The following is a 55,520-nucleotide window of genomic DNA, read 5'->3' as shown; positions in this document are numbered from 1 at the left end:
CGTCGATCTCTTCGGGCAGGCGGTCAACGAGTAGGCTCACACTCCTATCCTGCCGAAGTTTGCCGGGTGGTCGAACCGGGGGCGGGCAACTCCGTCAAGGTCGCTCGTGGCCGAGCGCCTTCAGCGCAGGTCGAGCTGCATCAGCACGGTGTCGATCCAGCGGTCGTGCTTGAAGCCGACGGACCTCAGCCGGCCCGCCGTCTCGAAGCCGAACCTCTCGTGCAGCCGGGCCGAGGACGGGTCGCCCGAGTCGGCGATCACCGCGACGAGCTGGCGCGCCGGCGTCCGCCGCGCCGCGTCGATCAGGGAGCCCAGCAGCAGCCGCCCCAGGCCCCGGCCGGTGAAGCCCGGCGCCAGGTAGATCGTGTCCTCCAGGGTGTGCCGGTAGGCGGGCTTGGGACGGTACTGGGCCACGTAGGCGTACCCGGCGACCTGCCCGTCCACCTCGGCCACCAGGAACGGCAGCTCCGCGCCCGTGATGCCGCCCGCCTTCGCGCGCCAGTCGTCCGTCGTGAGCGGGGTCTCGTCGAACGTGGCGACCGTGGTGGTCACGTAGTGGGCGTAGATATCGGCGATGACAGGAAGGTCGGTTTCGAGCAGGGCGCGCACTTTCGTCATGCGAACATTCTTCTCACGAGCGGATGACGGCCGTGTTTCCCGAACCTCACCGCGACGCCAGGCGCGGAGCCGTCAGCAGCAGCCCGCCGAGCAGCGCCAGCACCGCCAGGAACGGCCCGCCCCCGGGCGCGAACCCGCCCACTGTCAGCGTCAGCACCCCGGCGCCCACCAGCCCGGCACCCGCGAGCATGCCGCCCCAGCCCGCCGTCCCGTACGGCAGCGACGGCGGCGTCTCGAACCGCGCGAACCCCTTCAGCAGCGGCCACATGACCAGGCACAGCAGCCCGAACCAGACCGGCCAGCCGAGGAACCACAGGATGCTGCCCGGCCGCGGCGTGTCCACGCCCAGCAGCACCACGACCACCCCGGTCACCGCGAACAGGGCCGGCATGTGCCACAGGTACATCGTCATGATCCGCGGGCCCGCCCAGTCCAGCAGGCGGCGGGCGGGCAGCCGCACCAGCGCGGGGCGCAGCGTCACGGCCAGGCCGACCTGGCCCAGGCCGACCGCGAGCATGGCCAGCGTGGGCGGCGCCATGTTGGACACCTCGGCGCCCGGCAGGCCGATCATGCTGCCCGGGTAGGGGCCGTACGCGACCAGCAGCGCCGCCGCGCCGAACCCGCCGAGCGCCAGCGCCCACGCCCCGCGCAGCCTGCCCTCGGCGTAGAAGAAGCCGAGCTGGTGCACGGCCATCCAGACGAAGACCACGTTCAGGTAGCCCACGGCGTCCACGCCGGTCGAGAACCTGGCCACGTCCGTCAGCACCGCCCCGGCCGCCAGCGCCACCGGGACCCGCCAGCCGTGGCGCTGGTGCAGGCGCAGCGCGTACGGGGTGGCCGTGACGGCGATCAGGTACACGGCCAGGAACCACAGCAGCTGGCCTGTCAGCTTCGCGCCCACCTCCAGCGGCTGCGCCGGCACGCCCAGCGTGAGCAGGATGTGCGGCAGCGGGATCCAGACCGCGGCCAGCGGCAGCAGCGGCCAGGCCAGCCGCCGCAGCCGCACGGCCAGCCACGCCGGCGCGGGCCGGGAGGAGCGGGCGAACCCGATCGCGTTGGCCGCGCCGCCCGCGAAGAACACCAGCGGCATCACCTGGCTGAGCCACGTCACCACCCACACGCCCGGCGTCGACAGCGCGTTGCCGGTCGTCAGCCGGCCGCCGTCGTAGTCGAGCACCGGGATCGTCCAATGCTGGAACACGATGAGCGCCATGCCCACCACCCGCAGCAGATCGATGAACGGGTCACGCGCGGCGGCCGGCGCTTTCGGCGCGGCCGGTGCGAGCGCGGGGCGGTCCAGCAGGACGGTCATGGGGGAGCCTCGCTTCCAGGGGGACGAACGCCTCAAGGCTTTCGCCACCGGCCACCCCGGCACATTGCCGCGGGCCACCGTCCCGGGGTGACGGCCCCGTCACCCGTCGCGGTAGTGCTGGCCCTACCCCCGGACACCGGCGCACCCGCTCGTGCCCGCCGTTCCCGCGCTCTACCGTTGGGGCCATGCGCTCCCTGACGAGGCGGGTCCTCCTTGACACCCGATACACGCTGGTCGGCTTCCCCACGACGCTGATCGGCTTCGTGCTCATGATCGCGGGCTTCGCCGCCGGGCTCGGCACCGCGGTGGTCTGGATCGGCGTGCCCCTGCTGGCCGGCACGCTCATGATCGCGCGGGGTTTCGCCGACGCGGAGCGCGGCTGGCTGTCCGACGTGCTGGGGCGCCCGCCCGTACGGCCGCGTTACAAGCCCGTCCCGGAGGGCGCCGGCCGCTTCCGCCGGCTGGTGAACCCGCTGATGAGCGGGCAGTCGTGGCTCGACCTGCTGCACGGCATACTCAACCTGCCGTTCGCGATCCTCGGGTTCGTGCTCACCATCGTGTTCTGGGCGATCCCGATCGGCGGGCTGACCTACCCGCTGTACGGGATCATCACCTCCAACATCCCCGGCAACACGGAGCTGCCCCAGTTGCTCGGCCTGGGCGACGGCTACCTCGTCAACTCCGCCTTCTACGTCATGCTCGGCCTGGTCTTCGCGCTGATCATGCCGTTCGCCGTGCGCGGCGCCGCACTCGTGCGGGCCGGGCTCGGCCGGGCGCTGCTGACCGGCGTGGCCGAGCTGCAGGAGCGCATCGACGACCTGGCCGAGGGCCGCGCCGCCGCCGTCTCCGCCGAGGCCAACGCGCTGCGCAAGCTGGAGCGCGACATCCACGACGGGCCGCAGCAGCGGCTGGTCTCGCTGGCCATGGAGCTGTCGAGGGCGCAGCGGCAGCTGGCGAAGGACCCGGAGGCGGCGCAGGCCACGATCAAGTCGGCGATCACCGCCACCCGCGAGACGCTCGACGAGCTGCGCGCGCTCTCGCGCGGCATCGCCCCGCCCATCCTGTCCGACCGCGGCCTCGCGCCCGCCCTGGCCGCCCTGGCGGGCCGCTGCACCGTGCCCGTGGACCTCGACGTGCAGACCGTCGAGCGCTACCAGGCCGCCGTCGAGAACGCGATCTACTTCGTCTGCGCCGAGACCCTCACCAACGTGGCCAAACACAGCCGCGCCACCGTCTGCACCGTCCAGCTCGCCCGGGTCGGCAACTACCTGATGCTCACGATCGGGGATGATGGGGTCGGCGGCGCGCACGTCGCCAAGGGACACGGGCTCGCCGGGCTGGCCGACCGGCTCCGCGCAGTCGACGGGGAGCTGACCGTGCAGTCGCCCGACGGCGGGCCCACATTGATCGTGGCGGAGGTGCCGTGCGGGTAGTCGTGGCCGATGACGCGGTTCTGATCAGGGAGGGCCTGGTCAGATTGCTCGAGGAGTTCGGCTGCGAGGTGGTGGCGACCGTCGGCGACGGCGACGCCCTCGTGGGGGCGATCGCCGAGCACAAGCCCGATGTGTCGGTGGTGGACGTGCGTATGCCGCCGTCCTTCACCGACGAGGGGCTCAGGGCGGCCGTGGAGGCCAGGCGCAGGGTGCCGGGGGCGCCCGTGCTCATCCTGTCCCAGTACGTCGAGGTGTCCTACGCCGACGACCTGCTCGCCGACGCCAGGGGCGCGGTGGGATACCTGCTGAAGGACCGGGTCGTCGACGTCGACGAGTTCATGGAGGGCCTGCGGCGGGTGGCCGCGGGCGGCACCGTGTTCGACCCGCAGGTGGTGTCCCAGTTGATGGTGCGCAGGCGCAAGGACGACCCGCTCGCCCAGCTCACGCCGCGCGAGCGCGAGGTGCTCGGGCTGATGGCCGAAGGGAAGTCCAATCCGGCCATCGGGCGCCAGCTCGTGATCAGTGACGGGGCCGTGGAGAAGCACATCAGGAGCATCTTCAACAAGCTCGGCCTCTACGCGGAGGACAGCGACCAGCATCGCCGGGTGCTCGCCGTGCTGACCTACCTGCGTTCCTGACCGCTCATGGGGGTTTTCGACCCCTCTGGCTGGCCCGCCGTCGAGCGGGGCGGCATCCGCCCGGCGGCCCTCCTGGCCAGTGAGGGGTCGCTGGCCGGTCCGCGCGGCGTTCCGCGCGGACCTGGCCGCCCGGCCTTTTAGCCGAGCGCGTCGACCAGCTTCTTGCGCTGCTGGGCGCCCAGGCCGCCGAGGCGGCGCTTCTCGTCGACGCCCGCCTCCTCCATGAGCGCGGTGGCCTTGGCCGGGCCGACGCCCTTGACGGCGCGCAGCGCCTGCGACACCTTGATCTTCTTCGCGATGTCGTCGTCGCGCTCCAGCAGCTGAGCGAACGTCAGCTCGCCCGCCTTGACCTTGGCCAGCAGGGCCGTGCGGGCGGCACGGGCCTCGGCGGCCTTGGCCAGAGCGGCTTGACGCTGCTCGGGGGTGAGAGTGGGAAGTGCCATCTCAGTTCTCTCCTCGGGGAGTTGACATTCGGGTTCTGTTACCCGTGGTGCAGTGGCTAATCATGGCGGATACCAGCGGTTCGTGTTGCGGAAAGCGCCCGCTCAGCGTGCATCCCGCACCGAAGCGGCAGCTTCGGCGCACGCCCGGCCCCGCCTGATCGGGCCTCCGCCGGCCCCTACGGTGCCGGCCACGGGCTCTGGCTGACCGTAGCCGGGCCACAGCGGAGCGCTATCGCGGACGCCCCGAAACCCGCCTCCGCCAGGCCCGGCAGCTCCCGTCTCTCAGCGGCCGGCACGGGAGGCTCCGCGGTGGGTCCGCGCGGAGTCGCCGACGAGTGCGCCTCGCCCCGCGCGAGCACCGGCCGGGAGCCGACCGCACCCAGCCTGAGCTGCGAGGACGCCGGATTCGCGCCCTCATTCGCGACCGCGAAGGAGACCGCCGCCCCCTCCCTGAACGCCTGTTCGACGGCCGCCTCCGTCATGTCGAGCGGGAGTTCGATTCTCACGCGCTCGTCCCCTCGATCGTGAGGGTGCGGCGCCTTGGACCCTTCCATCCGTGCCACCGTCCTGCGGAGGTCCGCAAGATCACCTATGTGACCTCGGAAGGGACGTGTTATTGCGCGCTTTCCCCGTCCAGGGTGGAATGCGTCACACTTTGCCGGTCGGGCGTGTCGCGGGCCTGGTCAGGGTGGTTTTTACGCCAGAGTTCTAGGCCCTCCGTCGTGAGGAAGGCGTCGAAGACCGACTCCATGGCGCCGAGGAGCGAGCCCCGCCAGCCCAGCGCCGACCCCTCGATCCGGGGCGGGTGGTCGCGGCGGATCGCCATCAGGCCCGGCTCGCAGGCCGCCAGAAGGGCCTCACCGGCCCGCTCGCGCAGCTCCGCGCCGTGCCCGGACAGGGTGACCACCTCGGGGTCGTGCGCGTTCACCAGGGCCGCTATGCCGCGTCCCAGGGCCCGCGCGGTCGCGGTGACCGCCTCCTCGCTCGTGGCCAGCACCCGCTCGGCCTGCTCCCTGCCCCTGCCGCCGCCGTAGGCCAGGCCGACGTGGCGCAGCAGCGCGTTCGCGCCGACGTCCATGCCCCAGCAGCCGACCGCGCCGCACGGGCAGCGGCGCTGGCCGCCGCCGATCGCCATGTGGCCGAACTCGGCGCCCGTGCCGCTCGCCCCGGCGACCGCGTGCCCGTCGAGGACCAGCACACCGCCCAGGTCGAAGTCCACGTGCAGGTGGACGCCCACGCGCACGCCCCGCAGCCGGCCCCTGCGGGCCTCGGCCAGCGCCGCCAGCGCGGTGTCGTTGCCGACGAACAGCGGCGGGCCCGGCTCGCCCAGCAGGGCCGGGACGTCGACCGCGCGCCAGCCCAGATGGGCGATGTCCACCCGGCCGCCGTGGCTGATCGGGCCGGCCAGGGCCACGCCGACGCCGACCGCCCGGTGACCGAGCCTGCGGACCTGCTCCGCGACGGCCTCGCCCAGCGGGCCGAGCGTGCCCTCCGGCGTCCCGTCATGGGGCCGCACGCCGAGCACCGTGACCCGGCCGCCCAGCTCGCACGCGGCCAGCTCCCAGGCGTCCTCGCGGACGTCCACGGCGAGGGCCACGGGACCGCGCGGGTGCGGGCCCGGGATCTGCGTCGGACGGCCGCGCGTGTGCTCGGGGGCCGGCTCCTCGTGCAGCAGGTCGTCCTCGGCCAGGCCCGCGACCAGCACGGACGCGGTGCCCCTGGCCAGGCCGAGGTCCCGGGTGAGCTGGGACCTGGTGCGGGTGGCCCCGCAGTCGTGTACGGCGCGCAGCAGCCTGACCCGGTTGTGCGCGCGAAGCTGCCCGCTGGTTGTGGCTCCATTCACGGTTCACAGTTTATGCTCTAGTCGTGAACAAAAGCCTCATTCAGGCCAGACGTGCTCGTGTCGGTGTTTTCGGATTCTTCTTCCTTGCCGGTTTTGTCATGGGACTGTGGGCGGCCGGCCTGCCCTCGCTGAACGACCGCCTCGCACTCGGGCCCGCCCGGCTCGGCAGCGTCCTGCTGCTCATCTCCGGCGGCGCCCTCGTGTCGATGCTGGCCGCCGGGCCCCTGGTGGACCGGTGGTCCAGCCGGCGCGTGTGCTGGTTCGCCGGCCCGTTCTCCGGCCTGGTGCTGCTCGGGCCCGCGCTCGCACCCTCGTACTGGTCGCTGGCCGCGCTCGCCGTGCTGTTCGGAATAGGGCTGGGCGTGACCGAGGTCGCCATGAACGCCCACTCCGTCGAGGTCGAGCGGCGCTACGGGCGGCCCATCATCTCCGCCTTCCACGGCGTCTGGAGCCTCGGCGGGGCCGCCGGCGGCGGGCTCACCTCACTCGCCCTCCAGGGCGGGCTGGACGCGCAATGGCTGCTCATCGCGGCGGCCATCGTGGTGCCGTTCCTGTACCTGCCGGCCGCGTACCTGCTGCTGCCCGACCCGCCCGCCCACGAGAGCGCCACCTCCACCACCGGCGCGCCCGCCACCGGCGGCTCCTCGCTGCGCTGGGGGCTCATCGCCCTGCTCGGGCTCGCGGCCTTCGCCGGGCACCTCAGCGAGGGGGCGGCCATCGACTGGGCCGCGCTGCACGCCCGCTGGGTCCTGGAGACCGACCCCGCCGTGGCGCCCCTCGCCTACACGATCTTCTCCGTCGCCATGACCACCTTCCGCCTGCTCGGGGACCCGATTCGGGGACGGCTCGGCTCCGTCCGCACGATCCAGCTCGCCGGCGTCCTCGCCACCCTCGGGTACGTCCTGGTGCTCCTGTCACCGCTGGTGGGGGAGACGCTGCGGGTCGCGTGCGCCTGGACCGGCTGGGCCCTGGCCGGAGTGGGTCTGGCCACCGTCGTGCCCGTCCTGTTCAGCGCCGTCGGAGCCGCCGGAGGCCGGGTCGGACGCGCCCTGGCCATGGTGACCGCCTTCGGCTACAGCGGGCTGCTGCTCGGGCCCGCCGTGCTCGGATTCGTCGCGGAACACGCGTCGCTGCCGGTCGCGCTCTTCATCCCGGCCGCGCTGGCCGCCGTCGTCACCCTCGCCGGCTCCCCCGCCATCCGCGCCCTCCTCCGCCACTCCACCACCCCACCCGCCGACCCGGGCTTGCCCGGCGGCCCGGCCGCGACCCCCGTCCCCGACGGCGAGCCCCAGCCCGCCCGGGACTGACCCGACCCGGCGCGCCCGCCCGCTCGGTGGGGAGTGGGCGCGCTTCCCCCCGTGGAGGAGCGGCCCACGCGGTCGCGCTCCTCGCCCCACGCCTCACGCATCCTGCCCCGCCGTGCGCGCCCTGTCCCGCGCCATGCGCGTCCTGTCCCGCCTCGCGCCGCACTGTGTCCCCCGCGCCGCACTGTGTCCCCCGCGCCGCATGCCTCCGCGCGTCCGCGTGCGTCCGGACGTTCGCGCCCCGGTCCTTACGGCGAGGGGTTGGGGTGTGACCGAAATTTGCGTGTGTAGCCGCTGACCTGGTGTTATGTGATCGTGACTTGACCTGCAAGTTACGGCCATGTTTCATGTCCCCAATCCGTAAACGTTTACAGACGATCACGCCGTAAACGTTTACACACCATGGGAAGGACAGCCTTGGCCGACGGACCCACGATCAACACGATCGCCGAGCGTGCGGGCGTCTCGATTGCCTCCGTCTCGCGGGTGCTGAACGGCCTGCCGACCAGGCAGGAGACCGTGCGCAAGGTGATGGCCGCCGCCGACGAGCTCGGCTACGTGCGCAACGCCGTGGCCAGGTCGCTCAAGTCGCGCCGCACCCACCAGGTCGCCTTCGCCATGGCCGACGTCGGCAACCCCGCCTACCTGGCCATGCTGCGCGAGATCCAGCCCGTGCTGAAGGCCGCCGGCTACCGGCTGGTGCTGCACTCGACGGACGCCGTCGCGGCGGACGAGATCGACGTGCTGCACAGCCTCGGCGAGCGTTACGTGGACGGCCTGATCATGAGCCCCCTGCGCGTCACCGAGGCGCACCTGCGGATGCTGGCCACGGCCAGGGCGCCCGTCGTGATCATCGGTTCGGTGCCGGAGGGCACCCGCGTGGACAACGTGCGCGCCGACTCGCGCACCGGCGTGCGGCTGGCGATCGACCACCTCTACGCGCTCGGCCGCCGCCGCATCGCCATGATCAACGGCCCGCTCGACACCGTGCCCGGCGCCGCCCGCGGCGCCGCCTACCGGGAGGCGCTGCACGACCTGGGCCTGCCGTACGACGAGAGCCTGGTGCAGATCGGCGACTTCTACCGCCCCGAGGGGGCGCGGGCCGTGGCCGCGCTGCTCGACCGGGTCCCCGACGTGGACGCGCTCATGTGCGCCAACGACCTGATCGCGCTCGGCGCCCTCGACGTGCTGCGCGCGGCGGGCAAGCGGGTGCCCGAGGACGTGGCGGTGGTCGGCATGGACGACACCGACCTGGCCGCGGCCTCGTGGCCGTCGCTGACCAGCGTCTCGCTCGGGTCGGCCGAGCGTGGCAAGGCCGCCGCCGAGCTGCTGCTGGAGCGGCTGCGCGGCGACGCAGGCGAGCCGAGGGTGGTCACCGTGCCGCCGCGGCTCGCCGTACGGGCCTCCACCGCGGGCCCCGACTACGACCGGAGGCAGTCCGGCTACGACGGAGAGGGGAGCGGGAAGTGACGGCGACCGTGACGCGACCGGCGCCGCCGCGCGGGCCACGGCGGGCGCGGCGGCGCGGGATCTCGCGCCAGACCCGCGAGATGTGGGTGCTGATGCTGCCGGCCCTGGTGCCGGTGCTGCTGTTCAGCGTGGGCCCGCTCCTGTACGGCATCGGCCTGGCGTTCACCGACGCCCGCAACACCCGCGTCCACCAGACGGAGTTCGTGGGCCTGGAGAACTTCACCCGGCTGCTGACCGACGCGGAGTTCTGGTCGTCGTTCCAGATCGGCGCCATCTGGGCGGTCTCCGTGACGGTGCTGCAGTTCCTGGCCGCGCTGGGCCTGGCGCTGCTGCTGAACGAGAAGCTGCGCTTCAGCGGCCTGGCGCGGGTGCTGTCGGTGGTGCCGTGGGCGATGCCGCCGGTGGTCATCGGCCTGATGTGGAAGCTCGTCTACCACCCCGACGCGGGCATGCTGAACGACCTGCTCGGCACGCACATCAACTGGCTGGCCGACTTCTCGCTCGCGCTGCCGGCGATCATCGTGGTCGGCATCTGGGCCGGCATGCCGCAGACGACGGTCGTGCTGCTGGCCGGCCTGCAGAACGTCCCGAAGGAGCTGTACGAGGCCGGCGAGATGGACGGCGCGGGCACCTGGCGGCGCTTCTGGAGCATCACGCTGCCGCAGCTGCGCCCGGTGATCGTGGCGATCACCTCGCTCGACTTCGTGTGGAACATCAACCAGTTCGGCCTGGTCTACGTGCTCACGCAAGGCGGGCCGGGCGGCCGTACGCGGCTGCCGATGCTGTTCGCCTACGAGGAGGCGTTCAGGTACCGCATGGCCGGTTACGCCTCGATGCTCGGCCTCGCCATGGCGATCGTCGTGCTCGCGGTGCTCGGCCTGTACCTGTGGCGCCAGATGAGGGAGGCCAAGTGAGACGCGTTCTCCAGTACGTCGCGCTGGTCGCGTACGTCGTCTTCCTGGCGTTCCCGCTGCTGTGGCTGCTGTCCACGGCGCTGAAGACGCCGCAGGAGATGGCGCTGACGGAGCCGACGTGGATCCCGCGCGAGCCGACGCTGGCCAACTTCGGCGACGCGTTCGGCGAGCAGGACCTCGTCGGGGCGGCGCTGCGCAGCCTGGTGGTGGCGCTGTTCGCGAGCGTGATCACGGTGCTGATCTCGCTGCCCGCCGCCTACGCCATGGCGCGTTACCGCGGCCTGCTCAACAAGGTCGCGATCGGGTGGGTGCTGGTCAGCCAGGTGTTCCCGTTCATCCTGATCATCATCCCGCTCTTCATGATCCTGCGCGACCTCGACCTGGTCAACACGCTGCCGGGGCTGGTGGTCGTGCACGTGACGTTCACGCTGCCGTTCGCGCTGTGGATGTTGCAGGGGTACGTGCGCGCGGTGCCGCGCGAGCTGGAGGAGGCCGCGGCCGTGGACGGCGCGGGCCGGCTGCGCTCGATCGCCAGCGTGGTCGCCCCGCTGCTCGCGCCGGGCGTCGTCGCCACCCTGCTGTTCTCGTTCATCTCGTCATGGAACGAGTTCATGTTCGCGCTCGTCGTCCTGCAGAACCCCGACGTCATGACGCTCCCGCTCACGCTGGTGAGGTTCACCGGCCCCGAGGGGGTGGCCAGGCTCGGCCCGCTGGCCGCGGCGTCGCTCATGGCGACGATCCCGAGCCTGATCTTCTTCGCAATCATTCAGCGGCGACTGAAGTCCGGCCTGATGGCCGGCGCCGTCAAGGGCTAGGAGGCTCATATGCGAATCACGTCCGCTCTGGCGGCTGCGGCGATCCTCACGCTCGCCGCCGCGTGCGGCGGGGGAGGAGGCGGCGGCTCGTCGTCCGCCCCCAACGAGCCCGTCAAGATCAATTTCCTCAGCCTGGCGTGGCAGAAGGAGTCCGTCGCCGCGAACAAGCAGCTCGTGGACGAGTGGAACAAGGCCAACCCGAACATCCAGGTCACCTACGTCCAGGGCAGCTGGGACAACGTCAACGACCAGCTCGTCACCCAGTTCGCCGGCGGCACCGCGCCCGACGTCATCCACAACGACTCGCCCGCCCTGTCCGGCTTCGCCTCCGACGGCTACCTGCTCGACCTGAAGGACAAGCTGCCCTCCGAGCTCAAGAGCGACATCTCGCAGTCCGCCTGGGACACCGTCACCTTCGACGACGGCAAGGGCGGCCAGGGCGTGTACGGCGTGCCGTTCCTCCAGGAGTCGCAGGTCATCATCGCCAACAAGAAGCTGCTCGACGCCGCCAAGGTGCGCATCCCCACCGCGGACGACCCGTGGACCTGGGACGAGTTCTCCGAGGCCGCCAAGAAGATGACCAAGGACGGCTCGTACGGCGTCGCCTGGGCCATGAAGTCGCCCGTCAACAAGACCCTCAACCTGGCGCTCAACTTCGGCGGCACCTTCTTCCAGACCTCCGGCGGCAAGACCACCGTCAAGGTCGGCCCCGAGGAGCGCGAGGTGCTCCAGCGCATCCACGACCAGCTCTACAAGGACAAGTCCGCCGACCCCGACGCGCTCGGCCAGGGCACCGCCGACCCGCTGCCCGCCTTCTACAAGGGCAAGTTCGCGATGCTGCCCGCCGGCGTCTACCTGCGCCAGCAGGTCGTCGAGCAGGCGCCCGACGGGTTCGAGTGGGTCACGCTGCCCGCGCCCAAGGGCACCAGCGCGCAGCAGGGCGCCGTCTCCCAGACGCTGTCGATCGCGCAGGAGAGCGAGCACCCGGACGAGGCCATGAAGTTCATCTCGTTCTTCCTCAACGGCACCAACCAGGCCAAGCTCGCCAAGGGCGACTGGCTGCTGCCCACCTCGCAGAAGGCCGCCGCCGACCCGGCCATGACCACCGAGGAGAACGGCTGGGACGTCGCCACCGCCTCCGCCAAGAACCTCGTCGTCGCGCCGTTCCTGAAGGTGAACGGGTTCGACGAGTGGAAGAGCAAGGTCGCCACGCCGGCGCTGCAGGAGTACTTCGCCAATAAGATCACCATCGACCAGGCGGCGGCGAAGCTGGTCGAGGACGGGAACAAGGTGTTGGAGCGGTACCAGCGGTGATCACAGCGCGGGAACGGGCCCGAGGGTGCCTGCTCGGCCTCGCGGCCGGCGACGCCCTCGGCGCCCCGGCCGAGAACCTCACGCCGCAGGAGATCCGGCGGCGCTGGGGCCGGCTCACCGAGATCGAGGGCGGCGGCACCGACGACACCGAGTACGCCATCTTCGCCGCCTCCCTCCTCGTCCGCCACGGACACGCCCTCACCCCGGCCGACGTCGCCGCCGCCTACCGCACGGAGATCATCCCGCTGGTGACGGGGCCGATGCGCGGGGCCGGCTTCTCCGAGCTCGGCACCATCGAGGCGCTCCGCCGCGGCCTCCAGCCCCCGATGACGGGGCTGGTCCACTCGCACGGCTGGTCCGACGGCCTCGCCATGCGCGCCGCCCCCTACGGCATCTTCTGCCCGGGGGACCCGGCGGAGGCGGCCCGGCTGGTGGAGCAGGACGGCCTGGTCAGCGGCTCCGGCGAGGGCATCCTGGGCGGCCGCGCCGTCGCCGCCGCCGTCGCCTCGGCCATGGGCGGCGCCGCACCCCGCGAGGTGGTGCGCGCGGCCCTGTCGGTCGTCCCGGCCGACTCGTGGACGGCCAGGAACGTGGTGCGCGCCCGCGAAGCCCTCGACCGGTCCCCGGTCACCGGCGATGGGGCCGAGACGGTCGAGGCGTTGCACCGGGCCGTCGTGGTCGAGCACTACCCCTGGACGGACATCGCCCCCGAGGCGGTCGCGCTGGCCCTGGCCGCGTTCCTCGCCGGGGACGGTGACGTCGAGCGGGCGGTGACGTTCGGGGTGAGCCTGGGACGGGACGCCGACACCATCGGCGCGATCGCGGGCGCGATCGCCGGGGCGAGCCAGGGCGAGCGGGGCGTTCCCGCGCGCTGGGCCGCCAGGATCGGGCCCGTGACGGGCAAGTGCCTGCCCGTCGTGGCAGGAAGACACGTGCTGGACGTCGCCGACGAGCTGGCGGGAGGACTGTAGAACACCATGTCGGGGGACAGAATCAGGGGGGCCGTCATCGGCCTCGCCGTCGGTGACGCCGTGGGCTGGCCGGCGGGCAGGCACCGCGCCGCCCTGCACGCGCCCTGGAGCCGCCGCCTGCACCGCGAGCTGGACGCGTTCGCCGAGGAGCACCGTGTCACGACGCTCCCGGTGCCGTTCGCGCTGAACCAGCCGACCGCGCCGCTGCGGGTGGGCCCGTCCGACGACGCGGAGTGGCTGGCGTGGACGCTGCTGACCGCCGAGCGCCCGCGCGCCGAGGCGTTCAAAGAGCTCGCCGATACGGACGGCGGCGCGAGGCCCATGGGCAGCGGTGCGGCCGGCGGCGCGCAAGCCGATGCGCGGCCCCTCAAGGGACGGATCTCCGTGATGACCGCGCTGGACAACCTGGCCAAGGGGGCCGAGCCGCCCGCCTCGGGCCACGACAACCCGCACCATTTCGACGACGCCGCCGCCGTCAGGGCCGTCGCATTCGGGATCCTGGGGAGGGACCCGACGCCGGACGCCCAGGTGACGAACGCGGGCGACGGCGTGCTGGCCGCCCAGGCGATGGCCGCCGCCATCCAGGAGGCCGTGGCATCGGGGAGCGCGGGGGCGGCGGTCGAGGCGGCGCTGGCCGTCCTGCCGCCGGAGACCGCCATCGGCCACAACGCCCGCCTGGCGCTGGACGTCGCCAGGAAGGCGGGCGACCCGTTCGGCGCGATCCCCGCGCTGGACGCCGCGCTGCTCGACCACGTCTACAGCTACGGCGTGGGCGCCGCGCAGACCGTCCCGGTGGCGCTGGCGCTGGTGGAGACGGCGGGCGGGGAGCTCGCCAGGGCGGTGCCGGCGGCGGCCTGCCTGGCTCCGCTGGCCGACTCGGCGCCCGCGCTCGCCGGAGCGCTGGCGGGGGCGTGCGGCGGGTACGAGGCGATCCCGGAGGGGTGGACCGCCTCGGCCCGTACGCTGGCCGGCTGCTGCCTGCCTGACCTGGCGGGCCGTGATCTGATCGAACTACTGGAGGGAATCGCATGACGCCGCTTGAGGACAGGGCCACTGGCTGCGCGGCGGGGGCGGCGGTCGGTGACGCGCTGGGCGGCGCCACCGAGGGCTGGACTCCCGAGCAGATCGTGCAGCGGTACGGGGGCCGCGTCGAGGGCATCGTGCCGCCGTTCAACGAGGACTGGCGCAACGCGCGCCCCATCGCCCCGTACCACAAGGGCGACGGCCACATCACGGACGACACGTTGATGACGCACGCCCTGATCCGCGTGTACGAGAAGGTGGGCGGCCACCTGGACGCGTACGCGATGGCCGAGCACCTGGTGCCGGAGCTGATGGGGGAGCGGCGCTGGATCCCGGAGCTGGAGGCGGAGGCGCTGCCGTTGCAGCGCATCTTCCTGGCGGAGAAGTGGATCGTGGCGCGCCTGCACTACGGGCACGCGGACCCGCGCGAGGCGGGCGTGGGCAACATCGTGAACTGCGGCGCCGCCATGTACGTGGCGCCGGTCGGCATCGTGAACGCCGCCGACCCGGACGCCGCGTACGCCGAGGCGATCGAGCTGACGGGCGCGCACCAGTCGAGCTACGGCCGGGAGGCGGCGGGCGTGATGGCCGCCGCGGTGGCGGAGGCGATGCGGCCGGGCGCGACGGCCGACTCGGTGGTGGGGGCGTGCCTGCGCCTGGCCAAGGACGGCACGCGGGCCGCCATCGAGGCGGTCTGCGAGGCGGCGGCCGGGCTGGGGCATTGGGACGGCTCGTTCGAGGCGCTGCGGGCGGCCGTGCGGCCGTTCGACACGGTCGCCGACACCTACCGTGACCAGGGGCTGGGGGCGCGCCGGCCGAGCCGGGTGCACAGCATCGAGGAGCTGCCGCTGGCGCTCGGGTTCCTGGTGATCGCGAAGGGCGACTTCCGCGACACCGTGCTGGGCGGGGTGAACTACGGGCGCGACGCCGACTCGATCGCGTCCATGGGTGGGGCCATCGCGGGGGCGCTGGGCGGGCTGGAGTCGGTGCCGCAGGAGTGGGTGACGCAGGTGGCGGCGGCCAGCCGCACGGATTTGGTGGCGCCGGGGCTGGCCATCGCGGCGGTGGCGCGCCGCGTGCACGCCGACGATCTGGTACGCCGCCGCGCCCACGAGTCCGCCTTCGCCGCGCTCGAGCGCGCATGATCAGGCTCACCTGGGTCCAGCCGGAGGACCTCGTCGGCCACGAGCTGCGCCAGGCCACGGAGGACGGCAGGGACGGCCGGGATGTTCGAAGCATCGCGGCCCGCTGGCACGCGGCGGGCGGTCACGACGCCCCGCCCCGTGCGGGCGCCTCGGAGCCGGGCGCGGCCCGGCTGCGCGGCCTGGCGGAGGAGCTGCTGGACGAGCTGGCCGCCGTCCCGTCCCCGCTGCCGGAGCCGTCGGACCTGCCGGGCATCATCGCGGCCTGCCCCGCATGGCCGGAGAAGAGCACGGGAGTGGGAGCGGTGGATCCGGCGCGGGTGCTGGGGGCGTGGCTGGGGCGGGCGGCCGGGTGCGTGCTGGGCAAGCCCGTCGAGAAGATCCCGCGCCAGGGCATCAGGGAGATCGCCGAGGCCACCGGCAACTGGCCGATCCGCGGCTGGTTCACCGCGAAGGGCCTGCCGGACGACGTGGCCCGCCGCTGGCCGTGGAACCGCCGCAGCGCCGTCAACTCCCTGGCCGAGAACATCGACGGCATCCCCGAGGACGACGACCTCAACTACCCGCTGCTCGCCCTGTCCCTCCTGGAGCGGCACGGCCGCGGCTTCACCACCGAGGACGTGGCCCGGCTGTGGCTGGACGAGCTCCCGGCGGGCCGCACGTTCACGGCCGAGCGCGTCGCGTACCGCAACCTGCTGGACGGTGTGGAGCCGCCGGCGACGGCCACCTACCGCAACCCGTTCAGGGAGTGGATCGGCGCGCTGATCAGGGCGGACGTGTACGGCTGGGTGAACCCGGGCGACCCGGCGACCGCGGCCGGGTACGCCTGGCGCGACGCCCGGCTCACGCACACCGCGAACGGGATCTACGGGGCGATGTTCGCCGCGGCGATGTGTGCCGCCTCCATGGTGGCCACCTCGGCGGAGGAGGTCGTGCGGGCGGGCCTGTCGGTGGTGCCGGAGGGGTCGCGGCTGCACGAGGCCGTACGCCTGGCCGCCGAGGACGCGGCCGGCGAGGACGACTTCGAGCGGGTCGTGGACCGCCTGCACGAGCGGCACGGCCACCTGCACTGGGTGCACACGATCAACAACGCCGCCCTGGTGGCGGCCACGCTGATCCACGGCAAGGGTGACTTCACCGCCACCCTCGCCGGCGCGGTGGCCGGCGGCTGGGACACCGACTCGGCCGGCGCCACGGCGGGGGCCGTCGCGGGCGCGCTGGCCGGCGGCGTGCCGGAGCGGTGGCGCATGCGTGACAGCCTGGCCAGCAGCCTGACGGGTTTCGACGGGGTGGGTCTTGCCGAGCTGGCCGCCCGTACGCAGGAGATGATGAAGCCATGATCTCGGTTTTCGGCAGCGCCAACATGGACCTCGTCGCGTACGTCGCGAAAGCCCCCAAGCTGGGCGAGACGGTCACTGGTCACCGGTTCCGCACCGTGCCCGGCGGGAAGGGCGCCAACCAGGCGATCGCCGCCGCGCGCGCCGGCGGCGAGGTGGCGTTCCTGGGGGCGGTGGGCGACGACGGGTTCGGGGCGGAGATGCGCGCCACGCTCGCCGAGGCCGGGGTGGACGTGCGCGGCCTGCGCCAGGTGCCCGGCTCCAGCGGCATCGCGCACATCGTGGTCGACGACGACGGCTCCAACTCCATCATCGTCGTCCCCGGCGCGAACGGCACCGTCACCGGCCCCTCCGGCGAGGACCTGGCCGTGATCGCCGCGTCCAGCGCGCTGCTGCTCCAGCTCGAACTGCCCATGGAGGCGGTCGTGGAGGCCGCGCAGGCCGGCAAGGTGGCCGGCGTGCAGGTCTTCCTCACGCCCGCGCCCGCCCAGCCGCTGCCCGCCGAGCTGCTCGACGCCGTCTCGGTTCTCGTGCCGAACGAGCACGAGGCCGCTGCCATCACCGGCGCCGAAGGGCCCGATGCCGCCCTGGACGCGCTGCTGGAGCTGGTCGAGGAGGCCGTGATCACGCTCGGCTCCGACGGCGCCCTGTACGGGGCGCGGTCGGGGGAGCGGCTGCGGGTGCCGTCGGTGAAGGTGGACGCGGTCGACACGACGGCGGCCGGCGACACGTTCGTGGGGGCGCTGGCGGTGGCGCGCACCGAGCGGCGCGGCATGGCCGACGCGCTCGCCTTCGCCTCCATGGCGGCGGCGCTGTCGGTGCAGCGCGAGGGCGCCAGCACCTCCATGCCGACGCGCCGCCAGATCGAGGACGCCCTCGCCTGACCTGCCCCTTCACCGGATTCGGGCGGGTTCGGGCGGGTCCGTCGGGGCAGGTGAGGGCCATGAGTGAGACATCCGGCGAGCTGCCGGAAGCCGTGGGCGGGGTGAGCGGGGAGAGCGACGTGGTCGCCGAGCGCTCGGGCTGCAACACCCCGAAGTCGCGCCGCCCGATCTCGGCCGACCCGCCCGACGAGCTGGACGAGCCCGAGCCGGAGGAGGCGCCGGGCGAGGACGACGACGAGATCCGCCCGGACGTGGGCCCCACCGGCTGACCCCGGCGTGCACGCGCCACGGTCAGGGGTGCCGACGGTGGAGGAGGGCGAGGGTCTGCTCCAGCTCCGCCCGCAGGACCCCCTCGGCCGCGTCACCGTCGCCCAGCCGGATCGCCGCGACCAGCGCCGCGTGCGTGTCGTGCCCGGTGTTGGGATCGTGCGCCCGCAGCTCCAGCAGCTGCACGAGGTCGATCAGCCGCTCCCGCAGCGCGGGCGCGAACTCGGCGAACAGGTCGGTCAGCACCGGGTTGCCCGCCGCCGCCACGACGGCCGCGTGCAGCGCGATGTCGGCGTCCACGAAGGCCGCGTCGTCGCCGGCCGCCGCCCGCTCGCGCCCGCGCAGCGCCGACTCCAGCGCCGCCACGTCCTCGTCGGTACGCCGCCCGGCCGCCAGCCGCGCCGCCTGGGTCTCGACGATGACGCGCACCTCGTACACGTCGGTGATGGCGGCGCGCCGGAGCCGGGCGGGCCAGTCCTCGGCCGGCTCGGTGGCGATCACGAACACCCCGGACCCCTGCCGGGCCTGCACGAGCCCCGCTCCGGCCAGCGCCCGCAGCGCCTCCCGCACGGTCGAGCGGCCCACGCCGAGCGTCTTGGCCAGCGCGTTCTCCCCGGGCAGCCGGGTGCCGACCGGCCACTCGCCCTGCGTGATCTGCGCGCGCAGGTGCTCGGTGGCCTGCTCGACGAGAGGGCTGGGGCGGAGCGAGCCGAGCGGCATGACGGTGAACCTCTCAGGTTGTCTGAGGACCTGTGTGGTGATTAGTCTACCCCCATGACGTCGTACGGTCGCCTGCTTCTTGGCCGCCGCGGCGGGGCCTGACCGGACCGGCACCCCGCCGCGGTGGTCAGGGTGCCCGCCGGTCCCCCGTCACGACCCAGAGGGAAGTTCACCGTGTACGACTGGAACCGGCAGCGCCCCAGCGGCATGCCGTATCACCGCTACCGCCCCGTCCACGAGCGCGTCGAGGTGCCGCTGACCGGCCGCGCCTGGCCGGCGCGGCGCATCACCGAGGCCCCGCTGTGGGTGCCCGTCGACCTGCGCGACGGCAACCAGGCGCTGGCCGAGCCGATGGACCCGGAACGCAAGCGCCGCATGTTCGAGCTGCTCGTCGGCATGGGCTTCAAGGAGATCGAGGTCGGCTACCCGTCCTCCAGCCGGCTCGACTTCGACTTCATCCGCCACCTGGCCACCCCGGGCACCGTGCCCGAGGACGTGACCGTCGTGGTGTTCACGCCCGCCAGGAGCGAGCTGATCGAGCGTACCTTCGAGTCGATCGAGGGCATGTCGCGCGTGGTCGTGCACCTCTACACGGCCACCGCCCCCACCTGGCGCGAGGTGGTGCTCGGCCAGGACCGGGCCGCGCTGCACCGGATGATCAGAAGCTCCGCCGAGCAGATCGCCCGCCTGGCCGGCGACCGGGACGTGCGCTTCCAGTTCTCGCCCGAGGTCTTCAACCTCACCGAGCCGGACTACGTCCTGGAGATCTGCAACGACCTGACCGCCCTGTGGGACGCCTCGCCCGACCGGCCCGTGACCCACAACCTGCCCGCGACGGTCGAGGTGGCCACGCCCAACGTGTACGCCGACCAGATCGAGTACATGCACCGCCACCTCGACCGCAGGGACGCCGTGATCCTGTCGGTGCACCCGCACAACGACCGCGGCACCGGAGTGGCCTGCGCCGAGCTGGCCGTGCTGGCGGGGGCGCAGCGAGTGGAGGGCTGCCTGTTCGGCAACGGCGAGCGCACCGGCAACGTGGACCTGGTGACGCTCGCGCTGAACCTGCACGCCCAGGGCGTCGACCCGATGATCGACCTGTCCGACATCGACGAGGTGCGCAGGGTCGTCGAGCACTGCAACCGCCTGCCGGTGCCCGAGCGCCACCCGTACGCGGGCGACCTCGTCTACACCGCCTTCTCCGGCACCCACCAGGACGCCATCAACAAGGGCCTGGCCCACCACGCCAAGCGGGCCGCCGACCTGGGCGTGCCGCCGGAGCAGGCGCCGTGGGAGGTGCCGTACCTGCCGATCGACCCGGCCGACGTGGGCCGCGGCTACCAGGCGGTCATCCGCGTCAACAGCCAGTCGGGCAAGGGCGGCATCGCGTACCTGCTCAACACCCGCTACGGTCTGGAGCTGCCGCGGCGGCTGCAGATCGACTTCTCCGCGGTCGTGCAGCGGGCCACCGACGGCAGCGGCGAGGAGATCACCGCCGAGCAGCTCTGGGAGCTGTTCCACGCCACCTACCTGGCGCCGGGCGAGATCGGCGCGCCGGCCGGCTGGAGCACGGTGCAGACCGGGCCGGGCGTGCACGAGTTCACCGGCACGCTGCCGGGCGGCCGGCGGCTGAGCGGCACCGGCAACGGCCCGCTGTCGGCGCTCACCGCGGCCCTGGCCGGCGACGGGATCGACGTGGACATCCTGCACTACTCCGAGCACGCCCTCGGCCCCGGCAAGGGCGGCCGGGCCATCGCCTACGTCGAGGCCAAGGTGAACGGCACGACCTGCTGGGGCGCGGCCCAGGACACCTCGGTCCTGACCGCCTCCGTGCACGCGGTGCTGGCCGCCGTCCATCGGGTGATCTGATCTAGGATCGTCGTCATGTTCGAAGCGGGTGCGGTGCTCGGCGTGCTGGAGGCGTTGCGGAAGGCGGGCTGCGCCGTGTGGGTCGCCGGCGGCTGGGGCATCGACGCCCTCGTCGGCCGGGTCACCAGGGAGCACGGCGACCTCGACCTGCTGCACCGCGCCGAGCAGGAGCCGGCCGTGATCGCCGCCCTGGAGTCCCTGGGGTACGCCGAGCGCACCGAGGGCGTCGTCCCCGGGCGGCCCGCCCGCTTCGTCATGACCGGCCCCGGCGGGCGGGAGCTGGACCTGCACCCGCTGCACTTCCGGCCCGACGGCTCCGCGCTGCAGCGGCTCGACGACGAGGGCGGCGCGTTCACCTACCCGGCCGAGGTGTTCGTCACCGGCGAGATCGAGGGCGTGCGGGTGCCGTGCCTGTCAGTGGCCCAGCAGGTGCGCTTCCACCAGGGTTACCCGCCCAGGGAGCGCGACCTGCTGGACATGGCGCGCCTGCGCGAGGCGTACGGGATCGACACGCACTTCTGAGCGCCGGGCGTTACCGGGCGTCGGCGGCGAGGTGGGCGGCGCACTCGTCGCGGTAGCGCAGCGTGCGCGAGCGCACCAGCTTCGGGTCCGACAGCACGGCCCTCGACACCGACGGCAGGACCGCGTGCCGTACGGACCCGAACAGCCGCGCCACGTCGGCCGGGGTGGCTCCCTGCGCGCCCAGCCCGGGCGCCAGGATGGGCCCGTTCAGATCGTCGAGCGAGTGCTCCAGCTCGGGCAGCGTGGCGCCCATGACGACCCCGACGGGCCCGAACGGCGCGTGCCCCGCGTTCGCCGCGGCGGCGCCCGCCAGCACCTGGCCGGCCACGAGCCGCTGCAGCCCGGCCGCCTCCGGGTTCGACGTGCGGGCCAGCACGAACACGCCCGCGTCGTTGGCCATCGCCGAGGTGATCGCGCCCTCCAGCGAGCCGAAGCCCAGGTAGGGGCTGAGCGTGACGGCGTCGGCGGCCAGCGGGCTGCCCTTGTCGAGGTACGCCTCGGCGTAGGCGGCCATCGTGCTGTCGATGTCGCCGCGCTTGACGTCGAGCAGCACCAGCGTGCCCGCCTCGCGCAGGTCGGCGATCGTCCGCTCGAGGACGGCGATGCCCCGGCTGCCCCAGCGCTCGAAGAAGGCCGACTGGGGCTTGACCACGGCCGCGACGTCGGCCACCGCCTCGACCACCGTGCGGCAGAACCGCTCCAGCGCCGCGGGGGAGTCGTCGAGGCCCCAGGTGTGCAGGAGGGCGGGGCTCGGGTCGATGCCCACGCAGAGCGGCCCGCACTCGTCGAGCCTGGCTCGCAGGCGGCTCCCGAACGACTCGTTCATCTCAGCGCTCCCCAGGGCGAATGGTCCTCCGGCGACGATATGGTACGCGAGCCGCCGTTGCCTAACCGGTGCCCCTCCGAGTCTTCCGCGCGTGGCCCTGGGGGTAGATGAGCAGACATGTACGAGATCGCCCACCGGGTGCTGACGCTGCGCACCGATCCGCCACGCGAGGTCGTGGTCACGGTCGGCGTGCCGTACGAGGAACCGACGGGGGAGTGGTCGTGCCCCTACCGGATCGACGGGCTGGACGGCTGGGAGCACGAGCGGAAGGTCTCCGGGCTCGACTCGCTGGAGGCGGTCGAGCTGGCGATGGTGACGGTCAGGGCCGCGGTGGCGGGCTCGCACGAGGCCAGGGAGGGGTTGCTGGCCTGGGAGGAGGAGCCGGCCGGGCGGCGGGCGCGCACGGTGTACGTGAGCGTGGACCGGGCCAGGAACCTCGCCTACATCGCCATGAAGCACGAGATCGTGCCGGGTGAGGCGATGCGGCAGTTCGTGGCGGAGGACATCGTCCTCGACTACGGCGACGCCGGGCAGCTCCTCGGCCTGGAGCTCACGGACGCGGCCCGGCTGCTCCCCTCGGAGCTGCGCCTGTGACGGCTAGCGGTGCGACAGCAGCCACCGCCAGCGCGGGATCTCCAGCACCACCGTGACCACGGCCAGCACCGAGACCAGCGCGGCGGCGAACGCGTGCCAGGCCACCCACGCCGCCGCCACGGCCGCCACCACCTGGAGGAGGACGAGCAGGATCGTCACGAAGCCGGGCACGGCGACGATCACGTTCCGCTTGTCGCCCGGGGTGGAGAAGAGCGTGGGCAGCCCGATCAGGACGATCACCGACAGCACGGCCAGCGGCACCGAGTGCGGGGCCAGCGCCCACGGGGTCGCGACCCAGGCGACCAGCTCGGTGGCGAAGCGGAACACGGACGCCGTGCGGTCGTCCGGGCGGGGGGTCATGGGGGGAACTGTGTTGGACACGCGCGTACCCTACAGCGGATCTCTGAGGTGTTTCATCCGGATATGTCGCGATAATCGCTTCTGTGAGCAGCTTCCCCCGAATCGTGGCCACCGACCTTGACGGCACCCTCCTGTCCGACGCGGGCACCGTCACCCCCCGCACCAGGCAGGCGCTCCAGGCGGCCCGCGCGGCCGGCGCCGAGATCGTCTTCGTCACCGCCAGAGCCCCGCGCGGCGTGCGCGACATCGCCCGCCAGGCCGGCGTGTCCGGCACCGCGATCTGCAGCAACGGCGCCGTCGTGTACGACCTCGCCACCGACGAGATCACCCGCCAGTACCCCCTCGACCCGCGCACCGCCCGCCAGGTGGCCGAGGCCCTGGCCCTGGCGCTGCCCGGCGTCGGCCTGGCCGTCGAGACGGGCAGGAACATCCTGGTGGAGGCCGCCTACACCCGCCGGATCGAGCACGACCTGGCCTTCTACCGCGAGGTGGAGTCGGTCTTCGACGAGGACCGGCCCATCGTCAAGCTGCTCGCCCTGTCCCCGGCGCACACGGCGGACGAGATGTACGCGGCCGTGGCCGCCTCGATCGGCGACCTGGCCGAGGTCACGTACTCGGGCATGGAAGGGCTCCTGGAGATCAGCGCCGCCGGCGTCACCAAGGCGGTCACGCTCGGCCGGCTCTGCGCGGAGCGGGGCGTCGAGGCGGGGGACGTGGTGGCGTTCGGGGACATGCCGAACGACCTGGCGGTGCTGCTGTACGCGGGGGCCGGGTACGCGATGGCCAACGCGCACCCGATGGTGCTGTCGGCGGCCGGCCACCGCACCCTGTCGAACGACGAGGACGGCGTGGCCGTGGTGCTGGAGAACCTCCTGGCCGCCCGCTGAGACCTTGCTTGGCGAGACCTCGGTGCCCGCCCACCCCCGCGGGCGGGCACGTACGGCCTCATGCGTCGTCGTCCGACACGCGCGAGGCGCCCTCGCAGGTGGTGGGCGACTTGCTGAGCAGCGGAACCAGGCCGCCACAGGTGCTCACCGGCAGCGACACGGGCTCGATGATCTCGTCATTGAAGATGATCACGTCACCGATCAGCGACGACGAGCCCTGCTTCGCGCCGCCGCTGCCCTCCGCCTCGGCGGCCGCCCCGGTGCCGCAGAGCAGCGCCAGGACGACCGCCGGGAGCCCCGCGAACGCGGCGCCGCGTACCCTCATCCCGCGCTCCGCCCGGAACCGCGGCACGCCGGCGCACGCCCGCTCACGCGGCCATCCGCTCCGGCTGCAACTGCCCCGGCCGCTCGGCACCGCCGGTGCCGTGCTGCGGCCGGCCACCGGCCATGATGCGGTCGATGGTGGCCAGCGCCAGCGCCGAGACGACGAAGGTCAGATGGATCAGGGTTTTCCATATCAGCTCTCTGTCGGTGATGGTGGGCCGGGCCGCGTTGATGAAGATCTGCAGCAGGTGGATGGATGAGATGCCGACGATCGCCATGGCCAGCTTGACCTTGAGCACGTTGGCGTTGACGTGGGAGAGCCACTGCGGCTGGTCGGGGTGCCCCTCGATGCGCAGCCGCGAGACGAACGTCTCGTAACCCCCTATGATGACCATGATCAGCAGGTTGGAGATCATGACGACGTCCACGAGGCCGAGGACGATCAGCATGACCGCGGTCTCCGGCGGGTGACCGGTGAAGCCGAGGTGGACCAGGTGGAGCAGCTCCATCATGAACCGCCACACGTACACCACCTGGGCGACGATCAGCCCAAGGTACAGAGGCGCCTGGAACCAGCGGCTGAGGAACATGACGTAGCCGACGCGCCCGGATCTCGTCCGTGGCTCGGTCGGCGAGTCCGCCACGGACAGTCGCGCGAGTCGCACTACGACGTCAGCAGGTTGATGTGCTGGACGTAGGTGCTGATGTCGACGCGGGGCGGATCGGAGCCGAGACTGTCGAGGGTGATCGGTGGTGCGCCGCCCGCCAGTGCGAGGGCGGTCAGGGCGGTGAGGGCGGCCAGGACGCGGACCTTCAACGGAACTCCTTGCTGCTCTTCGGTTTTCTGGGACCGGGCGGCGCGGATCTGGCGCGCCGCCCGCACCGGTTGTCCCGGTCGTCGAGAGGTGACCTTCGCCGGCGGTCTGCGCCCGGCGATCAGGGGGCCAGGCAGGACACCCCGGGCATCTCGGCGGGCAGGCCGGGCGCGGCCGGGTCGACGGCCCCGGGCAGGCCCGTGGCGCCGTGCGTGAGGCACTCGGCGATCATCATCGGATCGACGACGGCGTACGAGGCGGGCGCGGCGAGCACGGTCAGGCCGCCCGCGATGACAGCGGCGCCGGCGATCCTGCGGACAGTGAAGAGCATGGAACCTCCTGGGTAACGGTAATGAACAACCCTCGACTAGCTACCCAGAGTAGTGATTCGGTAACACTGGGCTCAAGTAAAGTGTTGCGCCCACTCCATGCTCAGGCGGGCTCGTAGCGGTCCTGGGCGGCCATGACCTCGTCGCCGTGGTCGGCCGCCCACGCGCCGAACGCCTCGATCGGGCCGAGCAGCGAGCGGCCCAGGCCGGTCAGCTCGTACTCGACCCTGGGCGGGGCCTCGGCGTAGACGCGCCGCGCCACCAGGCCGTTGTACTCCAGGCGGCGCAGCGTCTCGGTCAGGACCTTCGTGCTGATGCCGCCGATCTCCGCGCGCAGCCGCCCGGGCCGGCGTGGGCCGTGGCGCAGCGCCCAGACGACGACCGCGTTCCAGGTGTTGGCCATCAGGTCGAAGGCGAGTCTGGCCTGGCAGTCGGCGAGGAACAACGCGACCCTCCATTGGGCACCGAATGGTGCGTGTCGGAACTTCTACCGTCCCAGTAAAGCCCTAACAGACGGAGGACGGACAATGCGGATCGGGATCCTGGGCGCGGGCGGCATGGCGGACGCCCTGGGCACGCAGTGGGCACGCGCCGGGCACGAGGTGACGGTGAGCGGGCGGGACCTGGGCCGGAGCGCGGCCCAGGCGGCCCGGATGACCGCTGCGGCGGGCGCTGAGGTGCGGGCCGGGAGCTACGCGGAGGCGGGCGCGTTCGGCGAGGTCGTGGTGGTGGCCGTCAGGGAGGAGGGGCTGCTGGACACGCTCCAGGCCGCCGGCGCGGCGCTGCGCGGCAAGGCGCTGATCGACGTCACCAACGCCGCCCCTCTCACGTACGACCTCACGCGCTCCCACGCCCGCCTGATCGGTGACATCACCGGCGGGCACGTGGTGAAGGCGTTCAACCTGTGTCACGTGGACGTGTGGCGGATGACGCCGCCCGTCTTCGACGGCAGGCCGCTGGCGGTGCCCCTGTGCGGTGACGACCCCGAGGCGCTGGCCGCCACCCGCACGCTCGTCGCCGACCTGGGCTGCATCCCCGTGGACGGGGGCGGGCTGGAACGGGCGGCGCTGCTGGAGGCGACGGCGGCGTTCGTGATCGGCCTGTGGTTCGGCGGCGCCGACGCCCAGGCCATCCTCCCGCCCTTGGCCTCGTCGGGCGCCCACGGATCCTCCTGAGGGGGGCTTGCGGGGCGGCGCCGCTGGGGGCGACGGGCGGCGGGCGAGGGGCGGCCGGCGGCTAGGGCGAGCGCCGGGCGAGACGGCCGGCGGTCAGGACGGGTGGCGGGCCAGGTGGTCGGCGCGGCGGACCGGCTCCGGGAGGCGGAAGCGCGGGGTCAGGCGCAGGACCTGGTCCGTGGCGACGTCCAGCGAGATGCGGTGGCCCTGTGAGACGTACACGGGTTTGACCTCCCGCTGCGTCCGCAGGGCGCGGCCCACCGTGGCGCCGTCGTGCACGATCGGCGTCCACGCCCCCCGCTCCGGCCCCGGCGGCTCGTGCGTGCCGACGAACGGCGTCTTGCCCACACCCAGCGCGGGCAGCCCCGTCAGCACGCCCAGATGGCAGGCCAGGCCGAAGCCGCGCGGGTGCGCCAGCCCGTACCCGTCGCACACCAGCAGGTCGGGCGTCACCGTGAGCCGTTCGAGCGCCGCCACCAGCGCCGGCAGCTCGCGGAAGGCGAACAGGCCCGGCACGTACGGGAAGGCCGCCTCACCGTGCGCCACCACCTCCTCCACCGGCTCCAGCGTGCCGCCGTCGAGGACGACCACCGCGGCCGTCAGCGCGTCGTCGCCGCGGTAGTGCACATCCAGCCCGGCCACCAGCGCGAACGAGCCGGGCCCCGACAGCTCGACCTCGCCACGCAGCCGGTCCTGGATGGCCTCCGCCTCGGCGACACTGCCGGGCCACGGGTGAAGCTGCTTCACATGCACCCGGCCTAAGGTATCCCCATGCGCGAGGTCCTGGTGATCGTCGGTCCAGAGGTGGTGGCGGACGCCGAACTGCTCGGCGAGATCGCCCGCCGCGAGTTCGCCGCGCTGGGGGTGGCGGGCCGGCTCGTCCACGCCCGCGACGCCGCCCACGTGCGCTCCCTCATGCGTACGGAGGACGTGGTCGTCGTCGTCCCCGCACCCGGCCCCGACGCCCGGACCCTGCTCCGGCAGCCGCCCGGCACCGGGGTGGTGGTGCCGGTCGACATCGACCGCGTCCCGGGCGCCCGGCACATCCACGGCCGCGGCCTCGCGGGCCTGGCCTGGGCCATCCGCCACGCCGTCCACCGCGCTCGCCACCCGCAGGTACGCCGGATCCCCTACGGCCCATCACCCGAGCAGTGGGGCGACCTGTACCTCCCACCGGCGCCCGAAGCGGGGGCGGCGGTCGCAGGTGCAGGCCCTGCGGAGGTGCCCGGTGCGGCGGGCGTGCCCGGTGGGGTGCCGGTCGTGGCGCTGGTGCACGGCGGGTACTGGCGGTCGGTCTGGGCGGCCGACCTCATGGAGGCGCTGTGCGCGGACCTGGCGGCGCGCGGGTTCGCGGCGTGGAACCTGGAGTACCGCCCCCCGGACCTGCACGGCTGGGCCGCGACCCGGCATGACATCACCGCCGGCCTGGCCGCCCTCCACGCCATCGCCCCCACCACCCCGGCGGGCCCGACCCTCGCCGCCCGACGTGCGGAGCCGGGGCATGGGCCAGATGCACCCGACCCCGCCGAGCCGCGCAATGGGCCAGACGCACCTGACCGCGCCGAGCCACAGCCCTCGTCAGCCGCGCCCGGTCAGGCCGTCCCGCAGCCCCCAGCACTCGACCTGGACCGGATCGTCGTGGCCGGCCACTCGGCGGGTGCGCAGCTCGCCCTGCGTGCCGTGGCCGACGGCGCCCGGGTGGCGCTGGCCGTGTCGCTGGCGGGCGTGCTCGACCTGCAACAGACGGACCGCCGCTGGCTCAGCCACGGCGCGATGGCCGCAGCCCTGAGCCAGGGTGCCCTGGACGAGGGTGAGTTGCTCGCCTCCTCACCCCTCCTCCGCCTCCCCCTGGGCGTCCCGCAGATCGTCGTCCAGGGCAGGGGCGACGACGTCGACCTGGTCGACTTCTCCCGCCGCTACGTCGCCGCGGCCCGTCAGGCGGGGGACGAGGTGACGTACCTGGAGCTGCCCGGCGACCACCAGGACGTGATCACCCCCGGCACCCCGATCTGGCAGGCGACGGCCGCCGCCATCACCAGAGCCGTCACCGCCGCCGTCACCTAGACAACCCCCGCCCCCCGCCGTACGAAGGAGAGATGGAGGTCTCGATCGTCGGCGCCGGGCTGGTCGGCTGCCTGCTCGCCTGCTACCTGGCCCGCCGCGGCCACCACGTCACCCTGTACGAGCGCCGCCCCGACCCCCGGGAGCGCGGCCCGGACCGGGGCAGGTCGATCAACCTGGCGATCTCGCGCCGGGGCATCGACGCCTTGAGCCGGATCGGGCTCGACGGCAAGGTGCTGCACGCGGCGCTGCCGATGGCGGGCCGGATGATGCACGGCATGGACGGAGCGCTCACGTTCCAGCCGTACAGCGCGGACCGGTCGCAGGCGATCAACTCGATCGGCCGCGCCGACCTGAACAGGGAGCTGCTGGAGGCGGCGAGCGCGCAGCCGGGTGTGGAGGTGCGGTTCGGGTGCCGGTTGACGGGCCTGGACGAGCGGACGGGGCGATTACGGTTCGCCTCGGGCGAGGAGGCCGAGGCCGGGGTGGTGATCGGCGCGGACGGGGCGTACAGCGCGGTGCGGGCCAGGTTGCAGCAGCTCCCGGGCGTGAGCTTCAGCCAGGAGTGCCTGGACTACGGCTACAAGGAGCTGTCGATCCCGCCGCAGGACGGGCGGTTCGCCCTGGATCCGGGTGCGTTGCACATCTGGCCGCGGGGTCGTTCCATGATGATCGCCCTGCCGAACCCGGACCGCTCGTTCACCTGCACGCTGTTCTGGCCGCACGACACGCTCGCCGCGCTCGACACCCCGCAGCGGATCAGGGCGTACTTCGCCGAGCACTACCGGGACGCGTTCGGGCTGATGCCGGACCTGGTGCCGGACTTCCGGGGCAACCCGGTGGGGCATCTGGTCACGATGCGCTGCTCGCCGTGGCACGCCGGCGGCGGGGACGCGGTGGTGGGGCTGGTCGGTGACGCCGCGCACGCGATCGTGCCGTTCTACGGGCAGGGCGCCAACTGCGGGTTCGAGGACTGCGTGGAGCTGGACCGCTGCCTGGACGAGGCGGGCGACGACTTCCCGAGGGCGCTGGAGCTGTTCGAGCGGCGCAAGGCGGACACGGACGTGATCGCCCGGCTGGCGCTGGACAACTTCGTCGAGATGCGCGACAAGGTCGGCTCGCGGGTGTTCCTGGCGGGCAAGCGGCTGGAGCACGCTCTGGAGCGGGTGCTGCCCGGTTACGTCTCGCGCTACGAGCTGATCTCGTTCTCGACGACCCCGTACTCGCAGGTGGAGCGGCGGGTGGCGCGCCAGCGGCGGTTAGCTGTGGCGGCGGGGGCGGCGCTGGTGGCGCTCGGGTTCGCGGCGCGTCGCCGCCGGGGTCTGGTGCGTACGCCCGAGGCCGACTGACACTGTGGGCATGCTGTCGTACTCCAGCGCCACCGCCGACACTCCGCTCCTGGGCGAGACCATCGGCGAGAACCTCGAACGCACCGTGGCCCGCTTCGGCGACCGGGAAGCCCTCGTGGACGTCCCGTCGGGCCGGAGATGGACCTACACGCAGCTCGACGCGGACGTCGACGACCTGGCCAGGGCCCTGCTGGCGAGGGGCATCGCGAAGGGCGACAGGGTGGGCATCTGGGCGCCCAACAGGGCCGAGTGGGTGATCGTCCAGTACGCCACCGCCAAGATCGGCGCGATCCTGGTCAACGTCAACCCGGCCTACCGCACGCACGAGCTGCGTTACGTCGTCGAGCAGTCGGGCATGCGGCTGCTCATCAGCGCCCTGTCGCACAAGGGCAGCGACTACCGGGCCATGGTGACGGAGGTCGGCTTCTCCGACGTCGTCTACCTGGACGACCCGAGCTGGGAGCGGCTGACGGAGGCCAAGGCGGACCCGGCGGCCCTGCGCGCCCGGATGGCGGAGCTGGCCTTCGACGACCCGATCAACATCCAGTACACCTCGGGCACGACCGGCTTCCCGAAGGGCGCGACGCTGTCGCACCACAACATCCTCAACAACGGCTTCTTCGTCGGCGAGTTGATCCACTACACCGAGGCGGACCGGGTGTGCCTGCCGGTGCCGTTCTACCACTGCTTCGGCATGGTGATGGGCAACCTGGGCGCCACCTCGCACGGCTCGTGCATCGTCATCCCGTCACCGGGCTTCGACGCCGAGGCCACGCTGCGCGCGGTGGAGGAGGAGCGGTGCACGTCGCTGTACGGGGTGCCGACGATGTTCATCGCCGAGCTGGCACTGGCCGCCAAGTTCGACCTGTCGTCGCTGCGCACGGGCATCATGGCGGGCTCGCCGTGCCCGGTGGAGGTGATGAAACGGGTCGTCGGCGAGATGAACATGCGCGAGGTCGCCATCTGCTACGGCATGACCGAGACGTCACCGGTGTCCACGATGACCAGGTCCGACGACGACCTGGCCCGCAGGACGGAGACGGTGGGCCGGGTGATGCCGCACGTCGAGGTCAAGATCGTGGACCCGGAGACGCGGCTGACGGTGCCCAGGGGCGAGCCGGGCGAGCTGTGCACGCGCGGCTACTCGGTCATGCTCGGCTACTGGAACGAGCCGGACAAGACGGCCGAGGCCATCGACGCGGCCCGCTGGATGCACACGGGCGACCTGGCCACCATGGACGAGCACGGCTACGTCAACGTGGTCGGCCGGATCAAGGACCTCATCATCAGGGGCGGGGAGAACATCTACCCGCGCGAGATCGAGGAGTTCCTGTACGGCCATCCGGACATCGCCGACGTGCAGGTCATCGGGGTGCCCGACGAGAAGTACGGCGAGGAGGTCATGGCCTGGGTGATCATGCGGCCCGGCGCGGAGCCGCTGACGCCGGAGCGGCTCAGGGAGTACTGCGCGGGCAGGCTGGCGCACTTCAAGATCCCCCGGTACGTGCGCGTCGTGGACGCGTTCCCGCTCACGGTGACCGGGAAGATCAGGAAGGTGGAGATGCGGGAGCGTTCCGTGGAACTGCTCGGCCTGCGGGACGCGGCGGGCATGCGGAACGCCTGAACGGGTGTGACCGGCCGTACGGAACGCCTGGGCGGATGCGACCGGCCGGTCAGGCGGCGCCACTCACGCCGGCGCTCGCTCCGGCGGCCGTCCCGGCGGCGGTTCCGGCGGCGGTTCCGGCGGCGGTTCCGGTGATGGCGAGTGCGGCGAACCGGCCGATCACCGTGCGCCAGACCGGCGTGGAGACCGGCTCGTCGGCCACCGCCCGCGCGTACACCTCGTCGGGGTCGAACCCCTCCACCCGCCACTCGCGGATGCGCGCCGGCAGCACCTCCGGATGGAACTGCACGCCCCACGCCCGCTCACCCACCCGGAACGCCTGGTACGGGCAGGCGCCGGTCTCGGCCAGGTGGGCGGCTCCGCCGGGCAGGCGGGTGACGGCGTCCTTGTGGTGCTCGATCGCGGGCACCACCGGCGGCAGGCCGTGGAAGAGCGGGTCGGTGGCGGCCTCGGGCCTGATCGTGACGGGCAGGCTGCCGTTCTCGGGCGTGCCCGCGTCGGCGCGGACCTCGCCGCCGGCGACCTGGGCGAGCATCTGCCCGCCCAGGCAGATGCCGAACACGGGCACCCCCGTGGCCAGCGCCTGCTCCATCAGGCGCCGCGCGTCGCGCAGCCAGGGGGCCCGCTCGTCGTCGCCGGGCAGGTAGCCGCCGCCGAGCATGATCATGGCGTCGTGGCGCAGGCCGCCGGGCAGGGGCGCGCCCGCGTGGGCGGGCACCACGTCGAGCGTCAGGCCGCCCTCCTCCAGCCATCCCGCCATCCGGCTGGGGCCGCCGCTCGTGCTGTTCTGGATGACGAGGACGTCAGCCATCGTGGGCCTCCTCCTGGGCGTCGTGCGGCCGGTTCGCGGCCCTGGCGGTGTGGCTGAGCAGCAGGGCCGTGGTGACGGGGCCGACGCCGCCGGGCACGGGGGTGAGCGCGCCCGCCACGTTCGAGACCGCGGCGAAGTCGACGTCGCCGGTCAGCCCGCCGTCGTCGGCCGGGTTGGTGCCGACGTCGATCACCACTGCGCCCCTCGCGACGTGCGCGGCCCCGATCAGCCCGGCCCGCCCGGCCGCCGCGACCAGCACCTCGGCCTGCGAGGTGACGGCGGCCAGGTCGCGGGTGCGCGAGTGGCAGACGGTGACCGTGGCGTGCCGGTCGAGCAGCAGGTGCGCCAGCGGCTTGCCCACCACGGTCGAGCGGCCGACGACCACGGCCCGCCGCCCGGCGAGCTCCACCTCGTAGTGGTCGAGCAGCGCCAGCACGGCCGCCGCTGTCGCGGGCGGGAAGGCGGGCAGCCCGGCCGCCAGCCGGCCGAGCGAGAGCGGGTTGGCGCCGTCGACGTCCTTGCGCGGGTCGATGGCCGCGGCCAGCTCCTGGGCTGAGGCGCCGGGCGGCAGCGGGGTCTGCAGCATGAGGCCGTGCACCCGCGGGTCGGCCGACAGCCCGGCCAGCGTCTCGCGGATCCGGCCGGGCGCCGCGTCGGGGCCCAGGTCGACCACGTCGCAGGCGATGCCGACGCCGGCCGCCGCCTTGGCGATGGAGCGGACATACCACAGGCTCGCCTCGTCGGCGGTGGCCACGACCACGGCCAGCCGCGGCTGCGCGCCCGCGGCGGCCTCGGCCTGCGTGCGCGCCCTGATCGCGGCGGCCAGATCCTTGCCCGTCAGCGTCTTCACGAGAGCTCCCGGCGGGCTTCGGCGGTCGGCGGCTTCACGAGAGCTCCCCGGCAGGCGTCGGCGGTCGGTGGGTTCAAGAGATCTCCTCGCGTACCTCGGCGGTCACCCAGTCTGCCCTGGCGACGGCCGCGTCCACGCCGGAGATCCGGATGTTCAGCTCTTCGCGTATCCGCTCGTCCTTGATGCCGCGCAGGTTGATCTCGACGTTCACCCGGGCCGTGGTGAGCGCGGCGCGGGCGGCGTCGGCGGCGGCGGCCACGTCGGTGACGACGTTGCGGTTGCCGATCGGCAGCAGCAGCTCGCACAGCTCGACCAGGCGCGCGGCGGTCTCGGCCACCCGGGCGGGCGGCTCGGCCGCGCCCGCGAGCGCGCGGGCGATGGCGGCGCTGCGCTCCTCGCCCTTGGGCAGCCGGTAGGCGTCGGTGACCGCGGTGAACGCCGCCGCGTCCTCCTCGGCCAGCCGCAGCGACCGGGCCCGCAGCGAGTCGGTCTCCGCGATCACGGCGACGACGGTCTCGGCGTGCTCGGTGTACTTCTCGCCGGTGGTGTAGCGGGCCACCATGCCGAGCAGCGCGGCGGCCTGCGCCGCGTGCAGGGCCGCCGTGGCGCCGCCCCCGGGCGCGGGCACCCGGTCGGCGAGCTGGTCGAGGAAGTCGACGATCTTCAAGTCGCGCATGGCCGCATTCTGCCAGGCCACGCGCGGCTCATTCGCGGTACATCGGCCGCGTGGTGTCCTCGGGGCTGTTGTACGGCGGCAGGTACGGCGACTGCGACGGCGACGCCGTGCCCCAGGCGGACTCGTAGGCGACGGGCTGCTCGGCCAGGTCGCGCGCCGAGCCCCGCCAGCGCGACGGGAACAGCGAGACCACCAGCAGCGTCACCCCGGCCACGGCCAGCAGCCCGGAGTAGGCCGTGGTGGTGAAGCCGCTGCGCAGCACGCCCGGCAGCAGGTCCACGGGCAGCAGCCGGACCCGGGTGAACATCTCCGCGAACGGCAGGACCCCGGCGGCGGTGAAGGCCAGGCCGCCGAGCAGCGAGGCCACGGGCGACAGGCGCGAGCCGGCCAGGAAGGCCAGGACGATCGCCGTCGCGGCGAGCACGCCGACCGCGACCCAGGAGATGCGGAACGACTGCTGCGCCTGAAGGGTGAGGTCACCGACGCCGTACCAGAGGCCGGCGGCGACGAGGGGCGGGAGGAGCAGTCCCGCGACCACTCCCAGAGCGTGACGGGCACCGTTTGACATGATTAACCCCGTTTGTTTGGCTCTGTCCCAACCTACTCGCCAGGGTCGGTCAGCGTGGCGTGGTCTTCGAGTCCAGCCACGTGTCGATGTGCTTGGTGAAGTTCCTGCCGGTGTGCTCGTTGATCCACTTCACGAACGCGGCCCTGTCCTGCGTGGTGTTGCGGTGCTCCTGCGGCCACGCCCTCGTCATCGCCCAGAACCTCCTGTCACCGAGCCGCTTCCTGATCTCGTGCAACATGATCGCCGGGCTGTAGTAGACGTTGCTCTGCCCGAACGCGTCACGCCGGTACTTCCCGGGCGGGCCGTTCTCGCGGCGCAGCTCGGCGTCGTAGGCGCGGATGTTGGAGATGAACTCGTCGATCGTGCCGTCCTCGTGGTCGGCGTACCACTGCATCTCGAAGTACATCGCGAAGCCCTCGTTCATCCACATGTCGCGCCAGGTGCGCGGCGTGACCGTGTCGCCGAACCAGTGGTGCGCCAGCTCGTGCGCCACCACCGACGGCTCCATGTAGCGCGGGCCGAGCGCCACCATCTGCTGCGTCTCCATGCCGGAGTCGCTGGTGGCCACCAGCCCCGCGCTCGGGAACGGGTACGGGCCGAGCTTCTTCTCCAGCCAGCGCAGGATCGACGGCATCCGCCGCGCGACCGGCAGCTGTTTGCGCACGTCCTGGGGCCGGATCCAGTACGTGATCGGGATCCCGCGCGGCCCCTTGTCCGTGAACATCCGGAACTTGTCGGCCGCGAACAACGTCAGGTAACTGGCCACGGGGTCGGTCGACTGCCAGCGGAACGTGCTCGACCTCCCCTCGGTGGTCTTGCCCTTGTACGTCCCGTGCGCGACCCCCGACCACCCCTTCGGCACCGTGATCGCCACGTCGTACAGCGCCTCGTCCGACGGATGGTCGTTGACCGGGAACCACGTGAACGCCCCGAACGGCTCCTGCAGCGCCCACGCCCTGCCCCCGCCGCCGATCCGGAAGCCGAGCATGGAGATGTCCTCGCGCCGCTGCTTGGCGTCCACGGGCTTCGGCCGGCCGTGGTAGCGCACGGTCACGACCGTGCCCGCGTCGGCCTCGATCGGTTCCGGCAGCGGGACGGTCAGGTCGTCGTACTTGCGGGTCGCCCGCACGCGCGTGCCGTCGACCGTGACCTCGTCCACCTCGAGCGCGCGCCCGAAGTCCAGCTTGACCCGGCTGATGGGCCGGGCGGCCCGCACCGTGAGCCTGGCCGTGCCGGTCAGCGTGCGGGCGCCCGGCTTCCAGTCCAGCGCCAGGTCGTAGTGGAGCACGTCGATCGACGGGTCGCCGTAGGCGGGGTAGACGGGGTCGGCGACCGGGCGCGAGCGGCCCAGCTCGTACGCGGCCAGGTCGACGGCGGGGCGCTGCCGCTCGACCGGGCTCGGGGTGAGGGACGTGACCGCCGGCTTCGGTGGGGGCGCCGGCGCGCTGCAGGCCGAAACGGCCAGGACGACGGACATCAGGGGTAAAAGGGGCCTCCGCATTCGCGTCAACGTAGTGACGGCCGTGCGGGGATGACAACGCTTTTTCCCGTTCCGTAATCGGGAATGCGGCACTTCCCGAAATGTCAGGACCATTTCTGAAAGGTCGCTGTGAAGGCGCGGGAAGGTCTTTGCCCCGGCCGGTCCCTTGGGCATCGTGGGCCGCATGAGATCCGCGATCCTGAAGACCGCGCTCGGCAGCGCCATGCTCGTCGTCCTGCTCGGCGGGGTGCCGGCGCAGGCCGCGACGAAGCCCGACACGTTCCCGCTGCCCAACGGGTTCCAGCCGGAGGGCATCGCGATCGGGGGCCACTACGCCTACTTCGGCTCACGCGCCACCGGCGACATCTACCGGGCCGACCTGCGCACCGGGCAGGGCGGCGTGATCAGCAAGGGGCCGGGCACGCCGTCGCTCGGGCTCAAGACCGACGGGCGCGGCCGGCTGTTCGTGGCGGGCGGCAACGCCGGAAACGCGCGCGTGATCGACCTGCGCACCGGCGCGGTGCTCAAGTCGTACCAGCTCGCCACCGGCACGTCGTTCGTCAACGACGTCATCCTCGCCGGCCGGGCCGCCTACTACACCGACTCCGCCAACCCCGTCCTCTACAAGCTGGAGCTCGGACGCGGCGGCGCGCTGCCCGCCGAGGCCGTGAAGATCCCGCTCAGCGGCGCCATCCAGTACACGACGGGCAACAACGCCAACGGCATCGCCCCGAGCCCCGACGGCCGCTCGCTGCTGATCGTCCAGTCCAACACGGGCAAGCTGTTCGAGGTGGACCCGTCCTCGGGCGTCACCACCGAGGTGGACCTCGGCGGCGAGTCGCTGGTCAACGGCGACGGCCTGCTCCTGGCCGGCCGCACCCTGTATGTCGTGCAGAACCGCCTCAACACCGTCGCCGCGATCGGCCTGACCCGCGACGGCGCCTCGGGCAGGCTCATCAGGCGGCTGACCGACGACCGCTTCGACGTGCCCACCACCGTGGCCGCCCACGGCCGCCGCCTCTACCTGCCCAACGCCCGCTTCACCACCACCCCGACGCCCGACACGACGTACGACGTGGTGAGCGTCAAGCCCTGACGCGGGCGCCCCTACTTCTTGATCGTGTACGAGTCCCCGTACACCTTCCAGGTCAGCGGCGGGTTCAGGTCGAGGTTGCCGTTCTTGAGGAACACCCGCTGCATCGTGTCGACGCGGGTGGTGTCCTCGTGCGCGTCCTCGGCCTTCATCGCCGTCTTGCGGGCGTCGAGGAACGCGTTCAGGTACGTCACCTCGTTCCCGCCCTGGGCCGGCGGCCTGGCCTTGCCCAGGGCGGCCTTCCTGATGCCGCCGAAGCTCAGCTTGTCGCTGCCGGGGCCGTGCATGACCATGGCGTCGTAGTAGACGAACTGGCCCAGCGCCCGCAGCCCGTCCTTCTGCGCCTGCTTGACAGCCGGGTTGAAGTAGACGCGGTCGCGCTCGTCGTTCTGGGCCTGCTGGAAGACCGGGTCCTTGGCGGCCGTCTTCCAGTCCTTCGGGAAGTTCGGCTCCAGGCCCTTGTGGGAGTCGGTACCGTTCACCTTGCGCAGGGCCGGCAGGTACTTCGCGAGGACGTTGTCCGGCTTGCGCTTGGTGTAGAGCTCGACCAGCTCCAGCATGTCGCCGGTGCCCGAGCAGAAGCCGATGATGCCCGCCGTGTAGCCGCGCTCGTCCTTGATGTCCTCGATGTAGCCGTACTGGGCCTTCCAGTCGAGCGAGGAGTTCTCCGCGCTGGACACCAGCCGCATGGCGATGTCCTTCTTGTGCGGGTCGGTGAGAGCCGGCGAGGAGACGGTGAGGGAGAGGGCCAGGAGGGTGGCGGTCAGCACAATACGTCTCCGATTCGTTAGGAAAGGTTCCTAACGGACCATACTCCTGAAGTCCGGCCTCCGGCACGAAAACTACTCGGTCCGGCGAAGCGCCGCGAGCTGCTGCTCGAACGGCACGACCTCCTCGACGGGCTCCTTCATCGGCTCCTGCGCGCTCGGCGCCCGTTGCGACAGCAGGTCCGCCAGCTCCTGCGCGGCGCGGCCGATGCGCTCCCCGAGCCCGTCGGTGAACGCGTCCCGGCCGCCGCCCCAGTCCTCCGCCGCCGCGTACACGGCCGTCGGGACGACCACCGCGCGCAGGTACGCGAACAGCGGCCGCAACGCGTGCTCCAGGGCCAGCGAGTGCCGGGCGGTGCCGCCGGTGGCCGCGATCAGCACCGGCTTGCCCGCAAGCGCGGTGTTGTCGAGCACGTCGAAGAACGACTTGAACAGGCCGCTGTACGAGCCGCTGAAGATGGGCGTGACCGCGATCAGCCCATCGGCCGCCGTCACGGCCTCGGCCACCTCGCGCAGGCGGGTGTTCGGGAAGCCGGTGACGAAGGCGTTCGCGATGTCCACGGCCAGGTCGCGCAGCTCCACCACGCGGACCTCCACCTCCGCCCGCTGCGCCACCGCCTCGGCCAGGCGGTCGGCGAGCAGGCGGGTGGAGGAGGGCTGCGTCAGCCCCGCCGTAACGACGACGAGCTTCATGGTTCTCCTTCGAGGACGTGCTTTTCGGGTGGGTCAGGCGCCGACGGGCGCTTCGGGAGCGTCCTCGACGGCGTTCTTGGCGGCGAGCAGGGACGCGTGGGTCGGCGCGTCGGGCACGCCCGCCGGGCGGTCCTTGGCGAACTCCTTGCGCAGCACCGGCACGACCTCCTCCCCGAGCAGGTCGAGCTGCTCCAGCACGGTCTTCAGCGGCAGGCCCGCGTGATCCATGAGGAAGAGCTGGCGCTGGTAGTCGCCGAAGAACTCCCTGAACTCCAGCGTCCGGTCGATCACCTGCTGCGGGCTGCCCACGGTCAGCGGCGTCTCCGCCATGAACTCCTCCAGCGACGGCCCGTGACCGTACACGGGGGCGACGTCGAAGTACGGGCGGAACTCGCGCACCGCGTCCTGCGAGTTCTTGCGCATGAACACCTGCCCGCCCAGCCCCACGACGGCCTGCTCCGGGGTGCCGTGGCCGTAGTGCGCGTACCGCTGCCGGTAGAGGCTGATCAGCCGCATGAAGTGCTCCTTCGGCCAGAAGATGTTGTTGGCGAAGAAGCCGTCGCCGTAGTAGGCGGCCTGCTCGGCGATCTCGGGGCTGCGGATCGAGCCGTGCCAGACGAACGGCGGCACCCCGTCCAGCGGGCGCGGCGTGCTGGTGAAGCCCTGCAGCGGCGTACGGAAGCGGCCCTCCCAGTCGACGACGTCCTCGCGCCACAGCTTGTGCAGCAGCGCGTAGTTCTCGATCGCCAGCGGGATGCCCTGGCGGATGTCCTGCCCGAACCACGGGTACACCGGGCCGGTGTTGCCGCGGCCCAGCATGAGGTCCACCCGGCCGTCCGCCAGGTGCTGCAGCATGGCGAAGTCCTCGGCGATCTTCACCGGGTCGTTCGTCGTGATCAACGTCGTGGCGGTCGACAGCTGCAGCCGCTCGGTCCTGGCCGCGATGTAGCCGAGCATCGTCGTGGGGGAGGACGGCACGAACGGCGGGTTGTGGTGCTCGCCCGTCGCGAAGACGTCGAGCCCGACCTCCTCCGCCTTGAGCGCGATCGCCACCATCGCCTTGATCCGCTCGTGCTCGGTCGGGGTCCGGCCGGTGGTGGGGTCCGTGGTGACGTCGCCCACACTGAAGATTCCGAACTGCACTTTAGTCACCAACCCTGACTGTTGAATCTTTGACGGCTACGGTAGCGTCCGCACCCCCTCAGATATTCCACCACGCGGCAGACGTGCCGCGGGCGCGGGAAGGTGGCGGGGAGGGCTGCGGCGATCGGGCGTGCCGTCGCGCGGGAAAGGCTGTGGCGGTCGGGGCGGGCGGGGAAGGCTCCGGCCGTCAGTCGGGCGGTCAGGTGGTCAGGCGTGCCGGCGGGCGCGGAAGGCCGCGGCCTTGGCGCGGTTGCCGCAGCCGCGCATGTCGCACCAGCGGCGCGTGCGCCGGTGGGAGGCGTCGATGTAGAGCCGCGTGCAGGGATCCGCCTCGCACTCCCTGATCAGCCCGGCCTCGGGTCCGCCGAGCAGCTCGACCGCCGCCCTGGCCGTGCTGGACAGCGCCGCACGCAGGTCACCGCTTCGCACCACCCCCTGCTCGCCGAGCAGCACACTCGCCGGCGCGGGCCGGGCGGCGTCATTGAGCGTGTCCCGATCGGCCCCCTCGGCGACTCCTCCGGTACGGGCGGCGCTCGCCAGCCGGTAGATCGCCTCCCGCAACGCCCGCGCCCCGGCCAGATCGCCCTCACTCGCCTCGGGTGGCACGTCGAGCAGCCCGGCCGCCACCGTCCAGCGGGCCAGGTCGGCGGGCGTGGCCAGCATGTCGATCCGCGCACCACGCCGGTGCCCGACGGTGCCGGCCAGGTCGAGCCCGAGATTGCCGCTGATGAAGGTGAAGTCCATGACCCCGATAGTAACCGCGTTGACAAGTTACTTTCGAGCCTGCCAGGGTGAGTAACCGCCATCTCCGGTTACTTCCTCCGAAAGGTGGACCCCATGACCATCACGCAGCAGCACGGGCGAAACCTGTCGCCTGACCAGCGGCGCTCGTACGGGCCCCGGCACCGCTGGGTCGTGCTGTCCGTCGGGGTCGGCGCGCAGGCCGCCTTCTCCGCCATGTTCTCCGGCATCCCCGTCACCGGCGTGGCGATGCGGTCCGGATACCACCTGTCCACGGAGGCGCTCGGCCTCGTGCTGGCCTGTATCGGCCTCGGGGTGGCGGCCTCCGACATCGTGTGGGGCCTGCTCACCGACGCCTTCGGCGACCGGCGCGTCCTGCTCACGGGCCTGACCTCGACGGGCGCGCTGCTCGCCGTCATGGCCGCCGCCGTGACCCCGCAGGACGGCGCGGGCGTGGCCCTGCTGGGCCTCTGCCTCGCCATCGCCGGCGCCCTCGGCGGCAGCGTCAACGGCGCCTCCGGCCGCGCGGTCATGACGTGGTTCGGCGAGGGGGAGCGCGGCTTCGCGATGAGCATCCGCCAGACCGCCATCCCGGTGGGCGGAGCGGTCGGGGTGGCGGTGCTGCCCTGGCTCGCCGGCTCGTACGGCTTCCGCGCCGCCTACGCCGTACCGGCCGCCTTCTGCCTCATCGCCGCCGCGGCCACCTGGCGCTGGCTCCACGAGCCCACCCCACCGGCCACGCCCGCCGCCTCCGGCACCGCGCCCGCCACCCCCGGCACCCGCTCCCCGCTACGCCGCTGGGACGTGTGGCGGCTGGCGCTGGCGGGCGCCCTGCTGACCGTCCCCCAGTTCGCCGTCCTCTCCTTCACCGCGATCTTCCTGCACGACGTCAAGGGCGAGGGAGCCGTCCTGGCCAGCCTCACGGTCGTCATCGCCCAGCTCGGCGGCGGCGCGGCCCGCATCTGGACCGGCCGCCGCACCGACCGCACAGGCAACCGCCGCACCCACATCAGGGCCATCGGCGCCCTGGCCGGCCTCGCCATGGCGGGCGCGGCGGTGCTCACCGGCGCGCCCACCCCGCTCACCGTCGCCGCCCTGGCCGTCGGCGGCGTGCTGGCCAACGCGTGGCACGGCGTCGCCTACACGGAGATCGCCGCCATGGCGGGCGCCGACCGCGCCGGGACCGCCCTCGGTCTCCTGGGCACCACGTTGTTCGCGACGGGTTTCGTGACCCCGCTGCTCATCCCGGCACTGGTCGCCCACGCCTCCTGGGCGACCGTCTGGGCTCTGGCGGCCGCGGCCTCGTTCCTCGCCGTCCCCCTCGCCCCGGGCGCAGCGAGGGCCCGCCGCCCGACGTTCAGAGCGCGTTGATGTCGGCGGGCCCGAGTATCCGCTTCGCCGCACCCCGCTCGGCCACCGCGATCATCGCCCGCCCGATCTGCTCGGTCGTCGTCATCCCACCCCCGACCACCCGCCGCAACACGGGGAACAACGGCCGCGTGATGACGTAGGCCGCCCGGTAGAGCCGCGTACGCGACCGCACGCCGTGCATCGGCTGCACGAACCCGGGCCGGAACATGTAAGCCTCCAGCGGCAGCGCGAGCAGCGCGTTCTCGGTCTCCCCCTTCACCCGCGCCCACATGGCCCGCCCGTGGGGATCGGTGCCGGCGCCGGACACGTACACGAACGTCGACCCGGGGCTGAGCCGCGCCAGCGTCTCACCCACGGACAGCGTGAAGTCGTAGGTGATCCGCCGGTACTCCTTCTCCTTCATCCCGGCCGACGAGACACCGAGACAGAAGAAGCACGCGTCGTACCCGCCGAGCTCCCCTTCGACAGGCGCCAGGTCGAGCAGATCACCGTGCAGCACCTCCCGCAGTTTCCCGTGCGAGACCCCGGTGGCCGCCCGCCCCACGGCCAGCACGGCACTGACCCGCTCGTCCAGCAGGCACTCCCTGAGCACCCCCCGCCCGATCATGCCGGTCGCCCCGAACAGGATCACCCTCATACCGCGCCCCCTTTCCAGGTGCAGCAGAACCCAGGACCCGGTATGTCCCAGTATTCACGGTGCGCGGCGGGCAGGGTGTCATCCCAGGTCTCGGACGGCCTGGGCGAGGCGGATGCGGGCGATGGCCGGGATGGACAGCCCGCGGGTGGAGATGCCGATGGCCCAGTCCGTGCCGGGGACGACGGCGCCGGCGCACGCCACCTGCTCCCTGAACTGCCCGTGCTCCTCCACCACCTGCCCCGGCCGTAATCGGGCCAGTTCCTCCTCGACGTCCTCGACGCTGGCGGGGGTGGAGGAGGTGAAGCGGCGCAGGCCGTACCCGGTCAGGACGCCGCGCCGGGTGCGGGGCGGGAGGGAGAGGAGCAGCGCCTTGCCGAGCGCGGTGGCGTGCGGCGCCGTCTCCAGGCCCGCCTGGAGGTCCTCCAGGTACGGCGAGCGCGGCCCCTCGGCCACGTCCACCACGACCAGGCGCCCTTCGGAGAGCTGGGCCAGGTAGGCGGTGTGGCCGCTGGCGGCGGCGAGGTGGCGCAGGACGGCGGCGGCGTGGGGCGGCCGCTGGAACGCCTCCAGCATCTCGTGGAAGCGCTCGGCCACCTGCGAGCCGAGCGTGTAGTCGCCGTCGGGCCGCCGGTGCAGGTAGCCCTCGTAGGACAGGGTGCGGACCAGGTGGTAGGAGGTGGACAGGTTCAGGCCGCAGCGGCGGGCGATGACCTTGACCGACAGGGGCCGGTCGGAGCGGGAGACCTCCTCCAGTACGCGGAGGGCGCGGGAGACGCTGCGGATCAGATCGCTGGGTGGTTCGCCGGTCATCCACCAAGCATCTGCGCCATCTGAAAACAGGACGCCTACCCCAGAAGGCACACCCGTCCGACGATGAGGTCATGCCGGAGATACCGCAGTGGGCCAGTGAGGCGCTGTCCGGGGTCTACGACCCGTGCTGCAGGGAGAAGGGCATCTCCGTCGTGGAGATGGGTCTGGTCAGGTCGGTCGAGGTGAGCGGCGGCCGGGCCCGCGTCGAGTTGTTGCTGACCTCGGGCTGGTGCCCGTTCGCCGCCAGGGTGCTGACCGAGGTGAGGGAGCGCATCGAGGAGCAGCCCGGCGTCGAGCGGGCGGAGGTCGAGGTGGTGTGGGACGAGGTGTGGACGACGGAGCGGCTCTCGCCGAGGGCGGCCCGGATGCTGCGCTTCCTGCCCCCGCCCGCGCAGGTGCCCGACAAGGCGGCCTACATCGGGAGGGAACTACGGTGATCGACGACTTCTTCGTGTTCGACAGCGTGGCCCACGTGCTCAACTTCGAGCCCAAGAACGCGTTCGGCCCGGCGGGCCAGATGTTCTCCAACCACCTGTACGCCTTCCACACGACGCTGACCCCGGAGGGGGAGACGACGCTGCCGCAGGAGGAGTTCCTGCGGCAGTGGACGATCGAGGACATCCGCCGCATGGTGTTCGAGGAGTCGGACACGGACATGCTGGTGGCGATGCCGCTGCCGCTGACCGACCTCTACCATGACGGCCTGTCGCCGTGGCAGGAGTGCGCGGAGCTGGCGGCCCGCGACCCGGACCGGACGGTGTTCTGGGGGTCGGTGAACCCGCTGGAGGGCCGCAGGGCGCTGGACCTGATGGAGCGGCAGGTGGGGGAGTACAACGCGCGGGCGTTCAAGCTGTACAACGTGCGCTACGACTACGGCTCGCCGTACCCGTGGCGCATGGACGACCCGAGGGTGGCCTTCCCGGTCTTCGAGAAGGCGCAGGACCTGGGCGTGAACCTGATCGGCGTGCACAAGGGCGTGCCGCTGGGCCCGCAGCCGATCGAGCACACGCAGACGTGGGACATGGACGGCGCCGCCGCGAACTTCCCCGACATCAACTTCGTCATCTTCCACGTCGGCCTGCCGTTCCTGGACGAGACGTGCTGGCAGCTCGTGCGTTACCCGAACCTGTACGCGGACCTGGCGGCGACGATCAACTTCATCGTGCGGGCGCCGAGGATGTTCGCCGAGATCATCGGCAAGCTGCTCTTCTGGTGCGGCGAAGACAAGATCATCTATGGTTCGGAGGCGCCGATCTTCCATCCGCAGTGGGCGCTGAGGGCGTTCAGGGACTTCACGATCCCGCAGGACCTGTGCGCCGGCTACGGCTACCCGCAGCTCACCGACCAGGCCAAGCGCAAGATCCTGGGGGAGAACCTGCTACGGCTGCACGGGCTTGCTCCGGTGCACGGCCTGAAGTAGCCCGACCGCCACCAGCCCCGCGACCGTGGCGGAGCCGCCGTACGAGACGAACGGCAGCGGCACCCCCACGACCGGCATGAGCCCCATGGTCATGCCCGCGTTCATGAACGTCTGGAACCCCAGCCACGACACGAGCCCGCCCGCCAGCACGACCCCGTACGGCGAGGCGGCGTGGCGCGCGATCGACAGCCCGCGCCACAACAGCCCGAACACGGCCAGCAGGATGAGCGCGGCCCCGGCGAACCCGAGCTCCTCGCCCGCGACCGTGAAGATGAAGTCGGTGTGCTGCTCCGGCACGAAGTGCCCGGCGGTCTGCTCGCCGTTGAACAGGCCCTTGCCCGACAGCCCGCCGGAGCCGATCGCGATGCGGGCCTGGGCGGCGTTGTACCCCACGCCGCCCGGGTCGGCGCCCGGCCGTACCAGCACGAGTAGCCGTTCGAGCTGGTACGGCCGGACCAGCCCGAGCCGCCACGCCGCCGCGCCGGCCGCCGCCGCGCCCGCGACCAGCACGAGCAGCCACCGCTTGGGCGCCCCCGACACCAGCAGCGCCCCCGACACCATGGCCGCGAACACCATCATCGTGCCCAGGTCCGGCTGCAACGCGATGAGCCCGATGGGCGCCGCGGCCAGCGCCAGCGCCAGCAGCACCGCGCCGAGCCCGGGCCGCCGCCGCCCGTCGCGCAGCTCCGCGAGCGGCACCGCGAACGCCGGCGCCAGCGCCAGCTTGGCCAGCTCGGACGGCTGGAACTGCACCCCAGGTGCCGGCACGATCCACGAGTGCGCCCCGTTGACCCGCACGCCGAGCGGGCTGAGCACCGCGGCCAGCGCCGCCAGCGCCAGCACGTACGCCAGGGGCACGTACGCCCGCAGCACCCGCAGGTCGACCCGGGAGACCAGCCACATGAGCACGAGCCCGCCCCCGACGGCCACGGCCTGCCGCACGAGCAGCGCGTGCCCGCCCGCCATCCGCGTGGCCGACCACACCAGCAGCAGCCCGGTGCCGGACAGGGCCAGCGCGAGCAGCGTCAGCAGCCGGTCGGGCGGCCCCAGCGCCGGCGCCCACACCAGCCGCCTCTTCCCCGCGACCGCGATCACCGCCGCCCTCCGGCCCCGAGCTGGTGCAGAAGACTGACCCGCCGCCCTGTGGTCATCGCCGCTCCCTGAGCCCGAGGATGCCCTCCCAGATGGCGCGCGCCGCGGGTGCCGCGCCCTCGGCGCCCCTGCCGCCCTCCGACAGCACGACGACCACGGTGTAGCCGGGGTCGGGCGCGAACGAGGCGAACCAGGAGGTGTCCCGCCGCCCGAACGACTCCGCCGTCCCCGTCTTCCCGGCCACCGCGATCCTGCCGAACGGGAACCCCTTGAAGGCGCCCGCGGCCGTCCCCGTCCTGGGCACCTGGCCGAGGGCCTGCCGCAGGAAGCGGAGCGTCGTGTCCGAGGCCGGCAGCCGCCCGGTCACCGGCGGGGTGATCGTGCGCACGGTCGTCCCGCCCGGCCGCACCACCTTGAGGCCGACGCGCGGGCTGTGGAGGGTGCCGCCGTTGGCGACGGCCGCGTACGCCCGCGCCAACTGCAGCGGCGTGACGAGCACGCCGCCCTGCCCGATGGCGAAGTTCGCCGCGTCGCCGCCCCGCCACACGCCGCCGCCCCGGCAGTTCTCGCGCGCCAGTTCCGTCAGGTACGCCGCCCGCGCCCGGTCGCCCATCTCCGGATAACCCTGGCGGGACCGGCGGCAGGTCTCGGCCCGGGTGGCCCGCCACTGGGCCCGCTTCGAGGCCGCGTCCGGCACCGCGCCCGCGGCCTCGCCCGGCAGGTCCACGCCGGTGGGCCGGCCGAAGCCGAAGCCGCGGGCGGTGCGCTGCAGGGCGTCGGAGCCGCGCTGCCAGAGCCGGTCGGCCAGCCGGTAGAAGATCGTGTCGCATGATTGCACCAGCGCCCCGTGCATGGTCATCGGTCCGAGGTCGGCCCCGGCGAAGTTGCGGAACACCCGGTCGCCGACGGTGTAGCCGGGCGGGCAGTCGTAGGTGGCGCCCAGCCCGTACCCGGCCGCCGCCGCTGCCGCCGCCGAGGTGACCTTCCACGTCGAGCCGGGCGCCCACTCGCCCTGCACGGCCTGCGACAGCAGCGGCAGCGCCCGGTACTCGCGGGCCGTCACGCCGTCCGTCCACACCGACGGGTCGTACGCGGGCCGCCCGGCCAGCGCCACCACCCGGCCGGTCGCGGACTCCAGCACCACGGCCGCGCCAGAGGAGCCGCCGCCGCTCGCCAGCGCCCGGCCGAGCGCCTGCTCGGCGATCGCCTGGACACGGGCGTCGATGCTGGTCACGAGCGTGTCGCCGGGGACGGGCGGCTCCTCGCGGATCGTCCTGGTGACCCGGCCGGTGTTGTCCACGGCCACGTCCGTGCGCCCGGCCCGGCCGGCCAGGTCCCCGTCGTAGGCGGCTTCGAGGCCGTCACGGCCCTTCCCACCCTGCACGTAGCCGAGGGTGTGCGCCGCCGCCCGGCCGTAGGGGTAGACGCGGATCGGGCGCGGCTCCGTACGGACGCCGGGAAAGTCCTGCTGCCGCTCGCTGATCTGCAGCGCGACCGGCACGCTCACGTCCCGCGCCACGGGGATCGGCTCGTACGGCGAGCCCTGCCAGCACGGCTGCGGCACCGACGGCCCGCACAGCCGCACCTTCTCCGCGAGCTGCCGGTACGGCCGGCCCAGCGCCTCGCCCAGCCGCGTCAGCACGGCCCGGCCGCCGTCCGGCTGGTGAGCCAGGGCCATGGCGTCCACCGTCACCACGGGCCGGGTGGTGTTGGTGACGAGGGGGCGGCCGGTCACGTCGAGGATCTGCCCCCGGGTGGGCGGCAGCGTCACGCTCCTGACCCGTACGTCGGCCGCCGCCCGCACGTACGCCGCGCCGTTGACGACCTGGAGGAACCACAGCCGTCCGAGCAGCGTGGCCAGCATCGCCGTGGCGACCAGTCGCAGCACGAGCAGCCTGCCCCTAGACACGGCGCGGCACCACCCCGGCGGCGGGGCGCCGCCGCGCGTGCAGGGCGCCCAGGACGGCGCCCAGCGGCACCGTCCACGCCAGGGTGAGCGGCAGCCCGGCCGTCGCCGACGCCCAGACCTCGTCACCGAGCCCGGCGGCGGCGACGCATGGCAGCACCGTCCCCAGCCCCGCCCCCAGGACGCCCGCCACCAGCGGCCGGCGCGTGGCCCTTGAAGGCCGCCCCAGCCATCCCGCCAGCAGTCCCGTCAGCGACAGCGCCAGGGCGGTGCGCCCCACGGTGCCGTCGGCGGGCGGGGTCACGTCGGCGGCCAGCCCCGCGACCAGCCCCGCCACGCACCCCCAGACGGGCCCGCGCGCCAGCGCCGGCCACAGCACGGCCAGCGCCACCAGGTCGGGCCCGCCCCAGACCGAGCGGTCGACCAGCAGCACCTGCGCGAGCGGCGCCACGAGCGCCACCAGCACGAACCCCACCGCGCTCACCGCTCGGGCCGCGGCACGACCACCGTGACGAGGCCGAGCGCGGACAACCGGGCGGCGGGCCGCACCAGCGCCGTCCTGGTGGCCGCGCCCGGCGCGCTCTCCAGCGCGGTGACCGTCCCGATCGGCACTCCGGCCACGTACGGCCGACCGCCCGCCGACCCCAGCGTCACCACCTGGGCGCCCACCTCGACCGGCGCGTTCGGGTCGAACAGGCTCAGCCGCAGCCCCGCCCCCGGCACCCCCGTCACCACGCCCAGCTCGCCCGAGCCCGCCACGCGCGCCCCGATGGACGAGCCCGCGTCGGTGATCAGCGACACCGAGGCGGTCTCCGGCCCGGCCCAGGTGACCTTGCCGACCAGGCCGTCGGCGTCCAGCACGGTCATGTCGCGGCCGAGCCCGGCGGAGGTGCCGGCGTCGATGGCGACGCTGCGGCCCCGCCCGAACCCGACCACGTGCGCCGCCACCCCTTGGTACCCGCCCGGCACGGGGAGCCGCCCCGCCGACCGGGTGCCGGACGACAGCAGCCGGGCCCGCAGCGCCGCGTTCTCCCGCTCCAGCTCCCGCAGCCGCCCGTCGCCGCCGAACACCCGGGCCGCCGCCCCGAACGCGCTCTCGGCCGCGCCGTACACGCGGGAGCCCGCCGCCCGTACCGGCGTCAAGGGGGTGACCGCGCGGTCGACCACGACGAGGAGGGCGGCGGCGGCCAGCACGAGCAGGACGAGCGCCCGCCTCACCGGCGCGACCATTCGGGCAGCAGCACGTCGCGCATCGCCTGGAAACGCTCCACGCAGCGGCCCGCGCCCAGCGCCACCGAGTACAGCGGCTTGTCCACGAGCCGGATGGGCATGCCGGTGGCCTCGCCCATCCGCTCCGGCAGCCCCCGTAACAGGGCGCCGCCCCCGGTCAGCACGATGCCGTTGTCGAGCAGGTCGCCGGCCAGCTCGGCCGGGCACTGGTCGAGCGTCGTCTGCACGGCGTCGACGATGGCCTGCACCTGGTCCTCGATGGCCTCGCTGATCTGCTCGGCGGTGATCGTGGCGGTCTTCGGCAGGCCGCTGACGAGGTCGCGCCCGCGCACCGGGGCGGACGCCCGCGGGTCGAGGGGGCGCGGCGCGGCGGCCTGGGGCGCGCTCTCCGGCTTCGGCCTGGACCGGAACGGGTTCCAGCCGCGCGGCGCGGGCGGCGGCTCCGGCGGCTCCTCGTCCACCGGGCCGGCGGCCCCGTCCTCGGCGGGCATCGTGAGGCCGGCGCGGTGCCGCCCCACAGGGTCGGCGCCCGTCTCGGGGGCCGACCGGACGATGCCGAGGTCGATCTTCAGACGCTCGGCGGTACGCTCGCCGAGCAGCAGCGCGTGCTCCTTCTTGATGTGGGTGACGATGGCCTCGTCGAGCTCGTCGCCGCCCACCCGCACCGACTTGGCGACCACGACGCCGCTCATCGAGACGATGGCGACCTCCGTCGTGCCGCCGCCGATGTCCACGACCATGTTCCCGGTGGCCTCGCCGACCTTCAGCCCCGCGCCGATCGCCGCCGCCATCGGCTCCTCGATGATGTGCACCCGCCGCGCGCCCGCCTCGTACGCCGCCTCCTTGACCGCCCGCTGCTCGATCGAGGTGGTGCCGCTCGGGACGGCCACCACGATGCGCGGCCTGGCCAGGAACCGGCTCGGGTGCGCCTTCTGGATGAACAGGCGCAGCATGCGCTCGGCCGCGTCGAGGTCGGCGATCACGCCGTCCTTGAGCGGCCGGATCGTGGCGATGTGCGGGGGAGTGCGGCCCACCATCCGCTTGGCCGCCTTGCCGACGGCCACGACGGTGTTCTTGTGCAGGTTGATCGCGATGACGGAGGGCTCGTTCAGCACGATGCCCTTCCTGCGGACGTAGACGAGGGTGTTGGCCGTACCGAGATCGACGGCTATGTCATGACCGAGAAGAGCCCATGCGAATGCCATGTGCCGCACAGCCTTTCCGACCGGGACGGGCAGGGGGACTCTGCCCCCACAAGCGCTGCCCTGAAGGCGGCTGGCCCCAAACGCGATATGTCTGTAGCCGTGACCGTTCGTCCAGGTCAGCCGGGGTCGTACGAGCAGCGCAGCCCCGTCCGTACGGTCGCCCGCAGCTCCTCCCCGATGACGGGATCGGCTATCGCGACGCGATCCACGGCCCGCCTGATCGCCTTGCCGACCGCCGTGCGGGCCCGCTCCTCGCTGCCGGCGAACGTCCGAGGCCGCCCGCCCAGCCCCGCCGCCGACGCCAGCTCGGCCACCAGCCAGTCGCGCTCGGCCCGCCGCTCCCGCGCCTCCTCGCGCCGCTGCCCCGCCTCCAGCTCCGCGATCTCGGCGTCGAGCTGCGCCAGCCGGTTCCGGTACGCCCGGCCGGCCGGCCCGTCCAGCATCCGCTGCGCCGACACGCGGGCCGGAGCGGCAGGATCGGGCGAGCCGGCGGCCAGGTCGGCGGCCGGGATCTCCTTGCCCGGGTTGGCCAGCAGCGCCGCCAGGTGCAGCATGCCCACGCAATGGTCCACGAGCGCCGTGCGCGCCCCCAGCTCCACCCGCCACTGCGGGCCCTCGGGGCGGCACGTCACCCGCCCGGCCACCCCGCTGGGCACGTGCATGCCCAGCGCCTCGGCCTCCTGGGCGGCCAGCGCGAGCTGCCCGCGCGCCCCCTCGTCCCTCGGCCCGTCGCGCAGGGCCAGCGCCTGGCCCAGCCGCGAGCGGGACAGCGCGACCGCCGGCCAGTGGCCCAGCGCCAGGTTCTCGTGCACCGCCCGGCGCAGGTGCGCGACCGCCGCGTCCGGCTCACCCATCACGATCGCGGCCACGCCCAGGCTGTGCCGGACGGAGCCGAGGCACACGATGCCGGGGCTGGTCATGACCGGCAGGCCCGCGTACGGGGCCAGCAGCGCCGCCGCCCTCGCCGCGAGCTCCGCGTCGCCCAGCAGGTCGGCCGCCTCCACGATCGCGTACATCGACAGCAGCCACGTGCTCGTGCGCGGCCGGTCGGCCAGGACGCCGCCGCGCAGCCTGGCCAGCATGCCCTCGGCCAGCCGCCGGTCCCCGGCCGTCGCCGCGGCCACCGCCAGGCCCGCGTACGGGGAGTCGTCCACGGCCGCCAGCATCGGCGAGTTCACCAGGTCGCTCAGCAGCGGGACCAGCTCGCCGATCCGGCCCTGGTACCAGCGGATGGCGGCCAGCTGGCGGACGTACCAGCCGGGCGCGTCGTGATCGCCGGCCGCCACGCCGCGCTCGTAACAGGCGGCGGCCCGCTCCTCGGCCTGCTCGAACCGGCCGGCGCGGGTGCTCAGCATCACCTCGATCGCGCCGACCACGAACTCGATGGCCTGCTGCCCCTCGCCCTCCAGCGCGGTCCGCAGCTCGCCCAGGGCCCGCTCGGCGTGCGGGTCCGCCTCCAGGAGCAGGTCCACCGTCCGCCACAGCAGGCCGATCAGCAGGTCAGAGCGGCGTCCGGTACGGGAGGCCACCCCGATCAGCTCCCTGGCCAGCTTCATCCGCCGCGCCCCGTCGCCGGGGCCGAGCATGCAGTGGTGCGCCAGGCTGAGCGCCTCCGCCAGCGCCACCGGATCGTCGGCGGCCCTGGCCTCCGCCGCCAGCGCCATGATCGCCTCGTGGCCGCCGGTGCGGTAGTCGTCCTCCGCCGCCAGCCTGATCCGCAGCCGCAACGCCAGCGGCGAGCCCGCGTCCAGCCGTGACAGCGCCTCCCGCTGCCGCACCCGCACCGTCGCCGCCGCGGCGGCCGTGCGGTGCTCGTGCACCCACATCCCGCCCAGGCCGAGCGCCGCCCTGGCCAGGGCGGCCGTCTCACCCCGCTGCGCCGCCTCCGCGTAGGCGTAGTCGAACCTCTCGCGTGCCCGACGCATGTCCCCCTTGACGAGCAACGCGTGCTCTCCGTCGAGGAGAGTCCACTCCAGTGTCTCGATCACTGGCCATAACCCCCGTGGCAAGCCGGAATGCCGTGGCGCACCCATGGGGTGGCGGGCCTCCCACCGCTCCGCTCCCCTGGCCGATGGATTCTCGGGTGAACAACCTTGGAGACGGCTCCCCACCGTCGTCCGGTTCAATTCCACCTCAAACCGGAAAGATTCGGAACCGAATTACGGGAGGGGAATGTCCGGGATCCACCACAGAGCCTTGGGCGCGGCGGACAGCCGCGGACACGGCGGACAGCTCTGAGCGCGACACTCGGCCCTTTATGCGGCTTGACCGCCTCGGGCTCAGGACACTGTGCGCCAGGTCTGCTCCTCCACCAGCTCCACGCTGCGCCACCCGTCCGGCGTGCGGCGCAGCCGGTGGTGGTAGTAACCGCCGCCGTGCAGGAACCCCTCGGTCCCCGCCGCCACCATCTCCCGCGTCGGGGCCAGCGTGTCCGTGAAGGGCGCGCTCACCCGGGCCTCGCCGTCCTGGAAGTCGATCCGGGCCGCCCCGATCAGGTGCAGCCGGGCCGGCCAGTGCACCAGCACCTCGGCCAGCCACGCCTTGACCTCGTCCCGGGTACCCGTGATGCCTCCGGAGGAGCTGTAGTCGATCACCGCGTCCTCGCTGAACACCTCGTCGAGCAGGTCCCACTGCCCCGAGTCGATCGCGTGGGTGTAACGCGCCAGCAGGCCCGTGATCTCTGAACGGTCGGCGAGCTCCTGATGGTCCATGAGCTGATCGTCGCGCTAAGAAGGCCGGATGACCAGGCCGGGCAGCCGCCCGTCCGGCACCCGTACCGTGAAGGGGGCACACGGGACGCAGAAGTAGTCGCGGCCGAACGTCAGCTCCACGCCGCCGGCCACCAGCACCTTCTTCGGCACGGCGACCGCCACCCCGGCCACCGCGAACGGCCCGGCCACCAGCCCGACCACGAGCCCCACCGGCGTCCCCAGCCCTCTCACCGCCCCGAGCCCCGCCTCTGACCCGAGTCCTGTCGCCGTCCCCAGCCCCGTCGCCGTCCCCAGCCCGGCCACCATGCCAACCGCGGTGTCGGCCACCGTGCCGGCCAGCACCGACATGCCCCACACCGTCAGCCACACCGACCAGCGGCGCTCCCGCACGTTCACCTTCGCCAGCCCGACATACACCAGCGCGGCGAGCAACCCGAGATAGGCCACCCCGGTCAGCCCATCCACGACCGGCACCTCGACCCCTCGGACCGCCCCGATCACCTGCCCCGCACCGGCGACGACGAGGAGGACCAGCGCACCCCCGGCCGCCCTCGCCGCGACGATCGCCCGTTCCCTCCTCCCCGGCACGTGCCCCCGCACCTGCTCCTTCCACTCCCGATACCGCTCAGCCAGCCTCTCCCATGCCTGCTCACCCTCCAGCTCCACCACCTGGGCGAACCTCGACACCCCCGCCTGCGAGTACACGATGAACAGCACCGCCCCGAACGCCGGCGCCCCGAACACCACGAACGCCGCCGCTCATCGGCCCGCCACGACCCGCTCCCGCACCGCGGTGACCGGGAAGTGGCCCCCGAGTGAGCGCCGCACCGGGCGCCGCCGACAGCCTGGGATGTGATCGGCGCGTGCGTAGAAAAACACAAGGCCCCGGCTGAGCAGCCAGGGCCTTGAAGGTGTGGTGGACGATACTGGGATTGAACCAGTGACCTCTTCCGTGTCAGGGAAGCGCTCTCCCGCTGAGCTAATCGTCCTCGCGAGGTGGCGACGGGATTTGAACCCGTGTGGACGGCTTTGCAGGCCGCTGCCTCGCCTCTCGGCCACGCCACCGAGCCGGAAGCTCCGAGCGGAAGACGGGATTCGAACCCGCGACCCTCACCTTGGCAAGGTGATGCTCTACCACTGAGCCACTTCCGCATCCGCCTCGTGGGCTGTGACCCCGAGGCGACGAAGAGAACTCTAGCGAATCTCGGCCGAGTCCCCAAACTGGAATCCGGCCGCCCAGGTCACGTGTGGCCGCCGTTGACGGTGAGGCGGCGGCCGGTGACGAAGGCGGCGCCGTCGGAGGCGAGGTACGACACGGCCGCCGCCACGTCCTCCGGGGTGCCCATCCGGCCCAGCGGCACCTCCTCCAGGTATGCGCTCTCGTCCACCCCTTCGTGCCGTTCCACGGGGATCCAGCCGGGTGCGACCACGTTGACGGTGATGCTGTAGCGGCCCAGCTCCTTGGCCCAAACTTCGGTGAGGGCGTGCTGGGCGGCCTTGGCGGCGGTGTAGGCGGAGGTGTCGGGCAGTTTGCGGTCCACGATGTCGGAGCCGATCTGGATGACGCGGCCGCCGCCGCGTTCCTTCATGCCGGGCAGGACGGCCTGGACGAGCAGGGTGGGGCTCTTGACGAAGAACGTGAGCTGGTCGAGGTGGGCCTGCCAGGTGAGGTTCTCGACGGGGAGGTTCGGCTGGGGGCCGGTCGCGTTCGCCACCAGAACGCCTATCGGGCCGAGGCGTTCGGTGACGGCGGCGACCAGGTGCTCGACGGCGGTCTCGTCCGTGATGTCGGCGGGGAACGCCTCCGCGACCCCGCCCGCCGCGCGGACGGAAGCCGTCACCTGCTCGGCTCCGGCCCGGTCGGAGCGGTAGTTGACGGCCACGGCCAGGCCGTCGGCGGCCAGCCTGCGGGCGATGGCGGCCCCGAGGCCGCGCGATGCGCCGGTGACGAGCGCGACTGTGGTGGTGGCTGCGGTGGTGGTCATGGGGCCCGACTCTAGCCGGGCGCCGATCAGCGCCCCAGCGCAGGTCCGCAGCCGTCTGCGTTCGCACGCCTCAGGCCCGCAGCCGCCAGCGGGGGGATGCCGTAAGGCCGCGGCCGTCAGCGGCTGAGCTGCAGGCCCGCCGGATGCGGTCCCTCCGTCTCCAGGCGGTACTCGCGGCCCGAGATCGCCCGGTTGTCGTCGATGACGCGTTCCGAGGCCGGCTTCTCGCCGCCCATCACGGCCTCCTGCATGCGGGTGAAGCGCTCGTGCGCCTCCTTGACGTACCCGGTGCCGAGGGTGGTGCAGTCGATCTGGGTGGCGAGCAGGTCGCGGATGTAGCCCTTGTTCGGCTCGAACGTGACGGGCGGCGGCAGCGCGGGGGCGAGCACCTGGTCGGGGTCGCGCCCGTCGAACCTGGTGAACAGCTCGGCCGCCAGGCGCAGGTGCTCCAGCTCCATGTTGAGGTGCAGCTCCCAGATGTTCTTCACCTTGGGGTCGGACTCGGTTTCCATGAACGAGTAGTAGAGGTAGCACTCGTTGTACTCGTGGTTGAGCAGCTGCTCCCACAGGCTCTCGCCGGGGTCGACGAGCGATTCGTAGTGGGTGACGTGCTCCTCCTCGACCATGCCGATCTCCTGGTAGAGCTGGCGGGCGATCGGCTCCATGTAGGTGGGGCCGACGTTCATGTAGAAGTTCATGGTCTGCTGCTCGGCCGACATGATCGTCAGGGCGTGCAGGCGGGACAGCGGCTCGGTGACGCTGCGGTCGTACGGCTGGCGGACGTTGTCGAGCGGGTCGCGGTGATGCAGGTACGTGGGGCGGCCGGGCATGATCTCGGTGAGGTTGTCGACGATCTTCTCGGCCTTGCGGTGCTCGATCATCTCGTACAGGTTGGCGTAGCGGTAGAGGTGGTCGAAGTCCTCCAGGACGCCGAACTGGTAGGCCTGCTTGAGGTACGGGTCCGGCTCCATGCGCGCGACCCAGGCGGTGAGGTCCACGGCCACCTGCTCGTACGCGATCGTCGTCTCCAGCACCGACGACGAGCCGGGCAGCAGCCAGTTGACCACCTTCTGCTGCTGGGCCTCGACGGCGCGCACGCGGGCGAGCCGCTGCTTGATGTCGAGGTCGGGGCAGTGGCGGGCGAGCTG

At 73.0% G+C, this 55,520-nt stretch carries 60 protein-coding genes and 3 tRNA genes (1 of these 63 running past the window's edge); 25 read left to right on the top strand and 38 right to left on the bottom strand.

Annotation, left to right across the window (positions count from 1 at the left end; translation table 11 throughout):
* The 3 genes from HCN51_RS38945 to HCN51_RS38935 all read right to left on the bottom strand — a co-directional run.
* Positions 1-40, bottom strand: partial view of a DUF3516 domain-containing protein gene (locus HCN51_RS38945; protein WP_168017021.1) — the 5' end (the start) only. The gene continues 2,459 nt to the left of window position 1, outside the view; only the first 40 of its 2,499 coding nucleotides appear in the window; its start codon is at positions 38-40; the stop codon falls past the left edge of the window.
* A gap of 80 nt (positions 41-120) precedes the next feature.
* Positions 121-618, bottom strand: a complete 498-nt coding sequence (locus HCN51_RS38940; RefSeq protein WP_168017019.1) for a GNAT family N-acetyltransferase — start codon at positions 616-618, stop codon at positions 121-123.
* Positions 619-664: 46 nt separating this feature from the next.
* Positions 665-1,930, bottom strand: coding sequence for an acyltransferase family protein (locus tag HCN51_RS38935; protein ID WP_168017017.1), 1,266 nt, complete (start codon positions 1,928-1,930; stop codon positions 665-667).
* A 185-nt stretch (positions 1,931-2,115) separates the two neighbouring features.
* On the opposite strand from HCN51_RS38935, the gene HCN51_RS38930 reads away from it, so the two are divergent.
* Positions 2,116-3,363: a sensor histidine kinase gene (locus HCN51_RS38930; protein WP_080036835.1), complete on the top strand. Its 1,248-nt coding sequence runs from the start codon at positions 2,116-2,118 to the stop codon at positions 3,361-3,363.
* Positions 3,354-4,001 (top strand): response regulator, encoded by a 648-nt coding sequence (locus tag HCN51_RS38925; RefSeq protein ID WP_168017015.1) that lies wholly within the window; start codon positions 3,354-3,356, stop codon positions 3,999-4,001. The genes HCN51_RS38930 and HCN51_RS38925 overlap by 10 nt, the downstream gene beginning before the upstream one ends.
* Before the next feature lie 137 nt (positions 4,002-4,138).
* Here HCN51_RS38925 and mihF read toward each other — a convergent pair whose 3' ends face one another.
* Positions 4,139-4,444 (bottom strand): integration host factor, actinobacterial type, encoded by a 306-nt coding sequence (gene mihF, locus HCN51_RS38920; RefSeq protein WP_043641121.1) that lies wholly within the window; start codon positions 4,442-4,444, stop codon positions 4,139-4,141.
* A gap of 613 nt (positions 4,445-5,057) precedes the next feature.
* Positions 5,058-6,287 (bottom strand): ROK family protein, encoded by a 1,230-nt coding sequence (locus HCN51_RS38915; RefSeq protein ID WP_168017013.1) that lies wholly within the window; start codon positions 6,285-6,287, stop codon positions 5,058-5,060.
* Positions 6,288-6,310: 23 nt separating this feature from the next.
* Here HCN51_RS38915 and HCN51_RS38910 point away from each other — a divergent pair, with 23 nt between their 5' ends.
* The 11 genes from HCN51_RS38910 to HCN51_RS38860 all read left to right on the top strand — a co-directional run bounded on the left by HCN51_RS38910 (position 6,311) and on the right by HCN51_RS38860 (position 17,730).
* Positions 6,311-7,594 carry an MFS transporter gene (locus tag HCN51_RS38910; protein WP_346433948.1) on the top strand — a complete coding sequence of 428 codons (1,284 nt, stop codon included), beginning with the start codon at positions 6,311-6,313 and terminating at the stop codon, positions 7,592-7,594.
* A 414-nt stretch (positions 7,595-8,008) separates the two neighbouring features.
* Entirely contained in the window at positions 8,009-9,061 is a 1,053-nt protein-coding gene (locus HCN51_RS38905) for a LacI family DNA-binding transcriptional regulator (protein ID WP_168017009.1), read from the top strand.
* On the top strand, positions 9,058-9,975 hold the full coding sequence (locus HCN51_RS38900) for a carbohydrate ABC transporter permease (RefSeq protein ID WP_346433947.1): 918 nt from the start codon (positions 9,058-9,060) through the stop codon (positions 9,973-9,975). Before HCN51_RS38905 ends, HCN51_RS38900 begins: the two co-directional genes overlap by 4 nt.
* On the top strand, positions 9,972-10,790 hold the full coding sequence (locus HCN51_RS38895; RefSeq protein ID WP_080036840.1) for a carbohydrate ABC transporter permease: 819 nt from the start codon (positions 9,972-9,974) through the stop codon (positions 10,788-10,790). The genes HCN51_RS38900 and HCN51_RS38895 overlap by 4 nt, the downstream gene beginning before the upstream one ends.
* Positions 10,791-10,799: 9 nt before the next feature.
* Positions 10,800-12,104: an ABC transporter substrate-binding protein gene (locus HCN51_RS38890; protein WP_168017007.1), complete on the top strand. Its 1,305-nt coding sequence runs from the start codon at positions 10,800-10,802 to the stop codon at positions 12,102-12,104.
* Positions 12,101-13,075, top strand: coding sequence for an ADP-ribosylglycohydrolase family protein (locus HCN51_RS38885; protein WP_168017005.1), 975 nt, complete (start codon positions 12,101-12,103; stop codon positions 13,073-13,075). Before HCN51_RS38890 ends, HCN51_RS38885 begins: the two co-directional genes overlap by 4 nt.
* Positions 13,076-13,081: 6 nt before the next feature.
* Positions 13,082-14,107, top strand: coding sequence for an ADP-ribosylglycohydrolase family protein (locus tag HCN51_RS38880; protein ID WP_168017003.1), 1,026 nt, complete (start codon positions 13,082-13,084; stop codon positions 14,105-14,107).
* Entirely contained in the window at positions 14,104-15,243 is a 1,140-nt protein-coding gene (locus HCN51_RS38875) for an ADP-ribosylglycohydrolase family protein (RefSeq protein ID WP_168017001.1), read from the top strand. The genes HCN51_RS38880 and HCN51_RS38875 overlap by 4 nt, the downstream gene beginning before the upstream one ends.
* Positions 15,240-16,580: an ADP-ribosylglycohydrolase family protein gene (locus tag HCN51_RS38870; RefSeq protein ID WP_168016999.1), complete on the top strand. Its 1,341-nt coding sequence runs from the start codon at positions 15,240-15,242 to the stop codon at positions 16,578-16,580. The genes HCN51_RS38875 and HCN51_RS38870 overlap by 4 nt, the downstream gene beginning before the upstream one ends.
* On the top strand, positions 16,577-17,461 hold the full coding sequence (rbsK, locus tag HCN51_RS38865; RefSeq protein WP_168016997.1) for a ribokinase: 885 nt from the start codon (positions 16,577-16,579) through the stop codon (positions 17,459-17,461). The genes HCN51_RS38870 and rbsK overlap by 4 nt, the downstream gene beginning before the upstream one ends.
* A gap of 59 nt (positions 17,462-17,520) precedes the next feature.
* The gene (locus HCN51_RS38860; protein ID WP_080036847.1) at positions 17,521-17,730 is read left to right on the top strand and encodes a hypothetical protein; all 210 of its coding nucleotides are present in this window, start codon (positions 17,521-17,523) and stop codon (positions 17,728-17,730) included.
* A gap of 22 nt (positions 17,731-17,752) precedes the next feature.
* Here HCN51_RS38860 and HCN51_RS38855 read toward each other — a convergent pair whose 3' ends face one another.
* Positions 17,753-18,448, bottom strand: coding sequence for a FadR/GntR family transcriptional regulator (locus HCN51_RS38855; RefSeq protein WP_168016995.1), 696 nt, complete (start codon positions 18,446-18,448; stop codon positions 17,753-17,755).
* A 207-nt stretch (positions 18,449-18,655) separates the two neighbouring features.
* Here HCN51_RS38855 and HCN51_RS38850 point away from each other — a divergent pair, with 207 nt between their 5' ends.
* Positions 18,656-20,317 carry a 2-isopropylmalate synthase gene (locus HCN51_RS38850; RefSeq protein ID WP_168017096.1) on the top strand — a complete coding sequence of 554 codons (1,662 nt, stop codon included), beginning with the start codon at positions 18,656-18,658 and terminating at the stop codon, positions 20,315-20,317.
* Positions 20,318-20,332: 15 nt separating this feature from the next.
* Complete coding sequence (locus HCN51_RS38845) at positions 20,333-20,839, top strand: nucleotidyltransferase domain-containing protein (protein ID WP_168016993.1); 507 nt, start codon at positions 20,333-20,335, stop codon at positions 20,837-20,839.
* Positions 20,840-20,849: 10 nt separating this feature from the next.
* Here the strand turns inward: HCN51_RS38845 and pyrF are convergent, their stop codons facing one another.
* The gene (gene pyrF / locus HCN51_RS38840) at positions 20,850-21,665 is read right to left on the bottom strand and encodes an orotidine-5'-phosphate decarboxylase (RefSeq protein ID WP_080036850.1); all 816 of its coding nucleotides are present in this window, start codon (positions 21,663-21,665) and stop codon (positions 20,850-20,852) included.
* A gap of 117 nt (positions 21,666-21,782) precedes the next feature.
* Between pyrF and HCN51_RS38835 the strand changes: the two genes are divergently transcribed.
* Positions 21,783-22,259: a DUF6968 family protein gene (locus HCN51_RS38835; RefSeq protein WP_168016991.1), complete on the top strand. Its 477-nt coding sequence runs from the start codon at positions 21,783-21,785 to the stop codon at positions 22,257-22,259.
* Positions 22,260-22,262: 3 nt separating this feature from the next.
* Here HCN51_RS38835 and HCN51_RS38830 read toward each other — a convergent pair whose 3' ends face one another.
* Entirely contained in the window at positions 22,263-22,619 is a 357-nt protein-coding gene (locus HCN51_RS38830; protein ID WP_168016989.1) for a hypothetical protein, read from the bottom strand.
* 83 nt (positions 22,620-22,702) lie between these two features.
* Between HCN51_RS38830 and HCN51_RS38825 the strand changes: the two genes are divergently transcribed.
* Complete coding sequence (locus HCN51_RS38825; RefSeq protein WP_346433946.1) at positions 22,703-23,506, top strand: HAD family hydrolase; 804 nt, start codon at positions 22,703-22,705, stop codon at positions 23,504-23,506.
* 58 nt (positions 23,507-23,564) lie between these two features.
* Here the strand turns inward: HCN51_RS38825 and HCN51_RS38820 are convergent, their stop codons facing one another.
* From HCN51_RS38820 to HCN51_RS38800, 5 genes are all read right to left on the bottom strand, one after another.
* Positions 23,565-23,831, bottom strand: a complete 267-nt coding sequence (locus HCN51_RS38820; RefSeq protein ID WP_168016987.1) for a hypothetical protein — start codon at positions 23,829-23,831, stop codon at positions 23,565-23,567.
* Positions 23,832-23,874: 43 nt separating this feature from the next.
* Positions 23,875-24,495 carry a TIGR00645 family protein gene (locus tag HCN51_RS38815; protein ID WP_168016985.1) on the bottom strand — a complete coding sequence of 207 codons (621 nt, stop codon included), beginning with the start codon at positions 24,493-24,495 and terminating at the stop codon, positions 23,875-23,877.
* Positions 24,495-24,647, bottom strand: coding sequence for a hypothetical protein (locus HCN51_RS38810; protein WP_168016983.1), 153 nt, complete (start codon positions 24,645-24,647; stop codon positions 24,495-24,497). The genes HCN51_RS38815 and HCN51_RS38810 overlap by 1 nt, the downstream gene beginning before the upstream one ends.
* A 119-nt stretch (positions 24,648-24,766) precedes the next feature.
* Positions 24,767-24,976, bottom strand: coding sequence for a hypothetical protein (locus HCN51_RS38805; RefSeq protein WP_168016981.1), 210 nt, complete (start codon positions 24,974-24,976; stop codon positions 24,767-24,769).
* 101 nt (positions 24,977-25,077) lie between these two features.
* Complete coding sequence (locus HCN51_RS38800) at positions 25,078-25,419, bottom strand: winged helix-turn-helix transcriptional regulator (protein WP_230465985.1); 342 nt, start codon at positions 25,417-25,419, stop codon at positions 25,078-25,080.
* Positions 25,420-25,501: 82 nt separating this feature from the next.
* On the opposite strand from HCN51_RS38800, the gene HCN51_RS38795 reads away from it, so the two are divergent.
* A complete protein-coding gene (locus HCN51_RS38795; protein WP_168016979.1) occupies positions 25,502-26,149 on the top strand; it encodes an NADPH-dependent F420 reductase in 648 nt (215 codons plus the stop codon).
* Between the two features lie 93 nt (positions 26,150-26,242).
* On the opposite strand, the gene HCN51_RS38790 is transcribed toward HCN51_RS38795, so the two are convergent.
* Positions 26,243-26,902, bottom strand: coding sequence for an endonuclease V (locus HCN51_RS38790; RefSeq protein ID WP_168016977.1), 660 nt, complete (start codon positions 26,900-26,902; stop codon positions 26,243-26,245).
* Positions 26,903-26,920: 18 nt separating this feature from the next.
* Between HCN51_RS38790 and HCN51_RS38785 the strand changes: the two genes are divergently transcribed.
* From HCN51_RS38785 to HCN51_RS38775, 3 genes are read left to right on the top strand one after another with little or no spacing between them, the layout of a single operon-like run.
* Positions 26,921-28,213, top strand: coding sequence for an alpha/beta hydrolase (locus HCN51_RS38785; protein WP_168016975.1), 1,293 nt, complete (start codon positions 26,921-26,923; stop codon positions 28,211-28,213).
* Positions 28,159-29,559 (top strand): FAD-dependent oxidoreductase, encoded by a 1,401-nt coding sequence (locus HCN51_RS38780; protein ID WP_346433954.1) that lies wholly within the window; start codon positions 28,159-28,161, stop codon positions 29,557-29,559. Before HCN51_RS38785 ends, HCN51_RS38780 begins: the two co-directional genes overlap by 55 nt.
* A 10-nt stretch (positions 29,560-29,569) precedes the next feature.
* Positions 29,570-31,183, top strand: a complete 1,614-nt coding sequence (locus tag HCN51_RS38775; RefSeq protein WP_168016971.1) for an AMP-binding protein — start codon at positions 29,570-29,572, stop codon at positions 31,181-31,183.
* A 49-nt stretch (positions 31,184-31,232) separates the two neighbouring features.
* Here the strand turns inward: HCN51_RS38775 and HCN51_RS38770 are convergent, their stop codons facing one another.
* From HCN51_RS38770 to HCN51_RS38750, 5 genes are all read right to left on the bottom strand, one after another.
* Positions 31,233-31,994, bottom strand: a complete 762-nt coding sequence (locus HCN51_RS38770) for a type 1 glutamine amidotransferase (RefSeq protein WP_168016969.1) — start codon at positions 31,992-31,994, stop codon at positions 31,233-31,235.
* On the bottom strand, positions 31,987-32,844 hold the full coding sequence (locus tag HCN51_RS38765) for a tetrahydrofolate dehydrogenase/cyclohydrolase catalytic domain-containing protein (protein ID WP_168016967.1): 858 nt from the start codon (positions 32,842-32,844) through the stop codon (positions 31,987-31,989). Before HCN51_RS38765 ends, HCN51_RS38770 begins: the two co-directional genes overlap by 8 nt.
* A gap of 73 nt (positions 32,845-32,917) precedes the next feature.
* Positions 32,918-33,520 (bottom strand): cyclodeaminase/cyclohydrolase family protein, encoded by a 603-nt coding sequence (locus tag HCN51_RS38760; RefSeq protein ID WP_168016965.1) that lies wholly within the window; start codon positions 33,518-33,520, stop codon positions 32,918-32,920.
* 28 nt (positions 33,521-33,548) lie between these two features.
* Positions 33,549-34,058 (bottom strand): hypothetical protein, encoded by a 510-nt coding sequence (locus HCN51_RS38755; protein WP_168016963.1) that lies wholly within the window; start codon positions 34,056-34,058, stop codon positions 33,549-33,551.
* Positions 34,059-34,137: 79 nt separating this feature from the next.
* Complete coding sequence (locus HCN51_RS38750) at positions 34,138-35,589, bottom strand: M1 family metallopeptidase (protein ID WP_168016961.1); 1,452 nt, start codon at positions 35,587-35,589, stop codon at positions 34,138-34,140.
* A gap of 163 nt (positions 35,590-35,752) precedes the next feature.
* Here HCN51_RS38750 and HCN51_RS38745 point away from each other — a divergent pair, with 163 nt between their 5' ends.
* Complete coding sequence (locus tag HCN51_RS38745) at positions 35,753-36,664, top strand: NHL repeat-containing protein (RefSeq protein ID WP_168016959.1); 912 nt, start codon at positions 35,753-35,755, stop codon at positions 36,662-36,664.
* Positions 36,665-36,675: 11 nt separating this feature from the next.
* Here the strand turns inward: HCN51_RS38745 and HCN51_RS38740 are convergent, their stop codons facing one another.
* From HCN51_RS38740 to HCN51_RS38725, 4 genes are all read right to left on the bottom strand, one after another.
* On the bottom strand, positions 36,676-37,431 hold the full coding sequence (locus HCN51_RS38740; RefSeq protein ID WP_346433945.1) for a chitosanase: 756 nt from the start codon (positions 37,429-37,431) through the stop codon (positions 36,676-36,678).
* A gap of 72 nt (positions 37,432-37,503) precedes the next feature.
* Positions 37,504-38,121, bottom strand: coding sequence for an FMN reductase (locus HCN51_RS38735; RefSeq protein ID WP_168016957.1), 618 nt, complete (start codon positions 38,119-38,121; stop codon positions 37,504-37,506).
* Positions 38,122-38,154: 33 nt separating this feature from the next.
* Complete coding sequence (locus tag HCN51_RS38730; protein ID WP_168016955.1) at positions 38,155-39,264, bottom strand: CE1758 family FMN-dependent luciferase-like monooxygenase; 1,110 nt, start codon at positions 39,262-39,264, stop codon at positions 38,155-38,157.
* A 207-nt stretch (positions 39,265-39,471) separates the two neighbouring features.
* Complete coding sequence (locus tag HCN51_RS38725) at positions 39,472-40,008, bottom strand: CGNR zinc finger domain-containing protein (RefSeq protein WP_168016953.1); 537 nt, start codon at positions 40,006-40,008, stop codon at positions 39,472-39,474.
* A gap of 93 nt (positions 40,009-40,101) precedes the next feature.
* Here HCN51_RS38725 and HCN51_RS38720 point away from each other — a divergent pair, with 93 nt between their 5' ends.
* Positions 40,102-41,376, top strand: coding sequence for an MFS transporter (locus HCN51_RS38720; RefSeq protein ID WP_168016951.1), 1,275 nt, complete (start codon positions 40,102-40,104; stop codon positions 41,374-41,376).
* Here the strand turns inward: HCN51_RS38720 and HCN51_RS38715 are convergent.
* A complete protein-coding gene (locus HCN51_RS38715) occupies positions 41,363-42,013 on the bottom strand; it encodes an NAD-dependent epimerase/dehydratase family protein (protein WP_168016949.1) in 651 nt (216 codons plus the stop codon). The two genes, HCN51_RS38720 and HCN51_RS38715, sit on opposite strands and share 14 nt — an antisense overlap.
* A gap of 78 nt (positions 42,014-42,091) precedes the next feature.
* A complete protein-coding gene (locus HCN51_RS38710) occupies positions 42,092-42,823 on the bottom strand; it encodes an IclR family transcriptional regulator (RefSeq protein ID WP_080036869.1) in 732 nt (243 codons plus the stop codon).
* A 71-nt stretch (positions 42,824-42,894) separates the two neighbouring features.
* Here HCN51_RS38710 and HCN51_RS38705 point away from each other — a divergent pair, with 71 nt between their 5' ends.
* Together HCN51_RS38705 and HCN51_RS38700 are read left to right on the top strand one after the other, a co-directional pair.
* Entirely contained in the window at positions 42,895-43,260 is a 366-nt protein-coding gene (locus tag HCN51_RS38705; protein ID WP_080036870.1) for a metal-sulfur cluster assembly factor, read from the top strand.
* Entirely contained in the window at positions 43,257-44,243 is a 987-nt protein-coding gene (locus HCN51_RS38700) for an amidohydrolase family protein (protein WP_168016947.1), read from the top strand. The genes HCN51_RS38705 and HCN51_RS38700 overlap by 4 nt, the downstream gene beginning before the upstream one ends.
* Here the strand turns inward: HCN51_RS38700 and rodA are convergent.
* From rodA to HCN51_RS38635, 13 genes are all read right to left on the bottom strand, one after another.
* Positions 44,202-45,338: a rod shape-determining protein RodA gene (gene rodA / locus HCN51_RS38695; protein WP_168016945.1), complete on the bottom strand. Its 1,137-nt coding sequence runs from the start codon at positions 45,336-45,338 to the stop codon at positions 44,202-44,204. The genes HCN51_RS38700 and rodA overlap by 42 nt on opposite strands.
* Positions 45,339-45,390: 52 nt before the next feature.
* Positions 45,391-47,244 carry a penicillin-binding protein 2 gene (gene mrdA / locus HCN51_RS38690; RefSeq protein WP_168016943.1) on the bottom strand — a complete coding sequence of 618 codons (1,854 nt, stop codon included), beginning with the start codon at positions 47,242-47,244 and terminating at the stop codon, positions 45,391-45,393.
* Positions 47,237-47,716: a hypothetical protein gene (locus HCN51_RS38685; protein ID WP_168016941.1), complete on the bottom strand. Its 480-nt coding sequence runs from the start codon at positions 47,714-47,716 to the stop codon at positions 47,237-47,239. Before HCN51_RS38685 ends, mrdA begins: the two co-directional genes overlap by 8 nt.
* Positions 47,717-47,721: 5 nt before the next feature.
* A complete protein-coding gene (gene mreC, locus HCN51_RS38680; protein WP_346433944.1) occupies positions 47,722-48,459 on the bottom strand; it encodes a rod shape-determining protein MreC in 738 nt (245 codons plus the stop codon).
* Entirely contained in the window at positions 48,456-49,676 is a 1,221-nt protein-coding gene (gene mreB / locus HCN51_RS38675) for a rod shape-determining protein (protein WP_168016937.1), read from the bottom strand. Before mreB ends, mreC begins: the two co-directional genes overlap by 4 nt.
* 116 nt (positions 49,677-49,792) lie before the next feature.
* Positions 49,793-51,664, bottom strand: coding sequence for a hypothetical protein (locus HCN51_RS38670; RefSeq protein WP_168016935.1), 1,872 nt, complete (start codon positions 51,662-51,664; stop codon positions 49,793-49,795).
* 291 nt (positions 51,665-51,955) lie between these two features.
* The gene (locus tag HCN51_RS38665; RefSeq protein ID WP_080036878.1) at positions 51,956-52,387 is read right to left on the bottom strand and encodes a nuclear transport factor 2 family protein; all 432 of its coding nucleotides are present in this window, start codon (positions 52,385-52,387) and stop codon (positions 51,956-51,958) included.
* A gap of 15 nt (positions 52,388-52,402) precedes the next feature.
* A complete protein-coding gene (locus HCN51_RS38660) occupies positions 52,403-53,134 on the bottom strand; it encodes a hypothetical protein (RefSeq protein ID WP_168016933.1) in 732 nt (243 codons plus the stop codon).
* 167 nt (positions 53,135-53,301) lie between these two features.
* Positions 53,302-53,376 (bottom strand) — tRNA-Val (locus HCN51_RS38655).
* 5 nt (positions 53,377-53,381) lie between these two features.
* Positions 53,382-53,452: transfer RNA gene (locus HCN51_RS38650), tRNA-Cys, on the bottom strand.
* 15 nt (positions 53,453-53,467) lie between these two features.
* Positions 53,468-53,539, bottom strand: a tRNA-Gly gene (locus HCN51_RS38645).
* 89 nt (positions 53,540-53,628) lie between these two features.
* On the bottom strand, positions 53,629-54,372 hold the full coding sequence (locus HCN51_RS38640) for an SDR family NAD(P)-dependent oxidoreductase (RefSeq protein ID WP_168016931.1): 744 nt from the start codon (positions 54,370-54,372) through the stop codon (positions 53,629-53,631).
* A 116-nt stretch (positions 54,373-54,488) separates the two neighbouring features.
* A partial coding sequence (locus HCN51_RS38635; RefSeq protein WP_168016929.1) for a ferritin-like domain-containing protein occupies positions 54,489-55,520 on the bottom strand: 1,032 nt, incomplete at its 5' end.

This window comes from Nonomuraea composti (genome assembly GCF_012034275.1).
In the GTDB taxonomy this organism is placed as follows: Bacteria; Actinomycetota; Actinomycetes; order Streptosporangiales; family Streptosporangiaceae; genus Nonomuraea; species Nonomuraea composti.
The sequence above is the reverse complement of the archived record's forward strand: the minus strand, read 5'-3'. Positions and strand labels throughout refer to the sequence as shown.

Bases quoted from the DNA above. Each gene is read 5' to 3' on its own strand.
- HCN51_RS38940 (WP_168017019.1), bottom strand. From the start codon at position 618: ATGACGAAAGTGCGCGCCCTGCTCGAAACCGACCTTCCTGTCATCGCC.
- HCN51_RS38935 (WP_168017017.1), bottom strand. From the start codon at position 1,930: ATGACCGTCCTGCTGGACCGCCCCGCGCTCGCACCGGCCGCGCCGAAA.
- HCN51_RS38930 (WP_080036835.1), top strand. From the start codon at position 2,116: ATGCGCTCCCTGACGAGGCGGGTCCTCCTTGACACCCGATACACGCTG.
- mihF (WP_043641121.1), bottom strand. From the start codon at position 4,444: ATGGCACTTCCCACTCTCACCCCCGAGCAGCGTCAAGCCGCTCTGGCC.
- HCN51_RS38890 (WP_168017007.1), top strand. From the start codon at position 10,800: ATGCGAATCACGTCCGCTCTGGCGGCTGCGGCGATCCTCACGCTCGCC.
- HCN51_RS38880 (WP_168017003.1), top strand. From the start codon at position 13,082: ATGTCGGGGGACAGAATCAGGGGGGCCGTCATCGGCCTCGCCGTCGGT.
- HCN51_RS38875 (WP_168017001.1), top strand. From the start codon at position 14,104: ATGACGCCGCTTGAGGACAGGGCCACTGGCTGCGCGGCGGGGGCGGCG.
- HCN51_RS38870 (WP_168016999.1), top strand. From the start codon at position 15,240: ATGATCAGGCTCACCTGGGTCCAGCCGGAGGACCTCGTCGGCCACGAG.
- rbsK (WP_168016997.1), top strand. From the start codon at position 16,577: ATGATCTCGGTTTTCGGCAGCGCCAACATGGACCTCGTCGCGTACGTC.
- HCN51_RS38860 (WP_080036847.1), top strand. From the start codon at position 17,521: ATGAGTGAGACATCCGGCGAGCTGCCGGAAGCCGTGGGCGGGGTGAGC.
- HCN51_RS38855 (WP_168016995.1), bottom strand. From the start codon at position 18,448: ATGCCGCTCGGCTCGCTCCGCCCCAGCCCTCTCGTCGAGCAGGCCACC.
- HCN51_RS38850 (WP_168017096.1), top strand. From the start codon at position 18,656: ATGCCGTATCACCGCTACCGCCCCGTCCACGAGCGCGTCGAGGTGCCG.
- HCN51_RS38845 (WP_168016993.1), top strand. From the start codon at position 20,333: ATGTTCGAAGCGGGTGCGGTGCTCGGCGTGCTGGAGGCGTTGCGGAAG.
- pyrF (WP_080036850.1), bottom strand. From the start codon at position 21,665: ATGAACGAGTCGTTCGGGAGCCGCCTGCGAGCCAGGCTCGACGAGTGC.
- HCN51_RS38835 (WP_168016991.1), top strand. From the start codon at position 21,783: ATGTACGAGATCGCCCACCGGGTGCTGACGCTGCGCACCGATCCGCCA.
- HCN51_RS38830 (WP_168016989.1), bottom strand. From the start codon at position 22,619: ATGACCCCCCGCCCGGACGACCGCACGGCGTCCGTGTTCCGCTTCGCC.
- HCN51_RS38820 (WP_168016987.1), bottom strand. From the start codon at position 23,831: ATGAGGGTACGCGGCGCCGCGTTCGCGGGGCTCCCGGCGGTCGTCCTG.
- HCN51_RS38805 (WP_168016981.1), bottom strand. From the start codon at position 24,976: ATGCTCTTCACTGTCCGCAGGATCGCCGGCGCCGCTGTCATCGCGGGC.
- HCN51_RS38795 (WP_168016979.1), top strand. From the start codon at position 25,502: ATGCGGATCGGGATCCTGGGCGCGGGCGGCATGGCGGACGCCCTGGGC.
- HCN51_RS38785 (WP_168016975.1), top strand. From the start codon at position 26,921: ATGCGCGAGGTCCTGGTGATCGTCGGTCCAGAGGTGGTGGCGGACGCC.
- HCN51_RS38775 (WP_168016971.1), top strand. From the start codon at position 29,570: ATGCTGTCGTACTCCAGCGCCACCGCCGACACTCCGCTCCTGGGCGAG.
- HCN51_RS38770 (WP_168016969.1), bottom strand. From the start codon at position 31,994: ATGGCTGACGTCCTCGTCATCCAGAACAGCACGAGCGGCGGCCCCAGC.
- HCN51_RS38760 (WP_168016965.1), bottom strand. From the start codon at position 33,520: ATGCGCGACTTGAAGATCGTCGACTTCCTCGACCAGCTCGCCGACCGG.
- HCN51_RS38750 (WP_168016961.1), bottom strand. From the start codon at position 35,589: ATGCGGAGGCCCCTTTTACCCCTGATGTCCGTCGTCCTGGCCGTTTCG.
- HCN51_RS38745 (WP_168016959.1), top strand. From the start codon at position 35,753: ATGAGATCCGCGATCCTGAAGACCGCGCTCGGCAGCGCCATGCTCGTC.
- HCN51_RS38735 (WP_168016957.1), bottom strand. From the start codon at position 38,121: ATGAAGCTCGTCGTCGTTACGGCGGGGCTGACGCAGCCCTCCTCCACC.
- HCN51_RS38725 (WP_168016953.1), bottom strand. From the start codon at position 40,008: ATGGACTTCACCTTCATCAGCGGCAATCTCGGGCTCGACCTGGCCGGC.
- HCN51_RS38720 (WP_168016951.1), top strand. From the start codon at position 40,102: ATGACCATCACGCAGCAGCACGGGCGAAACCTGTCGCCTGACCAGCGG.
- HCN51_RS38715 (WP_168016949.1), bottom strand. From the start codon at position 42,013: ATGAGGGTGATCCTGTTCGGGGCGACCGGCATGATCGGGCGGGGGGTG.
- HCN51_RS38710 (WP_080036869.1), bottom strand. From the start codon at position 42,823: ATGACCGGCGAACCACCCAGCGATCTGATCCGCAGCGTCTCCCGCGCC.
- HCN51_RS38705 (WP_080036870.1), top strand. From the start codon at position 42,895: ATGCCGGAGATACCGCAGTGGGCCAGTGAGGCGCTGTCCGGGGTCTAC.
- mreB (WP_168016937.1), bottom strand. From the start codon at position 49,676: ATGGCATTCGCATGGGCTCTTCTCGGTCATGACATAGCCGTCGATCTC.
- HCN51_RS38665 (WP_080036878.1), bottom strand. From the start codon at position 52,387: ATGGACCATCAGGAGCTCGCCGACCGTTCAGAGATCACGGGCCTGCTG.
- HCN51_RS38640 (WP_168016931.1), bottom strand. From the start codon at position 54,372: ATGACCACCACCGCAGCCACCACCACAGTCGCGCTCGTCACCGGCGCA.